The organism is Fredinandcohnia quinoae (assembly GCF_022427965.1).
In the GTDB taxonomy this organism is placed as follows: Bacteria; Bacillota; Bacilli; order Bacillales; family Bacillaceae_L; genus Ferdinandcohnia; species Ferdinandcohnia quinoae.
In genome coordinates this window covers 1-52,374 of record NZ_JAKTTI010000031.1, presented here as the reverse complement: position 1 = coordinate 52,374, position 52,374 = coordinate 1, and the positions used below count along the sequence as shown (strand labels likewise).

At 36.1% G+C, this 52,374-nt stretch carries 51 protein-coding genes, 1 pseudogene and 1 riboswitch; of the genes and pseudogenes, 16 read left to right on the top strand and 36 right to left on the bottom strand.

Annotation, left to right across the window (positions count from 1 at the left end; all coding sequences use genetic code 11):
- Positions 1 to 47: helix-turn-helix domain-containing protein (locus MJG50_RS22400; protein WP_431307300.1), on the bottom strand; the 47-nt coding region annotated here is incomplete at its 3' end.
- A 382-nt stretch (positions 48 to 429) separates the two neighbouring features.
- Between MJG50_RS22400 and MJG50_RS16890 the strand changes: the two genes are divergently transcribed.
- From MJG50_RS16890 to trhO, 4 genes are all read left to right on the top strand, one after another.
- Positions 430 to 1,437 carry a 2-oxoacid:acceptor oxidoreductase family protein gene (locus tag MJG50_RS16890; protein ID WP_240256930.1) on the top strand — a complete coding sequence of 336 codons (1,008 nt, stop codon included), beginning with the start codon at positions 430 to 432 and terminating at the stop codon, positions 1,435 to 1,437.
- A gap of 17 nt (positions 1,438 to 1,454) precedes the next feature.
- Positions 1,455 to 3,767 (top strand): thiamine pyrophosphate-dependent enzyme, encoded by a 2,313-nt coding sequence (locus MJG50_RS16885; protein WP_240256929.1) that lies wholly within the window; start codon positions 1,455 to 1,457, stop codon positions 3,765 to 3,767.
- Between the two features lie 64 nt (positions 3,768 to 3,831).
- On the top strand, positions 3,832 to 4,782 hold the full coding sequence (locus tag MJG50_RS16880) for an MBL fold metallo-hydrolase (RefSeq protein ID WP_240256928.1): 951 nt from the start codon (positions 3,832 to 3,834) through the stop codon (positions 4,780 to 4,782).
- A 117-nt stretch (positions 4,783 to 4,899) separates the two neighbouring features.
- The gene (trhO, locus tag MJG50_RS16875; protein WP_240256927.1) at positions 4,900 to 5,808 is read left to right on the top strand and encodes an oxygen-dependent tRNA uridine(34) hydroxylase TrhO; all 909 of its coding nucleotides are present in this window, start codon (positions 4,900 to 4,902) and stop codon (positions 5,806 to 5,808) included.
- Positions 5,809 to 5,832: 24 nt separating this feature from the next.
- On the opposite strand, the gene thiD is transcribed toward trhO, so the two are convergent.
- The 3 genes from thiD to thiM are packed head-to-tail and all read right to left on the bottom strand — an operon-like array spanning position 5,833 to position 8,067.
- Positions 5,833 to 6,609, bottom strand: coding sequence for a bifunctional hydroxymethylpyrimidine kinase/phosphomethylpyrimidine kinase (thiD, locus tag MJG50_RS16870; RefSeq protein ID WP_240256926.1), 777 nt, complete (start codon positions 6,607 to 6,609; stop codon positions 5,833 to 5,835).
- On the bottom strand, positions 6,606 to 7,256 hold the full coding sequence (gene thiE, locus MJG50_RS16865) for a thiamine phosphate synthase (protein WP_240256925.1): 651 nt from the start codon (positions 7,254 to 7,256) through the stop codon (positions 6,606 to 6,608). The genes thiD and thiE overlap by 4 nt, the downstream gene beginning before the upstream one ends.
- On the bottom strand, positions 7,243 to 8,067 hold the full coding sequence (gene thiM, locus MJG50_RS16860) for a hydroxyethylthiazole kinase (RefSeq protein WP_240256924.1): 825 nt from the start codon (positions 8,065 to 8,067) through the stop codon (positions 7,243 to 7,245). Before thiM ends, thiE begins: the two co-directional genes overlap by 14 nt.
- A 58-nt stretch (positions 8,068 to 8,125) precedes the next feature.
- Positions 8,126 to 8,237: riboswitch (TPP riboswitch) on the bottom strand.
- Positions 8,238 to 8,361: 124 nt separating this feature from the next.
- Between thiM and MJG50_RS16855 the strand changes: the two genes are divergently transcribed.
- Complete coding sequence (locus tag MJG50_RS16855) at positions 8,362 to 9,621, top strand: sensor histidine kinase (protein ID WP_240256923.1); 1,260 nt, start codon at positions 8,362 to 8,364, stop codon at positions 9,619 to 9,621.
- A 94-nt stretch (positions 9,622 to 9,715) separates the two neighbouring features.
- Positions 9,716 to 10,033 (top strand): hypothetical protein, encoded by a 318-nt coding sequence (locus tag MJG50_RS16850; RefSeq protein WP_240256922.1) that lies wholly within the window; start codon positions 9,716 to 9,718, stop codon positions 10,031 to 10,033.
- Positions 10,034 to 10,042: 9 nt separating this feature from the next.
- Here MJG50_RS16850 and MJG50_RS16845 read toward each other — a convergent pair whose 3' ends face one another.
- The 11 genes from MJG50_RS16845 to MJG50_RS16795 all read right to left on the bottom strand — a co-directional run bounded on the left by MJG50_RS16845 (position 10,043) and on the right by MJG50_RS16795 (position 23,926).
- Complete coding sequence (locus MJG50_RS16845; RefSeq protein WP_240256921.1) at positions 10,043 to 10,744, bottom strand: gamma-glutamyl-gamma-aminobutyrate hydrolase family protein; 702 nt, start codon at positions 10,742 to 10,744, stop codon at positions 10,043 to 10,045.
- A 4-nt stretch (positions 10,745 to 10,748) separates the two neighbouring features.
- Entirely contained in the window at positions 10,749 to 11,807 is a 1,059-nt protein-coding gene (locus tag MJG50_RS16840; protein ID WP_240256920.1) for a DmpA family aminopeptidase, read from the bottom strand.
- Positions 11,808 to 11,833: 26 nt separating this feature from the next.
- Positions 11,834 to 12,976 carry a GNAT family N-acetyltransferase gene (locus tag MJG50_RS16835; RefSeq protein WP_240256919.1) on the bottom strand — a complete coding sequence of 381 codons (1,143 nt, stop codon included), beginning with the start codon at positions 12,974 to 12,976 and terminating at the stop codon, positions 11,834 to 11,836.
- A gap of 130 nt (positions 12,977 to 13,106) precedes the next feature.
- The gene (locus MJG50_RS16830) at positions 13,107 to 14,459 is read right to left on the bottom strand and encodes an aspartate aminotransferase family protein (protein ID WP_240256918.1); all 1,353 of its coding nucleotides are present in this window, start codon (positions 14,457 to 14,459) and stop codon (positions 13,107 to 13,109) included.
- A 30-nt stretch (positions 14,460 to 14,489) separates the two neighbouring features.
- A complete protein-coding gene (locus MJG50_RS16825) occupies positions 14,490 to 15,956 on the bottom strand; it encodes a CoA-acylating methylmalonate-semialdehyde dehydrogenase (RefSeq protein WP_240256917.1) in 1,467 nt (488 codons plus the stop codon).
- Positions 15,957 to 16,129: 173 nt separating this feature from the next.
- Positions 16,130 to 17,764, bottom strand: a complete 1,635-nt coding sequence (locus MJG50_RS16820) for a PucR family transcriptional regulator (RefSeq protein WP_240256916.1) — start codon at positions 17,762 to 17,764, stop codon at positions 16,130 to 16,132.
- A gap of 169 nt (positions 17,765 to 17,933) precedes the next feature.
- Positions 17,934 to 18,149, bottom strand: coding sequence for a hypothetical protein (locus tag MJG50_RS16815; RefSeq protein ID WP_240256915.1), 216 nt, complete (start codon positions 18,147 to 18,149; stop codon positions 17,934 to 17,936).
- A gap of 28 nt (positions 18,150 to 18,177) precedes the next feature.
- On the bottom strand, positions 18,178 to 19,653 hold the full coding sequence (locus MJG50_RS16810) for an NCS1 family transporter (protein WP_240256914.1): 1,476 nt from the start codon (positions 19,651 to 19,653) through the stop codon (positions 18,178 to 18,180).
- A 139-nt stretch (positions 19,654 to 19,792) separates the two neighbouring features.
- The gene (gene hydA, locus MJG50_RS16805) at positions 19,793 to 21,211 is read right to left on the bottom strand and encodes a dihydropyrimidinase (protein ID WP_240256913.1); all 1,419 of its coding nucleotides are present in this window, start codon (positions 21,209 to 21,211) and stop codon (positions 19,793 to 19,795) included.
- 21 nt (positions 21,212 to 21,232) lie between these two features.
- Complete coding sequence (gene preA / locus MJG50_RS16800; RefSeq protein ID WP_240256912.1) at positions 21,233 to 22,519, bottom strand: NAD-dependent dihydropyrimidine dehydrogenase subunit PreA; 1,287 nt, start codon at positions 22,517 to 22,519, stop codon at positions 21,233 to 21,235.
- Positions 22,520 to 22,555: 36 nt separating this feature from the next.
- Positions 22,556 to 23,926, bottom strand: a complete 1,371-nt coding sequence (locus MJG50_RS16795; RefSeq protein ID WP_240256911.1) for an NAD(P)-dependent oxidoreductase — start codon at positions 23,924 to 23,926, stop codon at positions 22,556 to 22,558.
- Between the two features lie 448 nt (positions 23,927 to 24,374).
- Here MJG50_RS16795 and MJG50_RS16790 point away from each other — a divergent pair, with 448 nt between their 5' ends.
- Together MJG50_RS16790 and MJG50_RS16785 are read left to right on the top strand one after the other, a co-directional pair.
- Positions 24,375 to 25,157, top strand: coding sequence for an ABC transporter ATP-binding protein (locus MJG50_RS16790; protein ID WP_240256910.1), 783 nt, complete (start codon positions 24,375 to 24,377; stop codon positions 25,155 to 25,157).
- A 2-nt stretch (positions 25,158 to 25,159) separates the two neighbouring features.
- Entirely contained in the window at positions 25,160 to 26,806 is a 1,647-nt protein-coding gene (locus tag MJG50_RS16785; RefSeq protein ID WP_240256909.1) for a hypothetical protein, read from the top strand.
- Between the two features lie 42 nt (positions 26,807 to 26,848).
- Here MJG50_RS16785 and MJG50_RS16780 read toward each other — a convergent pair whose 3' ends face one another.
- Positions 26,849 to 28,057 carry a DUF5667 domain-containing protein gene (locus tag MJG50_RS16780; RefSeq protein ID WP_240256908.1) on the bottom strand — a complete coding sequence of 403 codons (1,209 nt, stop codon included), beginning with the start codon at positions 28,055 to 28,057 and terminating at the stop codon, positions 26,849 to 26,851.
- Positions 28,058 to 28,162: 105 nt separating this feature from the next.
- Entirely contained in the window at positions 28,163 to 29,215 is a 1,053-nt protein-coding gene (gene mnmH, locus MJG50_RS16775; RefSeq protein WP_240256907.1) for a tRNA 2-selenouridine(34) synthase MnmH, read from the bottom strand.
- A gap of 176 nt (positions 29,216 to 29,391) precedes the next feature.
- Between mnmH and MJG50_RS16770 the strand changes: the two genes are divergently transcribed.
- The 3 genes from MJG50_RS16770 (at position 29,392) to MJG50_RS16760 (ending at position 33,326) form a co-directional block, all read left to right on the top strand.
- On the top strand, positions 29,392 to 30,501 hold the full coding sequence (locus tag MJG50_RS16770) for a CdaR family transcriptional regulator (protein ID WP_240256906.1): 1,110 nt from the start codon (positions 29,392 to 29,394) through the stop codon (positions 30,499 to 30,501).
- 93 nt (positions 30,502 to 30,594) lie between these two features.
- Complete coding sequence (glcD, locus tag MJG50_RS16765; RefSeq protein WP_240256905.1) at positions 30,595 to 32,007, top strand: glycolate oxidase subunit GlcD; 1,413 nt, start codon at positions 30,595 to 30,597, stop codon at positions 32,005 to 32,007.
- Positions 32,004 to 33,326, top strand: coding sequence for a (Fe-S)-binding protein (locus tag MJG50_RS16760; protein WP_240256904.1), 1,323 nt, complete (start codon positions 32,004 to 32,006; stop codon positions 33,324 to 33,326). The genes glcD and MJG50_RS16760 overlap by 4 nt, the downstream gene beginning before the upstream one ends.
- Before the next feature lie 45 nt (positions 33,327 to 33,371).
- On the opposite strand, the gene MJG50_RS16755 is transcribed toward MJG50_RS16760, so the two are convergent.
- From MJG50_RS16755 to MJG50_RS16720, 8 genes and pseudogenes are all read right to left on the bottom strand, one after another.
- Positions 33,372 to 33,953, bottom strand: a complete 582-nt coding sequence (locus MJG50_RS16755; RefSeq protein ID WP_240256903.1) for a YdcF family protein — start codon at positions 33,951 to 33,953, stop codon at positions 33,372 to 33,374.
- A gap of 112 nt (positions 33,954 to 34,065) precedes the next feature.
- Positions 34,066 to 34,755, bottom strand: coding sequence for a copper homeostasis protein CutC (locus MJG50_RS16750; protein ID WP_240256902.1), 690 nt, complete (start codon positions 34,753 to 34,755; stop codon positions 34,066 to 34,068).
- Between the two features lie 26 nt (positions 34,756 to 34,781).
- On the bottom strand, positions 34,782 to 35,282 hold the full coding sequence (locus MJG50_RS16745; RefSeq protein WP_240256901.1) for a DUF1648 domain-containing protein: 501 nt from the start codon (positions 35,280 to 35,282) through the stop codon (positions 34,782 to 34,784).
- A gap of 77 nt (positions 35,283 to 35,359) precedes the next feature.
- Positions 35,360 to 36,685, bottom strand: a complete 1,326-nt coding sequence (locus MJG50_RS16740; RefSeq protein WP_240256900.1) for an ABC transporter permease — start codon at positions 36,683 to 36,685, stop codon at positions 35,360 to 35,362.
- Entirely contained in the window at positions 36,682 to 37,374 is a 693-nt protein-coding gene (locus MJG50_RS16735) for an ABC transporter ATP-binding protein (RefSeq protein WP_240256899.1), read from the bottom strand. Before MJG50_RS16735 ends, MJG50_RS16740 begins: the two co-directional genes overlap by 4 nt.
- Before the next feature lie 17 nt (positions 37,375 to 37,391).
- Entirely contained in the window at positions 37,392 to 38,456 is a 1,065-nt protein-coding gene (locus MJG50_RS16730) for an ABC-2 transporter permease (RefSeq protein WP_240256898.1), read from the bottom strand.
- Positions 38,449 to 39,246 (bottom strand): annotated as a pseudogene (locus tag MJG50_RS16725) (ATP-binding cassette domain-containing protein); the annotation flags it as partial. The pseudogene MJG50_RS16725 and the gene MJG50_RS16730, both read right to left, overlap by 8 nt.
- A 79-nt stretch (positions 39,247 to 39,325) precedes the next feature.
- Complete coding sequence (locus MJG50_RS16720) at positions 39,326 to 39,721, bottom strand: GntR family transcriptional regulator (RefSeq protein ID WP_240256896.1); 396 nt, start codon at positions 39,719 to 39,721, stop codon at positions 39,326 to 39,328.
- A gap of 230 nt (positions 39,722 to 39,951) precedes the next feature.
- Between MJG50_RS16720 and MJG50_RS16715 the strand changes: the two genes are divergently transcribed.
- The 3 genes from MJG50_RS16715 to MJG50_RS16705 all read left to right on the top strand — a co-directional run bounded on the left by MJG50_RS16715 (position 39,952) and on the right by MJG50_RS16705 (position 42,538).
- Complete coding sequence (locus MJG50_RS16715) at positions 39,952 to 41,184, top strand: aminopeptidase (protein WP_240256895.1); 1,233 nt, start codon at positions 39,952 to 39,954, stop codon at positions 41,182 to 41,184.
- Between the two features lie 117 nt (positions 41,185 to 41,301).
- Positions 41,302 to 42,231: a CobW family GTP-binding protein gene (locus tag MJG50_RS16710; protein ID WP_240256894.1), complete on the top strand. Its 930-nt coding sequence runs from the start codon at positions 41,302 to 41,304 to the stop codon at positions 42,229 to 42,231.
- A gap of 106 nt (positions 42,232 to 42,337) precedes the next feature.
- Positions 42,338 to 42,538: an alpha/beta-type small acid-soluble spore protein gene (locus MJG50_RS16705; RefSeq protein WP_240256893.1), complete on the top strand. Its 201-nt coding sequence runs from the start codon at positions 42,338 to 42,340 to the stop codon at positions 42,536 to 42,538.
- Positions 42,539 to 42,600: 62 nt separating this feature from the next.
- Here the strand turns inward: MJG50_RS16705 and MJG50_RS16700 are convergent, their stop codons facing one another.
- The gene (locus MJG50_RS16700) at positions 42,601 to 42,744 is read right to left on the bottom strand and encodes a hypothetical protein (RefSeq protein ID WP_240256892.1); all 144 of its coding nucleotides are present in this window, start codon (positions 42,742 to 42,744) and stop codon (positions 42,601 to 42,603) included.
- A 199-nt stretch (positions 42,745 to 42,943) separates the two neighbouring features.
- On the opposite strand from MJG50_RS16700, the gene MJG50_RS16695 reads away from it, so the two are divergent.
- The gene (locus MJG50_RS16695) at positions 42,944 to 43,162 is read left to right on the top strand and encodes a spore germination protein (protein ID WP_240256891.1); all 219 of its coding nucleotides are present in this window, start codon (positions 42,944 to 42,946) and stop codon (positions 43,160 to 43,162) included.
- Positions 43,163 to 43,219: 57 nt separating this feature from the next.
- Here MJG50_RS16695 and MJG50_RS16690 read toward each other — a convergent pair whose 3' ends face one another.
- The 8 genes from MJG50_RS16690 to ykzS all read right to left on the bottom strand — a co-directional run bounded on the left by MJG50_RS16690 (position 43,220) and on the right by ykzS (position 50,524).
- A complete protein-coding gene (locus MJG50_RS16690) occupies positions 43,220 to 44,839 on the bottom strand; it encodes an ABC-F family ATP-binding cassette domain-containing protein (protein WP_240256890.1) in 1,620 nt (539 codons plus the stop codon).
- A gap of 176 nt (positions 44,840 to 45,015) precedes the next feature.
- Positions 45,016 to 45,369 (bottom strand): DUF4257 domain-containing protein, encoded by a 354-nt coding sequence (locus MJG50_RS16685; RefSeq protein ID WP_240256889.1) that lies wholly within the window; start codon positions 45,367 to 45,369, stop codon positions 45,016 to 45,018.
- Positions 45,370 to 45,598: 229 nt separating this feature from the next.
- Positions 45,599 to 46,546 (bottom strand): nucleoside hydrolase, encoded by a 948-nt coding sequence (locus tag MJG50_RS16680; RefSeq protein ID WP_240256888.1) that lies wholly within the window; start codon positions 46,544 to 46,546, stop codon positions 45,599 to 45,601.
- Positions 46,547 to 46,651: 105 nt separating this feature from the next.
- Entirely contained in the window at positions 46,652 to 47,248 is a 597-nt protein-coding gene (locus tag MJG50_RS16675; RefSeq protein WP_240256887.1) for a cell wall hydrolase, read from the bottom strand.
- Between the two features lie 224 nt (positions 47,249 to 47,472).
- Positions 47,473 to 48,843 (bottom strand): aldehyde dehydrogenase, encoded by a 1,371-nt coding sequence (locus tag MJG50_RS16670; RefSeq protein WP_240256886.1) that lies wholly within the window; start codon positions 48,841 to 48,843, stop codon positions 47,473 to 47,475.
- Between the two features lie 105 nt (positions 48,844 to 48,948).
- Entirely contained in the window at positions 48,949 to 49,680 is a 732-nt protein-coding gene (locus MJG50_RS16665; RefSeq protein ID WP_240256885.1) for a GTP cyclohydrolase II, read from the bottom strand.
- A 108-nt stretch (positions 49,681 to 49,788) separates the two neighbouring features.
- Complete coding sequence (locus tag MJG50_RS16660) at positions 49,789 to 50,241, bottom strand: MarR family winged helix-turn-helix transcriptional regulator (protein ID WP_240256884.1); 453 nt, start codon at positions 50,239 to 50,241, stop codon at positions 49,789 to 49,791.
- A gap of 88 nt (positions 50,242 to 50,329) precedes the next feature.
- Positions 50,330 to 50,524: a protein YkzS gene (gene ykzS, locus MJG50_RS16655; RefSeq protein WP_240256883.1), complete on the bottom strand. Its 195-nt coding sequence runs from the start codon at positions 50,522 to 50,524 to the stop codon at positions 50,330 to 50,332.
- A 176-nt stretch (positions 50,525 to 50,700) separates the two neighbouring features.
- Here ykzS and MJG50_RS16650 point away from each other — a divergent pair, with 176 nt between their 5' ends.
- Positions 50,701 to 51,126 carry a hypothetical protein gene (locus MJG50_RS16650; protein WP_240256882.1) on the top strand — a complete coding sequence of 142 codons (426 nt, stop codon included), beginning with the start codon at positions 50,701 to 50,703 and terminating at the stop codon, positions 51,124 to 51,126.
- 57 nt (positions 51,127 to 51,183) lie between these two features.
- Here MJG50_RS16650 and MJG50_RS16645 read toward each other — a convergent pair whose 3' ends face one another.
- Both MJG50_RS16645 and MJG50_RS16640 read right to left on the bottom strand, forming a co-directional pair.
- Positions 51,184 to 52,044: a patatin-like phospholipase family protein gene (locus MJG50_RS16645; RefSeq protein WP_240256881.1), complete on the bottom strand. Its 861-nt coding sequence runs from the start codon at positions 52,042 to 52,044 to the stop codon at positions 51,184 to 51,186.
- Between the two features lie 104 nt (positions 52,045 to 52,148).
- Positions 52,149 to 52,374: hypothetical protein (locus tag MJG50_RS16640; protein WP_240256880.1), on the bottom strand; the 226-nt coding region annotated here is incomplete at its 5' end.

Here is a 52,374-nt window from a genome sequence, read left to right as displayed (position 1 = left end):
TCTATAGTTGGATAGATACGGAATTTGTATGCCTTGTTGATTAGCATTGTTTTCACTTCACCTCAAAGAGAACATTTGTTCTTATTTTACCATACGGAAACCACTTTGGCTACTGCCAACCGACATTCATCTCCCCCCTTATCGTTTGGCTGCGCCCATCACATGAATGAATAGAGAGTCTTCTGTCGGAAATTGATAAAATACTGACAGATCTCACATCTGTTATATTACAATGTTAAATATGTATTATAACAGATTAAAAGTCATTCTTGAAATTTCCATATAACTTAGATTTTCTCATATCAAATCCCATTTTATTAAAACTCTGTTGTATTTCATTTTGTATCCTGTTACAATCAAAATATATTTATTAGAAAATTTATAATTTTCTAATCGTTAAGTTATTTTTCTATGATAGGAGGAATCTTTTTGGCAAAACTACCTAGAGTAAATGAATTAGGTTTTTTTGAAATTCGTCTTGAATCCATCGGGGGCTTAGGGGCAAATTTAGCAGGTAAAATGCTTTCGGAAGATGGTGTCGTTGGAAATGGATTCAACGGAGTTGGATTTTCATCATATGGCTCAGAGAAAAAAGGCTCACCTGTAAAAGCACATATTCGCTTTTGTGACCCTGACACTACTATTCGAGATACCACACCTATTGAACGTCCTCACGTAGTTGGAATATTCCATGATGCTCTTTTTAAAACTATTAATTGTACAAGCGGAATTTATAATGATAGTACTGTGTTAGTTAATTCAAAGAAATCTCCAGAAAAGCTGAAAGACTTAATGAAGATTGAAGGTGGAATTGTAGCAGTAATTGATGCAACAGAAATCGCCTTGCAGGAACAAACAAAGGTTAACACTGCCATGCTTGGAGCGCTTTATCGAATACTCGATTTCTTAGATCCTGAATCAATGAAAAATACGATTAGGAGAACTTTTGAAAATAAGTATCCTCATTTGGTTGAACCAAATATTCGTACATTTGACCGAGGCTTTCACGAAGTTAGATTTGAAGTTTTTGAACCTGATCAAAATATAGAGCCTAAGCCTTTTACACGGCCTGTGTCTGCCCTAGGCTATGCAAATCAACCAATTGGAGGGACTGTAACAAATCCCGGAAACAGTATTTTGAAAGATTTAAGTATATCACGAGCAGGAATGCTTCCTCACTTTCATGAAGAAAAATGTATTAATTGCGCCGCATGCGATACCGTTTGTCCTGATTTTTGCTTTGTTTGGGAGGAGAAGGCTGACAAAAGAGGTCGACCGCAAATGTTCCTGAAAGGAATTGATTATCAATATTGCAAGGGCTGTTTGAAATGTGTCCACGCCTGCCCTGTGGAAGCGCTATCAGACGAAAGAGAGCTTGATGATGGCTTTGCTAATGCTAATCGTGTCCCCCACATATTTGATTTAGTAAAAAATTAGGAAAGGTGGTAACTATATTGTCCATAGATGTAACTAGTGAAAAGCTGAACGTCCAAAAAGGCACCCTTGAACAAAGTATAGTCTTCGAATCAGGTAATGAAATGGCTGCATATGCAGCACACCAAATTAACTATCACGTGATGGGATATTATCCGATTTCTCCCTCCACTGAAGTTGCACAATTTTTGGATGGGATGAAGGCAAAGGGAGAGCATGATATTGTACTAATACCAGCTGATGGTGAACACGGTTCTGCCGGTATATGCTATGGTGCGTCAACTGGTGGGGGTCGTGTATTCAATGCAACCAGTGCGAATGGGTTCTTGTACATGCTTGAACAATTGCCTGTTCAATCTGGAACCCGTTTTCCAATGGTTTTGAATTTAGTCAATCGATCGGTGTCTGGCCCATTAAATATTCATGGTGATCACTCTGATTTATATTTTGCTCTCAATACCGGCTGGCCGATTTTGATGGCACGTGACCCGCAAATAGTCTATGATATGAATATTTTAGCTATTAAACTTGCAGAAGATCCTGAGGTTCGGTTACCTGTTATCGTCTCCTTTGATGGTTATTTTACATCCCATCAAAAAAGACGTGTACAAGTAATTAAGAATAAAAAAGATGTACACGACTTTATTGGTGATCCACCAAGGAACTTTCCACATGCACTTGATCGTGAAAACCCAGTAACAATCGGTCCGTATATGAATGAACCGGATTATATCAATAATTGCTACCAGCAATCAGAAGCGATGTATAATGCTGAAAAGGTTTTTGATAGAATTTCTAAAGAATATGCTGAACTTACAGGCCGTGAGTATCCGGTTCTAGATTTATATCGAATGGAAGATGCAGAAATTGCAGTATTTATGCTTAATTCAGCTGCTGAGGTTTGTAAGGACGTAGTGGATCGTCTTCGTGAACAGGGTGTCAAAGCAGGAGTTATCTCACCGAATATGATTCGTCCATTCCCGCAAAGGCAGCTTGCAGAAGTATTGAAGAATGTCAAAGCGATAACAGTAGGCGATCGTGCCGATTCCTATGGGGCGCATGGGGGCAATATGGCTCTTGAAATTAGAGCCACCTTGCAAACATATGGTAATGCTAGTACAAAGGTTATCAACCGTGTATATGGACTTGGTGGAAAGGACTTTTATGCAGATGATGCTGAACACTTTTTCCGTTTGGCACAGGATGCCGTCGAAACAGATTTTGTGGAAAAGCCATTTGATTATTTTGGACATACACCTGGAGACCCTGACAAAGCTCCACAAAGAATCGTTAATCCGTTGAAAAAAGAGGATTTAGTAACTGGATTGATCACTGTAACACCTGATGATGAAACTGGTGAATTAAAAGTAAAAATTCCACCTTTACGTTCACTTACTAAAAAGCCAAAACGAATTGCTTCCGGTCATGGGGCATGCCCTGGTTGTGGAATTTTCTCTGGATTAGAATTATTTTTCAAAGGAATTGAAGGGGATATTGTTGCTTTATTCCATACAGGATGTGCAATGGTTGTGACAACCGGTTATCCATATAGTGCCCATAAAGCGACCTATATCCATAATCTTTTCCAAAATGGTTCTGCTACATTATCAGGACTAGTCGAAATGTTCCATGAGCGCAAAAGGCGTGGGGAATTCGAGGAACTAGGATTGAGTGATAATTTCACATTTGTGATGGTTACTGGTGATGGTGGAATGGATATTGGAATGGGTCCTGCAATTGGTACTGCATTAAGAAACCATAAAATGATCATTCTTGAGTATGATAATGAAGGTTATATGAATACAGGAAGTCAGCTTTCCTATTCAACTCCAATGGGTCATATGACAAGTACTTCAAATGTCGGGAGTTTTCAAAATGGAAAGCCGTTCCATCATAAGGATACAGCACAAATAATGGCTGCAACGCATATTCCTTACGTATTTACCGGTACGGAGGCATTAGATCGGGATCTCTTGAAGAAAGCCGCCAAGGCACAATGGTATGCTCAAAATGAAGGATTAGTATACGGAAAAATTTTAATCACATGTCCATTAAACTGGAAATCAAAGGACGAACTCGGGCAGGAAATCGTAGGAGCAGCTGTTAACTCCTGTTTCTTCCCTCTCTATGAAGTAGAACACGGAATCACAACTATTACTTATAATCCCGAGGAAAAGAATAAGCGTATTGATGTAACAAGATGGCTTGAATTAATGGGAAAAACAAAGCATTTACTAAAGGAAGAAAGTAAAGATATGCTTCAGGAATTCCGTGATGAAGTTGAACGGCGATGGAATATGCTTAAAGCAAAGCATGAAAGTCCATATTTGTAAGAATACAGTTAAAACAAAGAACAGTGACACTGTTCTTTGTTTTATTTAATAATGATATGATATAATGAATGAATATTCACTCATTATACTCATTGAAGGACTCATTCTAAAAGAGGTGAGCAAGTTGAAAAGCATTGGTCCGCTTATTATTGTAGAGGGTCCAAATAATAGTAAGGTCCCTTTTTCAAGAAGTTTATATATTGATTGTTCTGACAAGGTATTAATTGATTCTGGAGCAGATCCGATGGCATTGACCTCAATCGATAAAGAATACGGAATTGAACTTATCATAAATACCCACTATCACCCCGATCACACCGGGCACAATTATTTATTTAAAAATGCAACGAAGTGGATTAATCCAATCGAATTTGAAACAACAAGAACAATTGATGGAGTTGCAAAAGCCAATGGAATCCATCAAGAATGGGGTTCTAAGGGTGTAGAAATGTGGCGTAAAACCCTACCACAGGAATGGATAACAAATCTTGAGGAAATTTCGGGAACTTATAACTATGAAATCGATTATACATTTGGTGATGTTAAGGTTGTTTTTCTTCATATTCCAGGACACACGGAAGGTCTTTCATGTCCCTACTTCCCTGATTTAGGTGTTGCCTTTGTTGGAGATTATGACATGACATCCTTCGGTCCATGGTATAACGGTAGCGACGGAGACATTGAAGACTTCATAAAATCCGGAGAACGCCTTCTCTCCTTAGATGTTCATACATATATTACTGGACATCAAAAAGGAATTTTCTCCAAACAAGATTTTAAACAAGCAATGGATAATTTCCTTGCGATTATCGAAAAACGTGATGAAGTGATTGAGCAATATGCACGACAAGGACTTTCATTTGAGGAACTATCAAATATTGGTATCTTTTACCCCAAAAATGCATTAAAAGAGCCTATTTTCAATACGTGGGAACGATGTGGTATTCGTAAACATCTCTATCGCCTTGGCTTGACTGTACATGAAACTAACAAAATGGCCACTTATCAAAGTTAAGATAAGTGGCCATTTTTTATTTAATGAGATTGCCTTCAAATTGAATCCATTGTTCACTTACATACGTTTTTTTGATATTATACTTTAGGTAAGAAAGAAATAGAATAGGTGAGTAAAATGAATTATCAAGTACTACTATATTATAAATACGTACAAATAAAGGACCCAGAGGCATTTAGAGATGCTCATTTGGAATTATGCAATGAAATTGGTCTTAAGGGTAGAATTTTAGTTGCCACAGAAGGTTTGAATGGTACGGTATCTGGTACTATTGAACAGACAGAGCGATACATGAATACTTTGCGTGAAGATGCTCGATTTACTGATATTATTTTCAAAGTCGAACCTAGCTCTGGACATGCTTTTAAAAAAATGAAGGTAAAGGTTAAACCAGAGATTGTTAATCTTCATTTGGCCAATGACTTGAATCCTAATGAAGTTACCGGAAAACATCTCACACCTAAAGAGTTTTTTGAAGCGATGCAGGATGATGATGTCATTATTCTTGATGCAAGAAATACGTATGAGTATGATTTGGGCCATTTTAAAAATGCTATTCGTCCTAATATCGAAACATTTCGTGAGCTTCCAGCCTGGGTCGAAGAAAATCTAAGCAAATACAAGGATAAAAAAGTACTAACCTACTGTACCGGTGGAATTCGCTGTGAAAAATTTTCTGGTTTCCTCGTTAATGAAGGTTTTCAGAATGTGAATCAATTACATGGTGGAATTATCACGTACGGATATGACCCTGAAGTTAAAGGAGCATTATGGGATGGGAAATGCTATGTATTTGATGAGCGTATTTCTGTATCTGTAAACAGAACTGGTGAAGAAGTGATTGTAGGCAATTGTTATCACTGTGGAAATCCTGAGGAACGGTATGTCAAATGCGGAAATCCCGACTGTAATAAACACTTACTCTTATGTGAAGAATGTGAACACAAACATTTACGCTCATGTAGCGAAGAATGTAAGGAACACCCAAGTAATCGTTATGTAAAAGAACATCAATTAAATGCGTAACCCCCTATATGAGGGGGTTATTTCTTACCTGTAATGATGATTCAATGGTCCGCTTCCCTTTCCAAGATCAAGGCCTGCTTTCAATGCACCCGTAATATAATTTTTCGCTTGCTGAATGCTTGTCTTAATATCTAATCCATTCGCCAAATTACATGCTATGGCAGAAGATAGCGTACAGCCTGTACCATGAGCATTAGGATTATCAATTTTAATACCCGTAAACCAGATAAATTCTCCATTGCTGTATAATAGATCATCTGCAGTAGATTTAAGATGCCCCCCCTTAATTAAAATATTCCCGTCGTAAAATCCTGATAATTTCAAAGCTGCCTTTTGCATGTCTTCCTTCGTATGGATTTCCATTTCACTAAGGCATTCTGCTTCAGCAAGATTAGGGGTAATAACCGTTGCAAGTGGAATCAGTTTATTAATTAATGCATCCATCGCATCCTCACTTAAGAGTCTATTACCACTTGTTGAGATCATGACAGGATCAACAACAATATTACGAGGTTTGTATTCAATCAGTTTTCCTACAATTTTTTCTATGATTAATGGTGAAGAAACCATTCCTATTTTCACACTATCTGGAAAAATATCATTCATAATGCAATCAAGCTGCTGACCGACAAACTCCGGTGGGGTATCGATTACTCCATACACACCAGTTGTGTTTTGCGCCGTAAGAGCGGTAATTGCACTCATTGCATACATTTTATGTGCTGTAATTGTTTTAATATCAGCTTGAATTCCTGCACCACCACTACAATCAGATCCAGCAATACTTAGTACCTTTTTCATACTGATCCCTCATTTACCATTTTCTTAGAAAGTTCAAGTAGTTTTTGACATGCTTCCACAATATCAGAATTTGCAAATATAGCTGATATTACAGCAACTCCATCCACTCCACTACCAGAGAGCTCTAATAGATTTGTTTCATTAATTCCTCCAATTGCAACAACTGGAATTGAAACGTTTGTACAGATTTCTTTCACTGTTTCAAAGTTCATTGGAGTAGCGTCATGTTTTGTTTTTGTACCAAAAACATCACCGATACCAAGATAATTTGCACCTTCCTGCTCTGCTTTCAGTGCTTGTTCTACTGTTTGTACGGATACTCCCAGGATTTTGTCGGAACCAATCATACTTCTTACCTTTTTAACTGATAGATCTTCCTGCCCAACATGAACACCATCAGCATCACTAGCAATCGCAACTTCAACATTATCATTAATTACAAATGGTACTTTAAATGTATCTGTAATTTTTTTAATATGGATTGCTTGTTTTAAAAATTCATCATATGGTAGGCTTTTTTCTCGCAATTGAACGAAGGTTACTCCACCTATTATCGCATCTTCTACTTGCTCAGCAAGTGTGCGGTCACCTAACCAAGCACGATCAGTGACTGCATATAAAAGCATTGAGTCATTATCTAGTTTCAATTTTACTCCCCTTTTCTAAAAGTGAATGGTTCATTACACTCATATAATCAATAAGAAATGTTCTAAAGCTAGATGTTCCCCCGTTTGTTTTCAATAATTTCTCATAGGCAAGTTCGCCACAGAGTCCCATTGCACTTACTGCAGCAGCTGTACTATCAAGAGTATCGCCTTTATTTGCACCACAATAAGCACCAATAACAGCAGTAAGCATACAACCTGTACCAGTAATTTTTGACATTATTTCATGACCATTACGGATCATATACACTTTCTTTTCATCTGCTACAATATCAATCTCACCTGTAATCGCAATAACTGCCCCCGTCCTTCTACTTAATCTCTGAGCAAGTTCAATCATTTCATCAAGATTATGATTTGTAACTAAGTCCTCTATTGATGCATCTACACCCTGCGTTGAACCACTTCCCGCATAAACAGTCTTGATTTCAGAAATATTTCCTCTAATTACCGTAAATTTAACTTCATTTAATAGTTCATAAACTGTATTTGTACGAAGCTTGGAAGCACCTGCTCCAACAGGGTCAAGGATGACTGGGTTACCGAGCTCATTAGCTTTTTTTCCAGCTAGAATCATTGAGTGAATTGTTCTATCATTTAGTGTACCGATATTAATAACAAGTGAATTACATATACTTGTTATTTCCTCTACCTCCGCCATATCATCTGCCATAATTGGTGACCCACCACATGCTAGAATCATGTTTGCAACATCATTGACTGTCACATAATTCGTTATATTATGTACAAGTGGTATAGTTCTATCAATATTTTCAAAGACTTTTTCAAACATCTTTCTTCCCCCCTAATAAAATTAAAAATGCGATATACCCAATAAGGATATACCGCATGAAAAAGCAAGCATTATTTCCCTACGTTGGCATTATCCAAATCAGGTTCATGGGTCAAAGCTACATTTCGCTTACTCTCAGCCCACATGTGTGAGCCCCCCTATAAATCTATTATAACTTACCTCTATACTACCATAGCTCATTCTATATGTAACCATATTAGTTTTAGTTCTATTGTCGAATTATTATAAATATTGTATAATTTATTTAAGACTTTAAAGTAAAAAGGTGACCCAATGGAAATCACAAAACATTTTTTCTTCAATCTTTCATTAATAATTATTGTTTTATTTATTGGCTTAATTTGGTCAGAAAGAAAAAGAAATTTAACTATTTCCAAATGGGAGGCATATATTTGGTGCGTTGCTCTTTTATGGACATGTTTTCAGTTTTCATACCAACCTACACCGAATTTTCACTTTGACCTTCGATTAATCCCAGTATTGATAGGTGGGCTCTATTTAGGAATCGGTCCTATCTTATCACTTACAGTTATTGTAATTCGGGCTTTCTACGGTATAGATTCTGGTTTCTACGCTACAATATTACTCTACCTACCTCTCGCCTTTATCTTATGGCGAAGTTATCCGCGGTTTTGGAGAAAAAGTCCAAGCAAACGAATTTGCTTATCTATCATTATTGCAATCTTCCTTAGCATATTGAATGCCTTAGGGATGGAGTTCTTTACCCCCCCTGCTAATCGATTCGATGCTTGGTTTGCTTATGTTGGGATATTGCCAATTGGAATCGGAATAATCTCTTATATTATTGAATTTGTTAGTAATAATCTCTATTTGCGCCAAACATTAATAAAATCTGAGAAGCTACAAGCTGTTGAACAAATGGGTGCTGCAATTTCTCATGAAATACGAAATCCACTAACAGCAGCAATGGGTTTTGTACAATTACTAAAAGAAAATAATCTTCCAAGACTAAAACAAAAAGAATATCTATCGATTATAAAGGAAGAGCTTGCATCTGCGGAGCAAGTAATCCAAGATTACCTTACCTTTTCAAAACCGTCATTAGAAACAATTGAAAGGCTTAACGTTAAACAAGAGCTAAATCAGGTTATCAATATATTAAAACCCACGGCTAATCAAAACTCTGTAGAAATCATAACTAATTTTGAGATGGTTGGATCGATAGAAGGAGATCGGCAGAAATTTCACCAATGCTTTTTAAATGTATTAAAGAATGCGATAGAATCGATGCCTCGTGGAGGTCAATTATTTGTTGAAACACAATATCATAAATCCCAATTGACTATCCTAGTAAGGGATACTGGAGTTGGGATGACAATAGATCAGTTAGAAAGATTAGGTGAACCATATTATTCAACAAAAGGATCTAAAGGAACTGGTCTTGGAATGATGGTTGTATATAGTATCGTAAAAGCAATGAATGGAGCGATTCTTTGTGAGAGTGAAATCGGAGTTGGTACAGTTTTTAAATTTACATTCCCTACAGTTCCCTTAAGCAATAATATCGTATAATAATCCAGCTCAATAGAGTTCGGCTTTTATTTTGTCCTAAGATTATGAGACATGCATATATTTTTAATAAGATGATTAAAAGGAGTAGGTTTCATTGAAAAAAATTGCTGCTTGTTTAGGATTAATAATAATTTTAGGTATAATTAGTTTTATCGAATCTGAGGTTGTAAAAAATAAAGAAACAATTGTTTTTTCAGGGTTGTCGCCTGATGAACAGGTGGATGCCAAAGTTGAAAATGAAAATCTAGAAAATCTGATACCATCGTTAGAAATGGTTTTAGTAGATACACAGGTTGTCAATGGAAATACCGTTGAAACATATCAAGAGTATGAGGTTTATAAAGATAAACATGGAGAAATCATTCAAAAGGTTCCAACTGAATACTATGAGTTTCTTGAGTTTTGGCGCTAAAGATAGTGCTTAACAGCTTTTTATAAATCTATTAAAAATACGTTGTGCAAATTCATCACCTTTCACTGCCAATGCTTCAGGGTGCCATTGAACTCCTAACACAAATTGATGCCTTATACTCTCAATCGCTTCTATAATGCCGTCTGATGCAACTCCTGATATGATGAATGGTTTTGGTACATTTCGGACAGCTTGATGATGGTACGTATTTACTCTAAATTTCTTAATACCTATAATATCTTTCAAAAGAGTAGATTCCTCCGCTACCACATAATGTGCGAGATGAGAACGTGTTGCTTTTTGTGTATGCTGTAATAAATTTTGATTAATTTGACTGTATATATCCTGGTACATGTCGCCCCCTATCGAAATGTTAAGAATTTGTATCCCCCGACAAATTGCAAGAATTGGTTTATCAACATTTAGCATATGTTGAATGATTGCGATTTCAAAAAGATCCCGGCCAGGAGAAATCATTCCTAAATTTGGATGTGGCTCCTCGTCAAATAAGGTCGGGTCGATATCCCCACCTCCTGTCACAACAAGGCCATCAATCATTTCTGTAAGCTGATCAATATCTGTATCAATTCCAATCGGTAAGATGACAGGTAAGCCACCTGCTTGTATTACGGATTGGATATAATCATTTGAAAGACTATGTTTATAATCTAACTCTACATGTGAAGTGATTCCAATGATTGGCTTTTTCATGTGTTCACTTCCCTTCTAGTAATAAATCATGGATATATTCATTTAAGGAAAACACTATATTTCCCATTCTCCCTACCGTCGTAGTAGCAGTAATCAAAGAATTTAAAATAGCTTCTTCTGTAGCATCTGCTACTACTTTAAATGTCTCATCTATATCATCCTCATGAATGCATCTTAATGATAAAATTGTGTCAGTAGGGACATGATTAATGCGATTAGCAGTTGAAAAACCAATAAAAATATCTCCACTACCATTTCCGATATAGGATCCAGTCCGACTGAGTCCAACACTTGCTCTTTTAATTATCCGCTTAAGCTGTCGTGATGTAATTGGCAAATCAGTTGCAATGACAATCATAATGGAACCTTTATCAGCCCCTGATGGCTGACTAGGAACTTTCTCTTTTAGGACCTCACCAACATGTAGTCCATTCATTCTAAATTGATCAAGCTCCCCGAAATTTGACAATACAAGAACTCCAATCGTATAGGTACCATGGGGATAAGAGATCACCCTTGAGGATGAACCGATACCTCCTTTCAATCCAAAGCAGCGCATACCGGTTCCAGCACCAACACTTCCTTCTTCAAACTCAGCTGAAGCTGTATGTAACGCTTCATATACATGCTCCTTACGAATCGCTTGACTACGAATATCATTTAAAAACATATCATTACATTCCCCAACAAGTGGATTAACAGTTCCAGTAGTAATACCAATTCCTCTATTTTGTTCAAGCATATAAGAAATAAGACTGTTTGCACATTCTCCAATACTTAATGTGTTAGTTAATAATATTGGTGTTTCAATGGTCCCCAATTCCTCAACCTGAAGTGTTCCTACTGTCTTACCAAACCCATTCATAGCATATGTAGCACCAATGACTTTATTGATAAATATATTTTCACCATGTGGAAAGATTGCTGTTACTCCTGTTTGAATTCCCGCTTTTTTAATGGTTGAATGACCAACAGTTACTCCAGCAACATCAGAGATTTTATTTAGTTTACCTGTTGGATGTTTACCTATTTTAATACCATAATCTCTAATTCTTTTTTGCATGTGGCAATCTCCTTCGAAAATTGCAATTAGAAGAAATCATAGAAATATGCATTATGCTGTGGAATAAAGTTTTCTAATTTCCGAATTTCCTCTTCATCACCAGTTATCATTCCTATTTGAAAAAGTTCTAGTGGACGTTTATAGCCAAAAAGGATTGTTGACAATGCATTAATCGACAGTTTGACTTTTGGATAATCTCCACTATCTACGATTGTTACTTCGTTATCGTTGATCGAAAAAGACTTCTCATTCCACGGAGCATGAGGATCTGTGACCTCAAGTACAATCCTTGCTTGGTTATAAAATTGATATTGCTTTAAAAATTCTTCCACATCAACAATTCGAACCATAAAATACGGGGTCAGCTCCCTTTTAATTTTTTGATTCTCCAATGAGAACAATAATGGTTCTTTTTCATAAGTAATGATCTCAAGATCATCAATCATTGAATCATGCTGACAGATAAAATTCCATAGTCCACTCCTCGCTTCACTCGAAACGGCAATGAATTCCTCAACCTCCATCTTCGAATCCTTGATAGAATAGAGCATATAGCCCTTAAGGCTGTTATCACAGTCAAAATAAATGGCACAATTTAGATCATCAATAACATTTTCCCACCAATCCTCTGTACGGACCAACATTCCAGAAAAACCTCTGACATACTGCTCATATACCCTTGCTACTTCTTGGACTGGAGTATTTTCTGTATACCTCTTAATTGTCCCTGGGGCAGCAGCATGCATAACTAAATCTGCCTTTTTCATTGATGTTTTAAGACGATTACTAAAAAGCTCCCATCCATATTTTCGATAAAAGGAAACTGAAAAAGGGTGGAGCATAGAAACAGTTTGACCATTTGCTCTCATTTTCATCAGAACATCTGTGAGCATTTCTTTTACATAACCTCTTCTTCTAAACTCTGGATATGTTGCAACACCTGCAATTCCACCCATTTTTAGAATGCGCTCACCAATATTTATATGAAGTGAAAGAAGGTTAAGCTTTGCAACCAGTTGGTCTTCCTCATATACACCAAATATTTGATGGTTTTTCATATTCTCAAGACGCTTTTCAATATCTTCCTTTAGAATTTTATACTGAAATGCATATTCTGATAATCTCATTGATTCCCTATAACGATCTTCGGTAATTTTAACAACAGACATTATTATTTCCTCCCAATCATTCATATGGTATTTATTTTAAATGACTATGTTGAGATGTTCTAGTTTAAATTTGCACAAAATTAAGAAAGCGACCGAAACTATAGGTCGCTATTGTTTATATAAAAATTTTTTAAATTGTTTTTATTTGCTCTGTTACTGTCTCAATAATAAAATCAAGGTCTTTATTAGTAATATTTAATGGAGGTGCTAAAGTTAACACATTGTTATATCCAGCAACTGTCGCTCCATTTTTTCCAATGATAAGCCCCTTCTGTTTGCAGCCTCCGATTACTTTATTGACCAATGCTGTTTCAAGGGGTTCTTTTGTCGCCTTATCTGTAACAAGCTCTATTCCGACTAACAAGCCTTTTCCCCTTATATCCCCAACGTATGGATGCTCCGCCAACGCATCTAATAAGCTTTGTTTCAAATACTCGCCCATTTCCCTTGAACGGTCAAATAATTTTTCACTTTCCATAATCTCTAGATTCTTTAGAGCAAGTGCACATGCAGCAGGGTTTCCTCCAAATGTATTCACGTGCCTGAAGTAATCGTACTCCTCAGAACCCTTAAAGGATTCGTAAATTTCTTTTTTAACAGCAGTTGCTGATAAAGGAAGGTATGCACTAGTGATTCCTTTGGCCATTGTGATAATATCCGGCCTCACTCCGTAGTTCATAAAGCCAAATGGTTTCCCTGTTCGGCCAAATCCACAAATGACCTCATCCACTATTAGTAGTGCACCATGTTTTTCACAAACCTCTTTTACACCTGACATATATCCATCCGGGGGAACGATGACTCCACCACCAGTAATAATCGGTTCCATTATGACACCAGCGATTGTTTCACTTAATTCCCAAGTCATCACTCGATCGATATCTTTAACAGATTCCAAATTCATTGGCTTACTATCAACCTTATCAGAGGAACGATAAAGGTCAGGTGGAGCAACATGAATAAATCCCGGTGCTAATGGCTCGTATTTATATTTACGTTGTGCTTGACCGGTTGCAGCAAGAGCACCCATGGAATTGCCATGATAAGCGCGATACCTGGATATGAACTTGTACCTACCATACTCTCCTTTCTGTTGATGATATTGTCTAGCAATCTTAAATGCTGTTTCATTTGCCTCTGACCCACTATTTGAAAAGAAGATGACATATTCTTCTCCTAGCATTTCATTTAATTTTTCCGCTAGTCTTATAGCTGGTGCATGACTATGGGTAAGTGGAAAATAGGCCATTTCTTTTAATTGCTCATATGCAGCCTCGGCAAGTTCCGTTCTGCCATAACCAACATTTACACACCATAATCCTGACATTGCATCTAAAAATCGCTGACCATTTTGATCGGTAACCCAAGACCCTTCCGCTTTTTCCACAATTAATGTTGCACCAGGGCTATACGGTCTCATTGCATGCCATACAAATTCTGCATCCTTGGTTAACAAGTTTTCACTTTGTGAGGTGCTAGCCATGCCCTTTTATCCTCCTTTTTGCACTCTATTTTAATAATCAAATCTAGAAGTAATCATCTTTTTTCGCGTGAAGAAGTTTACTCCGTCTTTTCCGTTTACATGGAGGTCACCATAAAACGAATCCTTCCAGCCAGAGAACGGGAAGAATGCCATAGTCGCAGGTACCCCGACATTTATTCCAAGCATTCCAGCATCCGCTTCTTCTCTAAATTGGCGTACAGCCTTTGCATCCTTTGTATAAATTGTTGCTCCATTGCCAAAGCGAGATTTACGAATAAATTCAAGTCCATCATCTAAATCTTTTGCACGTAAAAGACTCAGAACTGGAGCAAAAATTTCTTCCTTTGCAATCGTCATCTCAGGTGTCACATAGTCAAAAATAGTAGCTCCAAAGAATGTTCCATCTTGCATTTCATCCATTTCTTTCCTACCATCTCTAATTAAAGAAGCTCCCTCTTCTAAGCCTTTCTTAATATAATCTAGTACTTTCATTCGGTGTGAATCCCTAATAACAGGTGTGAGCAACACTTCATCATCTATACCGTTCCCGATAATTAGATCATCCGCCTTCTGTTTAAGTGCTGTCACAAACTCATCACCATCACCAACAATTACGACTGCACTACATGCCATACAGCGTTGACCTGCACTTCCATAAGCAGAACTAATAACGTTTGCGACAGCCTTATTCATATCGGCATCAGGCATAACGATGTGGTGATTTTTGGCACCAGACAATGCTTGAACTCGTTTCCCTTGAGCAGCAGCTCGCTCATATACATATTTTGCAACCGGTTGAGATCCTACGAAGGAAATCGCCTTCACATCCTCATGATCGAGTAACCCATTAACAACATCATGTGCACCATGCACTATATTTAATACTCCTTTTGGTGCTCCTGCTTCAGCGAACAATTCAACTAATTTATTTGCTAAAATAGGGGTCCGTTCAGAAGGCTTTAAAACGAATGTATTTCCACATGCGATTGCCAATGGAAACATCCAAGTCGGAACCATCATTGGAAAGTTAAATGGTGTAATCCCCCCCACAACTCCTAGTGGATAGCGAAACATCTCTGAATCAATATCTTCAGCTATATTTGAAAGCGTCTCACCCATCATTAATGTTGGTGCTCCTGCAGCAAATTCAACACATTCAATCCCTCTCTGAACCTCGCCATATGCTTCTTTATATGCTTTCCCATTTTCCTCAACAACAAGACGCGCTAATTCTTCATGGTTTTCAGTTAAGAGATAATGGTACTTATATAGTATTCTCGCTCGCTTAGGTACGGGAGTATTTTTCCATGTTTGAAATGCCTCATGTGCAGCATGAACAGCTAGATCCACATCCTTTTTTGAGGAAATCGGGACTTTTACTAATATTTCGCCAGTTGCAGGGTTTGGTACATCAAGCGTTTCCGAACTAATAGCATCAACCCATTCACCATTAATAAAATTTTTTAACACAGCCAGATTTTTATTTATCACAGTCATTAAAATATAGCCTCCTTAAATCTTATTAAAATCTTTGGAAAATACTTATATAAAATTATCCTCCATTTTGGAAATGCTTTCATTAGACAATTTGTAATATAACTGCTTGTAATTTTTACACATTGTGAATAGTAAGAATAAGACGTAAAAAAACCCACTAATTAATTAGTAGGTTACAATACATCACTTTCTATTTTTTTCATCTGTTGAGAAGAAAGTAAAAATTCATTTGATAAAATCATAAATTCGATTGCTAACCTCTTCTCGTGATTCATAAAGTCCTTCCCTAATAATTTTTCTAACTTATGTATACGATGATATAATGTTTGTCTAACAATGAATAATCTTTTCGCTGTTTCTTGCTTAGAGCCATTACAGGCTAAATATGTTTTCAATGTTTCCATCAGCTTACCATTATATCTTTTATCATAGGTGATCACCGGCTCTAAATATTCTAGGACGATTTCATTTAAATCCAAATGGCGATTTAATAGCGAGATAAGTCTAAAAATATGTAAGTCATCATAAAAATGGCTATCGGCTTGTGTTGATAATCGATCTTGAATACGTATTGTTTCAATTGCGGCTTGATAGCTTTTATCTATACTTGTGAGTCTTTCCACAAACTTTCCGACTCCTATTTTTGGCTTTGCCTTCACATTTCTGATTTGCAAGTCAGATTCAAGCAGTCTATGAATCCCTTCCTGCATTCGATTTTTCCATGTAGAGGGACTTCTTTCATTTATAAAGATAAAAACAATGGTATTTCTTTTTTCAATTGCCAAAAGGGAAAAACCTTGTTGTTCAAAAATTGCGCGAAAAAACAACTTAAAATAAGTTAAATCTGTATTCGAATAAAGGTCAAATGAATCAAGCTTACAAATGGAGACGACTGCTCCTTTTGGCTTAGTTGAAGGGGTATTAAAAGCCAAATACTCTTTAATTGATTCTTCACTCTGCTCTCCTTCTAACCATCCATTCAACCACTCCGTTTTTTCAACCCGTCGTTTTTCCTCAACATAGAGATCTCTTAATAATAGCTGTGCAAGTGCTGTTGCAGTCCTATCCAAAATAAGTTGATCATACTCAGACAACTCTCTAGTTTCAGAAGTAATGATTAACTCTGCATACTTATCGCCTAATAAATTTATTGGTAATCTAGCAATAGAGATCATCACATCTGAGTTAGGTACAGGGTAGGTATCCTTTTTTCCAATTAACTCTACTAGTCTTCTACGAACCGGATCAGCTACTTCAGGAATAAATTGTATTTCTTTATTACCAAATTCAATTATGACTTGAACACGCAAATATTGATGAATAAACTTAAGAATTTCAATGTAATGCTCAATTGTTAATAGTTTTTTATTTAAGGCCTGGGAATAGTTCTCTAAGTCTGAGATCATTTGATATTGACGATTGATTAGGAGTCCATGAATATCTTGGGTGATCTCAACAAAAGGGACTTCCTGATGAAATAGTATAATTGGAAACTGGGATTGATTAGCAATATTGATAATTTCTTGTGGAATCAAAGAGGTATACGTACCGATTTCGATACAAAGACCAGAAGCCTCTGAATCAATTAATTGTTCAACTAGAGAGATAAAATTCTCCTTCTTATCTTTCCACGCCACACCAGTTGATAATATTAATTCATTACCATTTAGGAGATTGCGTATGTTTGTCACTTCCACAACGTGCACCCATTTAACTAAGCGGAAGAGCCCTTCTTTTCCAGCAATTACTTCAATATTTTCAAAATGTTTTCTTTGTAAAATATCATTAATTGTGATGTAAGAGTTCAATTTTTTGCCCCCTTCATACCAAATTTCACAACTTTATCTCTATTATAAAGGAAGATGGCGAGTAGTTGATGATATTTTAAATTATTTCGAATATTTAAAAACAAAAAGCCGGTATCCATTTAAGTGGACTACCGGTATCAATCTTGTATGTTTTAATTTGTTACCTTCTTTATGCCCCTTCTTTTTGTTGCTTGATTAACAGTACAGCAAAATATTTTCGTGCCTCAGGATTTACAATTTGCAAAGTTTCCTTTTCAGATGCACTATTTTCAAACTCGACAAATGCACCGCTCAAATTTTCTGTTATATTTGTGATTCTAAATCCCTTTTGAATTAAATAATCAAGTCGGTCTCTTTCCTGCAAAAACATTTGATAATCTGACATATATCTATTTCTCTCCTTCCAGTTATTCTTATATCTGCGAATCTACAGTCGTATCAGGCACAACTACAGGTTCATGCCCAGCATCAATCTGCCAATCACGCCCTACTGTTATGCCTAAATATTTTTCATCACTTGGATCTTCAATTTCAGCTTGTTTATATTTATTAAAATACCAATATTTGGCGAGTATATAATAAACAATTGCACCCACTCCAAAGCCAACAAAGAATGAATATGCCGATAACCAGTATGCTGCCAGTCCCCCAATAACCCAGGCAATCATCCCAGCCATATTAACTCCATTCATATATTTAAATTGACCATGATCCTCATAAAGCTCGTGAACATTTACACGTCTCTTACGTAGGAGATAGTAATCAGTGAATAAAATACCAACAATCGCAGACAGGATACCACCAATGATTAATAGCGCAGGAATAATAACATCAAATAAATTCCACGGTTGAACTACGATCCCAACAATACCAGCGATGATAACACCTGCCCAAAAAGGAACCTTTGGACCACCAACGTTGGAGAATATAGTTGCAGCAGGAATCACATTCGCAGAAGTATTTGTTGACCATTGTGCAAACACAATCATTAATAATAAAATCCCTAAAACAAAGCCACTCGCTGCCTCCTGAAGACCAACTACAGGATCATAATTCATAACAGCAACATAAGATACAGCACCTATTATGACCATGAATGTATTTACTATCGGCATAGCGATCACGCTACCAACTATTTGTGCCTTATTGCGTTTAAACCAATTTCTTTCATTCTTGGGGGCTTTGAAAAATCTTGAAAGTGAAGGCATATCAGCTGCAAGTGTAGCCCAAAAGCCCATATTACTCATAACTACAACCATGAATGCTGTGAATGCAGCTCCGCCTGTCACTGGACTTTCTACCCATGCCCATACATCTCTTCCTTGTTCCAATGCTTTATCTGAAAGAGACACATACATCCAAGCAGAAATGAGAATAATCGTTGGTGCAGCCAAATCTGCAAACCTCTCAATTGCTTTAATACCCAGTGCAGTATTAATGAGTTGGGCTGCAGCAAAAATAATGAAGCAAATAAACCAATTGTCAAATCCAAATAATGCATGTAAGATTCCATTCATTGCAGTCGAACCAAAATACGTATTAATACCGAACCAACAAGATGCAGTTACACCACGGACAAGAGAAGGAATATGAGTACCAATCGTTCCAAATGGTGCTCGCATATAGACAGGGAAGGATAATCCGTGTTCAACACCAATATCACCAATAATTGTCATGAAAATTCCAATTAGAATCGATCCTAAAATCGTAGCAATAATAACCCATCCTAGTGGTAGATGACGGATTCCATCTCCACCAATTGCAAATGCAGCTAAAACAACAGCCATTCCAACCCAAATTACTACAAATCCAAACGTACTAACCTTCCTATCACCGTGCCCAATTGGAAGCAAATCTGGTGACTTTAAATAATTACTGCCTTTCTCCATCTTAACACCCCTTTTTTAATATTATTTTAAATATTCTGAATAATATATGCACAACTATCCTTATTCAGTCATTTTTTAAGATGAGTGTAGCTATGTGAAACCACAGCTACACTCCACCTCTATCAAAGGGTAACAGAATTTACATTGATAATGTTTTGTCTTCTACTGTTTCATAGTTCTTTCCATACTTGGCTCGCTTCAAGTATTGGCCAGCCCCAACTGTACCAACAAACTTTTTATCTTGAACCACAAATTCACCACGAGATAAAACTGAAATGGGTTCTCCAGTTACCTTCATTCCCTCAAACGCATTATAATCTACCGCCATATGATGGGTTTCCGCAGATATTGTACGCTCCACTGTTGGATCAAAAATAACAATATCGGCATCTACTCCCACAGTGATTGTCCCCTTTTTGGGATATAAACCAAATAATTTCGCTGCCCTAGTTGAAGTAATATCAACAAACTGATTTAATGATATTCTTCCTTTTTTGACACCTTCTGAGAAAAGTATTGAGAGGCGGTCCTCAATCATAGGTCCGCCATTCGGAATTTTTGAAAAGTCGCCTTTCCCAAGGTCCTTCTGTCCGTTAAAATCAAATGAACATTGATCTGAACCAATCGTTTGTAATGTTCCCGTCTTTAAAGCACTCCATAAAGCATCTTGATTCCATTTCTCACGTAATGGTGGTGACCATACGTATTTAGCACCTTCAAAATTAGGTCTCTCTAGATAGGTTTGGTCAAGTACCAAATATTGTGGACATGTTTCTCCCCAAACCTCAATTCCTCTATTTCTAGCATCTGCAATTGCCTTTGCAGCATCAGCACAAGTAACATGGACAACATAGAGTTGGGAATTAGCAAGTCCGGTAAATGTTGCTGCCCTTGCAGTTGCTTCTCCCTCAATCACCTGTGGTCGTGTTAAAGCATGATAGATCGGTTCTGTTTTCCCTCCCTCCAATGCCTTTTTAACCAAATAATCGATAACATCACCGTTTTCAGCATGGACCATGACAAGAGCACCTAGATCTTTTGCTGCAATAAGAGTTTTAAATAGGGTTTCATCATCAGCTTGTAGTACATTTTTATAAGCCATAAACACCTTAAAGGATGTTATTCCTTCTTTTTCAATGACAGATGGAAGTTCATTGAGTACAGCCTCATTAACTTCTCCAATCATCAAATGGAAGCCATAATCGACAACTGCTCTTCCATTTGATTTCGCGTGCCATGTTTTAATTGCATCTTTTAAAGGTTCACCTTTATTTGTTAAGCAGAAATCAATAATTGTTGTTGTACCACCAAAAGCAGCAGCTATTGTTCCAGTTTCAAAGTCATCTTTTGTAACAGTTCCACCAAATGGCATTTCTAGATGAGTGTGTGGGTCAACGCCCCCCGGAAACAAATAGCAGCCTTTTGCATCAATAACGTCCGCCCCTTGTTCAGACAAATTCGTTCCAATCTGACAAATGATGCCATTATCAATTAATAGATCCGCATTGAATGTATCCGTTGCAGTAACAATTATGCCGTTTTTAATGATTTTTTTCATACTTTTCCTCCTCAAAAAGGTCTATTTATTTACTGTATCAATACTACAAGAAATAGCACCGAGAGCAGCCTGACGTTCATTCCAAGTCATTGGTGGGAGTTCACTTGGGATTTCAATCATGTCAATTGCACCATCCACTGGGCAAACAATCGAACATAGATTACAACCAACACAATCCTCTTCCCTAACTTTCAAAATGCTATACCCATTTCCATCCTTCAACATATCGATACATTGGTGTGACGTGTCTTCACATGCGATATGACATTTATTACAGTTAATACATACATCATTATTAATTCTTGCGACAATCTTATAATTTAAATCGAGGTCGCCCCAATCCGAATATTTCTGAACAGACTTCCCGACAATATCCATTACAGAAGCTATACCTTTTTCATCTAAGTAATTATTCAGCCCTTCGATCATATCCTCCACAATTCTAAAACCATGATGCATGGCTGCTGTACAAACCTGTACACCAGTTGCCCCCATTAACATAAATTCAACAGCATTTTGCCAATTTGATATGCCACCGATTCCTGAGATTGGAATATTAATTCTTGGATTTCTTGCACACTCACCAACCATATGAAGGGCGATTGGTTTAACTGCAGGACCACAATATCCACCATGTGCCCCTTTTCCACCTACATGTGGAATCGTATTCCATGTATCTATATCTACCCCTGCTAAACTATTAATTGTATTAATCATGCTAATAGCGTCAGCACCGCCATTAACGGCAGCTTCTGCAGTTGCTGTAATATCTGTAATATTTGGAGTAAGCTTTACAATTACTGGTGTTTTTGCGGCTTCTTTTACCCAATATGTTTGCTTTTCAACTAATTCCGGAACCTGCCCAGAAGCTGATCCCATTCCCCTTTCAGCCATCCCATGTGGACAGCCAAAGTTCAACTCAAGACCGTCCACACCCACAGCTTCAACCTTTTTCACAATTTCATGCCATTTTTCCTGCTTTGGCTCTACCATGAGCGAAGCAATGATTGCATGATTCGGAAAACGCTTTTTAGTTTCATAGATTTCCTTAAGATTAACCTCCAAAGGTCGGTCAGTAATCAACTCAATATTGTTAAATCCGGCAACCCTTTGACCATTGAAGCTAACTGCTGCAAAGCGTGAAGTAACATTTAATATTGGGTCTCCTAAGGTCTTCCATACAGCTCCACCCCATCCAGCTTCAAATGCACGCTGTACTTGATAACCGGAATTTGTTGGAGGAGCAGAAGCTAACCAAAATGGATTGGGAGATTTTATTCCTGCTAAATTTATTCGTAAATCTGCCATAACATGACCTCCTAGTTTTTATTAGCAAAATATTATTTAAGCTATTTCTGACACAGCACCAAATAATAATTGATGAATCGCATATGCTGTTTCTTTCCCTTGCTGAGCAGCTGAAACAACCATTGCTTCACCCTGTCCTTTTCCAAAAATAACATCCCCACATGCAAATACTTTTTCATTTGATGTTTGGAAGCTATGTTCATCTATTTTTACTACGCCACCATTATGTTCTAATTCAAATTGTTCAATCAGTTCAATATACCTTGATTGACCGATTGCCTTAATGACAGCATCTACTTTTAATGTAAATTCTGAACCTTCGACTGGAATTGGTCGACGTCGTCCATCCTCACCTTGATCACCCAATTCCATTTTGATGCATTCAATTGCTTTTACCTGGCCATTCTCGTCACCAATAATACGTTTAGGTGCTGTTAACCACCTAAATTCTACTCCATCCTGTTTTGCAAATTCATATTCAAAGTCATATGCAGTCATTTCCTCGAGTGTACGTCGATAAAGAATTTTTACATTTTCAGCTCCAAGTCGTACTGAACAGGTTGCACCATCAATTGCTGTATTTCCGGCACCGATAACAACTACGTTTTTACCGACAAATTCATTTGTAATCTCCTCTGTTTTTGTGTCCTTTACAAATTCAATCGCATCATATACACCGTCTAAATCTTCACCATCTATTCCTAAATTTGGGACCGCTGACATTCCAACTGCTAGAATGACAAAGTCATAGTCCTCAAGAATTTGATTAACTGATATGTCCTTACCGACTCTCGTATTTGTACGAATTTCCACATCTAAGCTTTTTACTTGATTAACCTCCCAGAAGGATATTTCTTGTGGAAGTCTAAAGGAAACGATGCCATATGCGTTCAAACCGCCAGCATTTTCTTCTGCTTCAAATATTGTTACGGAATATCCTAATAACCCCAGTTCTCGGGCTGCAGATAACCCTGCTGGTCCTCCACCAATAATCGCAACAGACTTCCCATTCTTTTTACCCGATTTAAATAATACTTGCTCATTTTTAATGGCCCAATCTGTGGCAAATCGTTGTAAATTCCCAATCATGATTGGTTTAGTTGAATGATTAAGTACACAAGCTCCTTCACATAATTCCTCTGTTGGACATACCCTGGCACAGCTTGCTCCTACAGGATTTGCTTTCATGATCGTTGTTGCCGACCCTTTCAAATTACCTGAGGCAATCTTCTTAATAAAGGTCGGAATATCAATTCCTGTTGGACATGCCGTTATACATGGAGCATCATAGCAATAAAGACAACGGTTTGATTCTTCGATTGCCTCCTGATTCGTCAAACCTGGATGTACTTCTTGAAAGTTTTTACGTAGGTCATCATACGAAATTCTTGCATTTACATTACTCAAAATAAACAACCTCCTTTTGTATTCAAGACCAACTTATTTATATGGAAAGGACTTATCTATCATTTTAAATAGTCCTCGTTGGAATATTGACTTTGGAATTGTAGGTAATTAACTAGTTGGAAAGCGTTTACAATTTAGTAGAATATTTCAGATGGTAGAAAGATCGGTATAATTGACTGAAAAATTTGAAGTTTGTATCTATTTTACTTATTAATGGGGTCATTTGCATTATACATATTGTTAAATGATGTACATTCCATGTTATTCATTATGTAACATATAAGACTGGCTATAATTTTAAAAACAAGAATATCATATTTATCTTAAGAAAAATGTCTAAATTTCTGAAAGATGGTTATTCACGTAGGTCATTTATTTCATCCTTTTTATTAAATATTGGAAATGGTAAACTAAGAGAATACTAGAAATATTTGGAGTGGTCTATTCTATGTTAAATGAGGAGATTTTAACTATTACTAATTTGAAAAAAAACTATGGTACCCAAGAAGTGCTAAAAGGGGTTACCTTTCATGTTAATCGTGGACAAATTATTGGCTATATCGGTCCAAACGGTGCTGGTAAAAGTACAACAGTTAAAATAATGCTGGGGATTGAAGATGATTATGATGGTGAAGTAAAGATCTTTGGTATGGATATCTCAAATGGTGAAGTTGATTATAAAAAAAGGATTGGTTATGTACCCGAAATTGCAGAGATTTATGATAATTTAACTGCTCAAGAATACTTAACCTTTATCGGTGAAATATACGGTATCGAACATGAATTGGTTGATTATAAAGCAAATCAGTTAATGCAGTTATTTGGAATCGGTGAAGTACTTCATTCTAGAATTGTTTCATTTTCAAAAGGAATGCGCCAAAAACTACTGATTATTTCAAGTCTACTCCATAACCCAGATTTATTATTTTTTGATGAACCTATTAATGGCTTAGATGCTAATAGTGTAATGATTTTTAAAGAAATTATGGCACAATTAGCTGCTCAAGGAAAGACTATTTTTTATTCATCACACATAATGGATGTTGTTGAAAAAATCAGTAGCCGAATTATCTTATTACATGATGGTAGAATAGCTGCAGACGGTACTTTCGAAGATTTAAAACAACAAAATCAAGAAGGTTCATTAGAAGAGATTTTCAATCAAATAACAGGATTTAGTGAACATAAGGAAATTGCTGAAAAATTTGTAGCAGTCGTAGAAGAGGTGTAGAGATGAAGGATTTTCTTACTCTACGTATTCTAGATCGATTTAAATTTATCTTTACTCGTTTCGGAATTGAATATCCAAGGATGAGGAGTATTCTACAGGTTAAGCTTATTATGGATCAGAGACGTGTACCAACCATCTTTAATCAGCAAGCAAAGAAAAAAGGAACTGAGCATAAAGAAAGCAATGGTTACTTAAAATCATTGTGGTTGTATGTCATCTTTGGTCTTTTTACGATTCCATTTATGTTAATGGGGGATAATTATATCTTTCAAATGAGTCTAGTATTTGGGATATTAATGTTTCTGGTGATGACTTCAATGATTTCGGATTTTTCATCTGTATTACTTGATATCCGCGATCGAAATATCTTGTATCCGAAGCCTGTTAATAAGCGTACAATCAGTGCTGCAAAAATGATTCATGTTTCTATTTATCTATGGTTGCTCACAATTTCAATTATTGGGATACCGTTAATTGTTGGCCTCTTTATTAATGGATTTTTGTTTTTTCTTGTTTCGATTTTTATCACAGTTCTTCTTGATCTTTTTATTGTCGTTTTAACAGCTTTACTTTATCTACTTATATTACGATACTTTGATGGTGAAAAACTGAAAGACCTAATCAACTATGTACAAATTGGATTATCAATTGCTATTATGATCGGATATCAGCTGCTTGCAAGATCATTTGAATTAATCGATTTAAATATTGCTCTACAGCCTGAATGGTGGCAAATATTTATTATTCCAATGTGGTATGGTGCAATTTTTGAGCTTGTCATGAATAATCAATTTAGCTCCTTTTATCTGATATTAGCCATATGTGGAATAGTGATTCCGATCATTTCATTCTTTATCTATTTAAAGCTTGTACCAACATTTGAAAAAAGTCTACAAAAGCTCTCATTTCATGGAAAAGGTAAGATAAAAAAACATAGTCAAATTAGAGATAAGCTTTTAAAACTGATTTGTTATTCGAAGGAGGAACGAGCATTTTTCACTTTCGCCGGTCTAATGATGAAAAATGAGCGTGATTTTAAACTAAAGGTGTATCCCTCTTTAGGATTTTCATTAGTTTTACCGTTTATTTTATTAATAAATAGTTATACAACTAGTTCATTTGCAGAAGTATCCCAAAGTAAATCCTATTTTTCAATTTATTTTAGTTTAATTATTATTCCGACTGTAATCATGATGCTTAAGTTTTCTGGAAAATATAAAGGTGCGTGGATATATAGAGTAGCGCCATTGAACAACTTGGCTCCGGTTTTTAGTGGAACAATGAAAGCATTTATTGTGAAACTGTATTTACCACTGTATCTATTGCTATGTGTTATATTCATCGTCATTTTCGGAGTACGCATTATGCCTGACCTATTAATCATCTTTATGAATTCGATAATCTATGCGATTATTTGCTTTATGATTTTTAAAAAATCATTACCCTTCTCTGAGTCATTTGAAGCATTTCAACAAAGCAGTGGGTGGATAGTATTCGGGCTCATGCTGATTGTACCAGTTCTTGGAGGAATTCACTTCATTTCAACTTTGATTAATTTTGGTATCTTTATCTATTTTCTATTATTAATAGTTACCCTCATTATTTTATGGAAGGTTGCATTTCGGATATCATGGGGTAAGATTTCATAAGCATAGAATAAAACCAATCCAAAATCGGATTGGTTTTTCTTTTTACTCTTTATCTTTTGCTTTATGATTCTCGTTCTTTTTTTCCTGACCGTTATTAGATTGCTGCTTCTTTTCTTTATCCTTTTTTACTTCCTTTAGTTGCGAATGTTCATTTTTTTGTACGTCAGGACGCTTCTTTTCAATCTTTTCTACTTGAACTACTTTCTTCTCTTCTGCTTTAGCTTTCTTTGTTTTGATTTGTGGAGCCAACTCTGTTTTCTCTTCAGTTATATTAATGTCATCTTCTTCAACAACTGCTCCATTATCTGTTTGGACAACTTCTACATTGTCTTCAGCATCAGTGTCTGTAATCGTTTCTTCAGTTCCTTCTGCACTATCTAGTTTGTCGTCTTCCTTTGCTACAAATTTTGTTGATTTTCTTTCAAGTTTCTCAAGCTTTTTATCTAATTTTGCAAATGACTTTTGGATATTTTTCATTAAAGCCTGTTGAGCCTTCGGATTTTCTATTTTTGTTAAAGCTGCTGCCAATGCATCAATATTATGCGCGAGCTTACTCTGTACTTCATCTTCAATTTCTGGTGCTACATCCTCTACAACCTTCTCTTCAGAAGTACTTTCATCGTTTGTTTCTTCTACTGATTCTACCTCTTCCCCATTCATTTCATCAGAATCAGCAAGAGTTTCAGCTGCCTGCTCCTGTGTGGCAATTGCCTCTTTCAGAAGTTTTTCTGCTTCTTCTGTCTTCCCGTCGGCAAATAGAACATTTGCCTCAGCAATTCGTTCAGCAGTAAAATTTGCTAGAAGACGAGCTTCCTTATAATCATCAATGGTTACAGCAAGACGAATTTTCTCTGCCATAATTTTCACGAAGTAGAAGAAATCCCCAGGTACTAATGATGGCTCATTAGTTTCTTCCCCTTGATCCACTACTACGTCTGCTTCTTCTGATTGTTCTTCGTCAACTATAGTATCTTCAGTTTGTTCTTCATCAACTATAGTATCTTCAGTTTGTTCTTCATCAACTATAGTATCTTCAGGTAATGTTTCTTCTTTAACGACTGTTTCTTCATTTGAAATTACCTCATCAGATACATTGGTCACATCCGTAGTACCATTTTCCTGTGAAACTGTAGTATCAGCTTGATCAGTAACTTCCCCATCTGCAAAAGCTGCACTTGTACCTAATGAAAAAATAAGTGCAGATGCCATAACACCTCTTGTGACAGATTTTGTGAATTTTACTTTTTTCATAAACTTCTTCCCCCTTATTTTTCGTTTCGATAAATATTTCGTCGAATATTGACTTTTATGTCCGTATATACGAAAAAATTTGAGAGACTATCAAAAATCGTACATCTATTTTAAAGAAGGCAGTTTCTCTTTAATAATTCCCTTAATTACTTGTACAGCATCATCAACATTTTTTGCCTCAATTATAATATTACGATCCTCAGGATGTTGAACCGCCGTATATTTATAGCGTGGGTCATAGTAAAACTCCAAAAGTAACCTTACAGCAGTTTGGAAATCCTCATTCTCTAAAGAAGCCTCAATTGCCGCTGCAATTGGGGTATGGATTCGTTTTTTGATTCGATCAAAGGCCTCCATGCATTCCTTATGATGTTCCCATGGGCGATAATCTTCGATGATGTGGTTTACTCTTTCCTCGATAGGCATCTTAATAAAAATTTGAATACCTTCATCTTTCTTTTTTAATAGGAAGTCAGGGAGTACTGTCCTACCAATTCGCTTGCTCTCTGCCTCAAATAATACTAAAGGAGATTGTTTGTACTTAAGTGCGTCCTGTACAAACATAATATCGAACATTTTTTGATTATGGGGTTTTAACCCAATTTGTCCGAATACCGATCCGCGGTGATTCGCCATTTTCTCTAAATCCAAAACAGGATAGCCCTCATTTGCAAGATGATTCAAAATCATAGTCTTTCCTGTTCCTGTATAACCATTAAGAACATAAGCCTCTGGCAAAAATTCCTGCCCTAGATCATCTAAAGTTTCCACGATCCACTTTCGATAGGCGTGAATTCCTCCTACTAAGCGGTATGAGTGTATTCCCATTAATGCAAGGAGGGTAGCTGAAGTTTTACTTCTCATTCCTCCCCTCCAACAAAAGATTCCTTTTTCTCCATCAATTTGTTGGAAAGACCTAATAAAATCGGGAAGCTTAACTGAGATAATTTCAAGCCCCCGCTCCTTTGCAGCATCTATGCTCACTTGCTTATATATGGTACCGATTTCAGCGCGTTCCTCATCAGTAAAGAATGGAATATTCACACTACCAGGGATTGTAGCCTCTTTAAATTCTGAGGGAGATCTAACATCAACTAGCACTAATTCATCATTTTTCTGTTTTTGTAAGAATTGTTCTACTGATATGTCTTGAAACATCATTTTCTCCGCCTTTTCAAATATTGCCTTCTACCTACATACAATTCATACTAAAGATATATCACTATTATAAATCACAAATTTGAAAGAACAACCTGAACATTATAACATGAATCTACTCTCTTATTTTTAAAAATGCTAGAATGAATATTATCCAAATATCGGAGGTCTTCTTAATGTTATTACCTTCACTTGCAAAAAAAATTATTCAAGAGGTCCGTAAATTAATTGATGAGGATATAATTATCGTTGATACTTCAGGGACGATTATTGCAAGTACAAATGCTGATAGACTTGGAGCATTTCATGAGGGTGCCCTATTAGCTAGTCGACGACAAAGCGGAAATCTGATTATTACGACAGAGATGGAAAAATCATTGCGTGGTGTTAAGTCTGGGATTAATCTTCCTGTCCAATTCCAAAATAAAGTTGTGGGTGTAATCGGGATTACTGGTGAGCCCGAGAACGTTTCGCATTATGGTGAGTTATTAAAAAAAATGACTGAACTCCTTATACAGGAAAGCTATTATGCTGAACAGATAGAATGGGGTTCTCGTGTACTTGAAGCATTTGTATTTGATTGGCTACATTCAAAAGAATTCACATCTGAATTTAGAAATCGTGCTGATGTACTAGGCATTGATCTTTCTATTGGTCGCCAAGTGATACTCGTCCAGATCGACACATCAACAAATAGTAATGAAAGAAGTATTTGGAATCAATTTCAGCAAAGAAATCATTCAGAGGATATAAATATTTATGTGCGTTGGGGGAATAACCGTCTTTTACTAATTTTTCCCGAACAACCTAAAAAGAAGCTTGAAAACATTCTTCAACAATTGAAATCGCAAATGGAAATAGAATATGATGTATTGCTTTCTTTTGGAGTTGGTAAAGTGGTATTTGCGCATCATATTCTACAATCATTTAATCAAGCTGAACGTGCATTAATCGTTGCAAAACGTAACAACACAATTACCTTTGATGATGAACTAAAATTAGAAATGCTCCTACAAGAAATCAGTCAGGAAAATAGACAAGAATTTATTAATAGGACAATAGGTACTCTTTTATCTGAAAAAGTATTAATTGAAACACTTCAAACTTTTATCAATGAAAACCAATCAATCAAAAATACCGCCGATTTTCTTCATATTCATGTAAATACGTTACATTATCGATTGAAAAAGGTTGAGGAAATGACCGGTCTTGACCCACGTAGCTTCGTTGATTTATCGACATTACATATTTCACTACTCTTTTTAGAGCAACATCCAAAAATTTAAACTTTTATCACTATATTTTTGTAGCTTTATCTATAGCGGATTTTTCCGCTTTTTTTTATGCTATATATAAGTACTTATACTGGAGGCGGGAAAATGATAACAAATGAGGCTAGACAAATTTTTATAAATATCGTGGGTTCGGATAACTATGATGATTCCAAGACTGGAAGACTTGTATATTCATATGATGCAACTCCTCAATTTCAAGCAATGCCTGATGCAGTCATTTCTCCACGCAATAAAGAGGAGATATCAAAGATTGTACAGGTATGTAATGAATACAATATTCCAATCGTACCTCGTGGCTCTGGGACTAATCTTTGCGCAGGAACATGTCCAACAGAAGGAGGTATCGTTCTTTTATTCAAACTTCTCAATAAAATTGTTGAAATTGATGAGGAAAATTTAACCGTAACAGTTCAACCAGGTGTTATTACACTTGATTTAACAAAGGCAGTTGAAGCAAAAGGTTTATTTTATCCACCAGACCCTAGCTCAATGAAGATCTCCACAATTGGTGGAAATATTAATGAAAACTCGGGAGGGCTGCGTGGCTTAAAGTATGGTGTAACAAGGGATTATGTAATAGCTCTTGAAATTGTCCTAGCAAATGGTGAGATTATCCGTACCGGCGGAAAGCTTGCGAAAGATGTTGCTGGCTATGATTTGACTCGTCTATTCGTTGGCTCTGAAGGAACGCTTGGAATTATAACAGAAGCAACACTCAAGCTCATTCCGCTGCCTGAAACTAAGAAAACGATTCTTGCACAATATCAAGATCTTGAAGCTGCTGCAAAAACAGTTTCAAAAATTATTGCGAATAAAATCATCCCGACTACTCTCGAGTTTCTCGACCAGCCAACAATTGAAGCAGTTGAGGCATTTGCTCAAATTGGGCTACCAACCGATGTAAAAGCAATCCTCCTCATTGAACAAGATGGTCCAGAAGAGGTTGTAACAAGGGATATTGATAGAATTGTAGAAATATGTAAGTCAGAGGATGCAGTATCCGTGAAAGCGGCTGAATCCGAAGAAGAAGCTGAGGCTCTTCGCACAGCCCGTCGTTCTGCATTATCCGCACTTGCTAGACTTAAGCCAACAACAATCTTAGAGGATGCTACAGTTCCACGTTCTGAAATTGCAAAAATGGTGAAAGCGATTGAAGAAATTGCCCAAAAATATGATCTTCGTATTTGTACATTTGGCCATGCAGGTGATGGGAACTTACACCCCACTTGTTTAACCGATGTTCGAAATCTTGATGAAATCGAACGGGTTGAAAAAGCATTTGAGGAGATTTTTGCTAAGGCAATTGATCTAGGGGGCACAATAACTGGTGAGCATGGTGTTGGTGTCATGAAAGCACCATATCTAGAAATGAAGCTAGGTGCTGCGGGAATCGATGCAATGAAAGCGATCAAAATAGGGCTTGATCCGAATAACATCATGAATCCTGGGAAAGTATTTGCAAAGGATTCTCGAAAACGTGTGGTGGTATCAAAATGACAACTATAAAAGAGCAAGAGCAGATACAAAAAGAATTTAAATCTCGAATGAATGAAGATGAGTTATTAAATTGTATGCGTTGTGGCTTCTGTCTTCCAACATGCCCAACCTATATTGAATCAGGATTCCAAGAGTCACATTCTCCTCGTGGTCGGATCGCACTAATGAAGGCAGTTGTTGATGGGTTAATTGAGCCTGATGAGGATTTTGAGAAGTCTCTAAATATGTGTTTAGGCTGTCGTGCCTGTGAACCGGTTTGCCCTTCTGGGGTCAATTATGGCCAGCTCCTAGAAGAAGCAAGAGATATCGTTAATCAAAATAAAAAACATTCTCTACCTGTTCGTGTGATCCGGAAAACAGTATTTGAAGGTCTTTTTCCTCATCAAAATCGAATGAGAACTCTTACCGGGCTTCTCAGTGTGTACCAGCGGTCAGGAATGCAAAAGGTAGCTCGTAAATCGGGAATAATGAAACTTTTTCCAGAAAGCTTAGCATCAATGGAAAAAGTACTTCCTCGGGTGCCGACAGGAAAAGAAATGAAAAATCGCCCTGAACATTTAGAACCAATCGGAGCCAAAAAGAAAAAGGTAGCCTTTTTCTCAGGTTGTCTTATGGACACAATGTTTATGAAAACAAATGATGCAACGATGAAACTTCTTCAAATTGCAGGCTGTGAAATCGTTATTCCAAAATCTCAAGCATGTTGTGGTGCCTTACATGCCCATAGTGGTGAAAAAGATGGTGCGAAGGAATTAGCCAAACGGAATATTGCAGCATTTGAAGAAATAGGAGCAGATTACATTATAACGAATGCTGGTGGATGTGGTGCATTTCTTGTAGATTATGACCATTTACTTAAGGATGATCCTGTATGGGCTGAACGCGCAATTTCCTTTAAAAATAAAACAAAAGATATTTCGGCTATTTTAGTAGAGTTAGAGTTTCATAAAAGAGAACTCAAACTACCTATCCAAATCATCACCTATCAGGATTCCTGCCACTTACGTAATGTGATGAAGACAGCAGCTGAACCAAGAAAATTACTAGAAGCTATTCAAAATACAACGTTCTGTGAAATGAAAAATGCAGACAGCTGTTGTGGTTCTGCGGGTATTTATAACATTGTAGAATCTGAAATGTCGATGCAAATTCTTGATTCGAAAATGGAGAATGTTAAGGCAACAGATGCCAAAACAATTGTCACCGCAAACCCTGGTTGCCTTTTACAAATGAAGTTAGGAATTGAACGTGAAGGCTTATCTGAAAAAATGCGGGCTGTTCATATCGTTGATTTGTTGTTGGAAGCAGTCGGTGAATAATTCTAAGGAAGAACCTTCTTTTTGAAGGTTCTTCTCTTTATCAATTTAAAATATGTATTTTTGTAAATAGTATTTCGTTACTGCCAAGTACTCTCTTATATACGCTTTAACGATTGTCACCTTTGGAGTATCCGCAGCTAGACCAGCAACATGTAAATCTGCATCTCCTGCAATTTGAACAGCTCTATACACGTGATAATCATTTGTTACAATTATCCCTTGTTGTGCATCATTAGGAATGAATGATTTTGAAAATGAAACATTCTCATATGTACTTGTAGATCTGTCCTCTAAAAATATTCTAGATTCATCTATCCCTTTAGCAATAAGCCCATTTTGAATAGCTTCAGCTTCTGTAATTGTTTCACCTGGCCCCATTCCACCAGAAGCAATTGCAATCGTATTCGGGTTATTAAGTAAATATTCTGCCGCTGTATTAATTCGATATGAAAGGGATAATGAAGGAATGTTCCCATTTACCTTAGCACCAAGGATAATGAGATAGTCTGCATTGTTTGGTACTTCCACTTTGATTGATCGACTAATTTTATTATGAATGGAACCTACATAAATTAGACCAAAAATAATGAGAAACCCAAACACAAATAACAACCTCTTCTTTTTCATATATTTTCCACATCCTCTTCCCTGATATTTTAGCATTTTTCATATCAGAGAGCATACAAAAATATAACCCTCATGTTAAAATGAGGGTTTGAAAAACAAGATCAAATGACACTTAACCAACTATCTCTCTAATTTGTTTAATAATAATCCCATCAATTGGTTCGCTAAATTTTCCATTCACTCTTACAGCTGAACCAAAATGATATTCTTTCGCATGTAATTTGCTATGTATCTCTGCAATATTTTGAAGAGACAATCCTGAACCAGGCAAAATTGTTGGAGAAGGCTTCTCATTGGATCGTGTGATCATTTCTTCAAGATTCTCCATACCAGCAAGAGCTGTTGGCTTACCTCCTGAAGTCAAGATTGAATGAATGGAATCAGAGTATTTCTGAAGCAATTCAAACGCTGCCAATTGGTCTTTGGTATCATCTATCGCCCGATGGAATGCAATCTCCATTCCATCCGCTGCATCAATCACTTTTTGTAGAAATTCTTCATCGATATTTCCATCTTCAGTTAAAGATCCAAACACAATACCTGCAGCACCTATTTCCTTAATTTCCCTTATATCCTCGATTATTACCTGTTTATCCTCATCAGAATATACAAAAGAGTAGCCATGTGGACGAACCATTACCCGAACAGGAATCTTAACACTATTCACAACCTGTTTAACCGTTCCAAATGAAGGTGTTAAGCCCCCTTCAGTCATAGCTGTAACAAGCTCAAGTCTATCGGCACCATTTTTTTCGGCACTCACAGCATCCTCAACATTTTGCGCGATTATCTCTATAATCATTTCATATCCCTCTTTCATATACGAGTTTAGCGTAACTTAAAAGTACGGTACATATAATAGCCGATTGTTCCAAAAATAACAACTAAAAATACTGGTAAATACCAAATACCGAGCCCTTTTCCACCATGTGCCACTTCTACTATTTCCCAAGTACCTATCGCGAAAAAGATAACCAATTCAAAATTTATAATTGTAAGCATTTTACGAGATATAACATAAAGTCTTTCTGCATTTTCCTTAGTTACCTTTACCGGATAATTGAATAATTGTGGGAATCTACTTACCACAAATGTAGAGAAAAAAATGACCGTTCCAATCACAGGTAATAAGAATATCATACCTTTACCACTCCAGTCATCTGGTTCACCCATTGCATTAAAATGAGACGGCACTTGGTCGGGTAGATTTCTCCAAATGGAAGCAATATACGCAAAAGCCCCAATAATTATTAAAATAGAAAGAGTATCCATTACCTTTTCAGAGGTTGTCTTAGGAACAAATATCTTTGGTTGCTTTTCATTAAACATTAAAAATATCACCCCTTTTTCATTATATATACGAAAAAGAAGTGATACTGGTTTCATATTTAAACTTAAAAATCCACTTAGACTTCTCTTCTCATTGCTTTTAAAACATCTATCCTCGTCGCACGTTGGGCCGGTCTCATTCCTGAAATGATGGTTACTAGTAGACAAATAGATACACAGATTGCCGGTAGTGTCCACGGAATGTATGAGAACATTAGTCCTTCAGGCATTTCCTCTCCAAATGCCGATTGAATGATGAATGGTATCGCAAAGTTAACCGCAACGCTAATTCCGTACGCAACAATTGTTCCAAAAAATGCACCCAACAAACCAATATAACTACTCTCGATTAAAAAGATTCTTTTAATAACGCCTGGGTTAGCGCCTATCGCTTTCATAATCCCAATGTCTGGAGCACGTTCGGTAACTGCCATTGTCATTGTATTATAAATTCCGATTGATGCGATAAGAATGGCAATTGTACCGATAAAAATTAATCCCGCTTTCGCAATTGTAAACATCATATTGACTTCCTTCAATTCATTGAGTACTGAGTATGTTAAGTAATTCTTATCTTCTAACACACTCGTAATATCCTCAACATTTGCCATGTTATTTGCATAGATTTTTACTTGATCATACTTTGGGATTCCGGAATTTTCATTCTCATCCATCCCCTTCGATGTGCCCATAAACTCTTCAATTTCATTTAGCTTTTCCTCTGAGATAAATACATTCTGATCAAATATCCATTCCTTTGTTGGTTTTTTACTTATTCCAACAACCGTAAGTGGGATTGTCTTTTCTTTCTCTTCACCTTCGACTTGATTTACAACAGAAAGATTCAAAGTTTTACCTAACAGTTCTTCCTTATAACGAAATTCTTCCTTAACTTCACCATTCTCGTTATAGAGCTCTTCACCTTCTATTCCTTCTTTTGCTAGATTTGTAAGGAAATCATATCCGACAACAATTTCATTTGAATTTTCCGGAAGATGTCCTTCAGATAGTTCAAACCCCGCTTTGACCTCTGATGGAAAATGAGTAACAACTGTCTCAGCCCATGATGTATATCCGTCAATTTTATAAATAGCAGCATGATTAAGCATTTGTCTACGAGTAACAGCCTTAACATTGTCAAGCCCTTCGAAGTACGCAATATCCACATCGGTGACATTCTGAAATTTCTCTTCGCTATCCTCTTTCCCATGGACATCAATTTGGGTAACAATTTGACGTTCGGTAATATCTTTTACTACTGATTTTTGAAGACCAAATCCAACGGATGCTAATACAATTAAAAACGTACACCCCATTGCGGTTGCTAAGACGGTCATAAAAATTCTAGTTTTATTTTTCTTCATATTTTGTCTTACAAATCGAAACTGATCTGCGAATTTCATACTGACACAGCCTCCTCTAGTACACGTCCATCCGCAATTTCGATTGTCCGATGCCCAATCCTTGCTACCCTTTCATCATGGGTAATAATTAGAAACGTGATCCCTAATTCTTTGTTTAGTTTAATAATGAAATTTAGTAAATCTTCTTCTGTTTCACTATCCAGACTTCCTGTTGGTTCATCAGCTAGAATAATTGGCGGATTAACAATTAATGCTCTTGCGATACTTACCCTTTGCTGTTGCCCACCTGAAAGCTCGCTCGGATAATGATCCTTAAATTCTAGCAATCCTACTTTTTCTAATATTTCCTTTGTCTTTTGCTTTCTCTCTGTATCACTTACACCTTTTAAAATGAGAGGCAGTTCCACATTTTGGAATGCTGTCATACTTGGTATTAACTGAAAGCTTTGAAAAATAAAACCAAGATGCTTCAGCCTAAAGTCTGCAAACTTCGCTTCATTTAGATCTGAAACCTTTGTTCCATCAATAAAAATCCCACCTTCTTTTGGATGAATAAAACCACTTATCACATTTAATAATGTTGATTTTCCTGAACCACTTCGTCCAACAACCGTAACAATTTCACCTTGTCCAACTGTAAATGAGATATTTCTAAGAACAGGGATGATAGATTTATGCTCTTTTTTTCCGATTTCAAAATCATGACTTACATTTTTTAATTCAATCATTGCGACAACTCCTTCTCTTATTTCTTACCGAATTGTAATCTTAATCCTGATAATTTTGATACAATAAAATATGCTAAAATGCTAAATCCAAGGCCGCCAAGATGATATGGAAGTAAACTTGGGACTTCATCATATCGGTGGCTTGAGCCCCCTACAAGCATTCCTCCAAATAGATAGAAGCAAATAAAAACTCCTGCTTTCAAATAAGGTTGCAACTTTTCATAAGCAAGGACTTTCCCATTATTTTCACTCTGCATTTTCTTTGACAAAATACTTGTGAATAAAAGCGAGAGTACTGTTACTGCAATTGGGACAATTAACAAGTATAAATTAGAGTAATCAGACCATTTCCACACAAAGATATTTTGAATATCATTATCTAATTCAAAAAGATGGGTCGGAAATGATAAATTTTCAAATAGATGATCGATTTCTTGTAACTTGCCAGGATAACTAAAATAATTCCCTGTAAATGCCTGGTAATGATATTTAAATCCTTGATAAATAAGATTGTATAGTCCATATGGCAATGCCAAAAAAATAATACTAAAAGCAAATTGTGAGACAATACTTGCACCAATAAAACCGATAAGTAAACTAAAGGAATACGCACCTATTAGTGTTATCAGTGAAACAATATAATAATATCCGAATGCTGTTACTGGTAAGTAATCGTGTACAACTGAAGTAATTAGTATAATGATTGAAATAATTATACTCACCGTAACTGCTGCAAAGATATGAACCACACCGAATACCCATTTTGCAAAAAAAATATCTTTCCGCTTAAATGGTAATGACAAAGTAAAATCCATGCTTTGGTTAGAACGTTCTAGCCCAACCAATACTGTTGCCAATGTAACGATTAGGAGCATCTGAAATACTGGGATTTCAAAATAATTACCAAAGTTGAATTGATATGGATCACTATTTCCCCATTTCGCCCAATTTGCTAGCGAATACTCGGTTTCTTCAGTTATATTGTAAAACTTATACGCGAAATACAAACTGACAAGCCAAAAACCCCATATCACAAACTTCGATTGCTTATAGTTCCTCATCCATAATGCCTTATTAAACAATGCCATCCCCTCCTAATGCAGACACAAACATATCCTCAAGTGACATTGGTAATTGTTCTAGTAGTAGTGGCTGATATTCATGCAATATTTGCACAGTCTCATTAACATTTCCTTTTATTAATAGGGTATGAACTCTTCCAATTCGACTAATTTCCTCAACGTGGGACAGTTGTAGAATTTCTTCTGGCATAATGCCATCCTTAAAGACGACCTGTAATTTCTTATAATGAAGCTTAGCATCCTCCATTGAAATAACAGACTCAATTTTCCCAGCCCTCATCATAATAATAGTATCTGATATTTTTTCAAGCTCATCTAAATGATGACTTGATATTAGAAGTGAAAGCTGAGATTCTGATACTTCCTCAAGCAAAAACTGAAGGATTTGTCTTTTGGCAATTGCGTCTAACCCATTCGTTGGCTCATCTAAAATAATCAATTTTGCCTTTGTAGAGATAGATAAAATAATGAATAACAATGCTTTCATTCCTCTTGAAAAACTTCTTACTTTTCGGTTATTTGGAAGATTAAATCGTTGCAATAACTCGTAAAAATAACTAACATCAAAATCCTCATAAATAGCATCATACAACTGAATGAGCTCTTTTACATGATAGTTGTTAAATGTCGTAAATGAATCTGGAACGAATACAATTGACTGTTTTACTTCTGGATTAATCGCAATATTCTTTCCTTCAAATAGCACTTCTCCTTGATCTGGATCAAGAATGCCTACGAGACTTCGTAGTAAAGTTGTTTTTCCAACTCCATTTCTGCCAATAAGTCCAGTTATCGTTCCTTGTTCAATTGAGAATGAAATATCCTCCAAAACTGCTTGACCTTCAATCCACTTAACCAAATTTTTAACACTAAGCATCTTCTTCTCCCCCTCCTAACTCATCAAAGTAGATTTCTATCCAGTTCATGAATGTCTCTTTTTCAATACCGAGATAAGCTGCCTTTACAATTAACAGCTTTAAAGATTGTTTAATCACATCCACCTTTTCATCATCTATCTTTGTCGGAATTTGTTCTGATACAAAAGTTCCCTTTCCTCGTCTCGATTCAATAACTCCTTGTCTTTCTAGTTCCTGATAAGCTTTACTAACTGTATTTGGGTTTACAAGCAATGTTGAAGATAGCTCACGAACACTTAACAACTTGTCATTCGGCTGTAAGACTCCTTTTAAAATTAATTCCTTGATTTGGTTAACAATTTGCTCCCAGATTGGAGTATTACTTCGCTCATCCAATTGAAAATACAAGTAAAATCCCCCTTTCGTAAGGATTAAGTTATGTGTGTTATGTGTATTACATCATATAGTACACTTAGTACAATAAAGGATATGCTAATTCTTGTCAATAAGTACTATCATAATTTTTCATTTGTAATTAATTCGTGAAAATTCCTTCAATTTTCATTTCGTGATAAAATGAGGAAGAATAGATTACATATACTACGTTCAATTATTTTGAACAAAAAAGGAGCATACATATGACTAATTTCGATCAAATGCTTGAGAAATATGCTGACCTCGCTGTACGCGTCGGTGTTAACATCCAAAAAGGACAAAATCTAAATATTAATGCACCTATTTCAACTGTGGACTATGTACGTAAAGTTGTTAAAAAGGCATACGAGGCTGGTGCAAGAAATGTTTATGTAGAGTGGAATGATGATGAGGTAACTCGTACTCGATATGATTTAGCACCTGATGAAGCATTCACTGATTACCCAATGTGGAAAGCAAAAGGAATGGAAGAACTCGCAGAAGGTGGAGCAGCATTCTTATCCATTGTTTCCTCTAATCCGGATTTGTTAAAAGGGGTTGACCCCGAACGAATTGCAAAAGCTAATAAATCAGCAGGAATGGCAATGGATAAATTCCGTAGCTATTCAATGTCAGATAAAGTTAGCTGGTCTGTTATCGCGGTACCATCAATAAGCTGGGCAGAAAAAGTATTCCCGAATCTCTCATCTGAGGAACAAGTTGACAAACTTTGGGAAGCTATTTTCCAGGCAACACGCGTGAATACCGACGATCCTGTATTGGCTTGGAAGGAACATAATGCAACACTTCATACTAAAGTAGATTATTTGAATGGTAAGAAATATAAGAAATTGCACTATAAAGCACCCGGAACTGACTTAGTTGTTGAACTACCTGAAGGACATATGTGGATTGGTGGGGGAAGCGTAAACGAGCAGAATAATCCATTTGTCGCGAACATGCCAACCGAGGAAGTATTCACCCTTCCTTTGAAAGAAGGCGTCAACGGATATGTTTCAAGCACGAAACCACTTAACTATGGCGGCAGCTTAATCGAAAACTTTACACTTACTTTTGAAAAAGGGCGCATTGTTCGTGTAAAAGCCGAAAGTGGAGAAGAAACACTAAAACGCCTTGTTGATACAGATGAGGGTAGTCATTATTTAGGTGAAGTTGCACTTGTCCCACATAACTCACCTATTTCTCAGTCAAATATCATTTTTTATAATACATTATTTGATGAAAATGCATCAAACCACTTTGCTCTAGGTAATGCATATGCCTTCTGTATTGAAGGTGGTAAAACAATGTCAAAAGAAGAACTAGCTGAAAAAGGCGCGAACTCAAGTATTACCCATGTTGATTTCATGGTTGGTTCTGCTGAAATGGATATTGACGGAATCACTACTGACGGCAAAGTTGAACCCGTATTTCGCAACGGAAACTGGGCATTTTAATTAGGATAGTGCAAGTTACCTGGAGCTAGACATTGAACATTGAAGACAAGTCCCTAGACAAACAAGTCTAGGGACATTATCATTTTACTTAAAAATAATCAAGTATAGGAGTTCTACATGAAAAAAGTTGAAGTATTTATTTTATCTGGTTTTTTAGGTAGCGGCAAAACAACATTATTAAAAAACATTCTTACACAGGAAAAAGAAAATAAACGAAAAGTGGCTGTTGTTATGAATGAGCTTGGCCAAGTTTCGATTGATTCAAATGCAGTTTCTGAGGATACTCCTCTAAAAGAGTTATTGAATGGCTGTGTTTGCTGCACGATACAAGGTCAGTTTGAGGTTCAATTGCAAGAACTATTACAGGATTATGAGCTAGATTCCATCTACATCGAAACTACGGGAGTGGCACATCCAATTGAGGTTTTGGACGCATGCATGTCCCCGTTGTTTGCAAGCAAACTCACTGTTCAAGGAATTGTGACAATCATTGATGCCAATCGTTGGAAAGACCGTCATACGCTAACCCCACAATTCAAAATCCTATTGCAAGAACAAATCAAGCATGCAGATGTTCTTATATTAAATAAAGTTGAGCAATTAACAGAAAAAGAACAGGCGCAAAATGTCTTTGAAATTCAATCGCTAAATAATCAAGCAAAATGCTTATTAACAAGTTTTGCATCTGTTCAACTTGATGACATTAGAACCTATCAGACATTGGAACGTAAGCCACATGAAAAGACTAGTGTTGCTCATTTACATGTAAAAACATATGTACACACTTTTTCTGGACCAATAGATATAGATATTTTCGAGGAATGGCTAAGGTCAATGCCTGAATCAATTTATCGGATAAAGGGATATTTAAAGTTTTTACACTCTAAACACAATTATTCTTTCCAGTATTCATATGGTACACCGATCTACATGAAGGAATTAATGAACTATCCACTTACATTAGTATTTATTGGAGAAGAACTTGACCCAGTTTGGATGAAGGCCGAAATGAATGGGATTGAAACAAAATCAATTAGGGAGATGTGAACTGGTGTAGATTTCCATCATTCTTTTAGTATGCAAATTTAATCCATGTGGCATTTTAAAGATGAGTAATCATTATTACTCAAATATACGTCGGGAGTGATGTATCATGGCTAGAAACAAACTATTGGTTCCAGGTGCTGAAAATGCTCTAGATCAAATGAAAGAAGAGATCGCCAATGAGTTTAATGTTGAGCTTGGTGCAGATACGACCGCACGCGCAAATGGTTCCGTAGGAGGAGAGATGACTAAGCGCCTAATTCGAATGGCACAACAGCATCTTGAAAGCGGAAATGGAACACAACAATAGCCACTTCCATTGGGAGACACTCGATACGAGTGTCTCCCTTATATTGGTATACCTATTTTACGCTAACTAGCAATATTTCCGATGATTTGTATCTCGTTAGATGCTACTTTTTCTTTTGCGTCAATTTGCTTTACTCCATAGAAAATCATTCCTACAACTAATAATCCGAACAATAGTACGATGACACAATTTTTAATTAACGTCATAATTTATCTCCCTATCAATGAAAAGCCTATATTGGATTTTCACTTTTTTTCAACCAAAACATTATATTCAATCATAATGAAAGTTATTCATTATTTTATAATTAATGTCGGAAATTAAGAACTTTAGGAGTTTGTACCTTTCAATATTAACTTGTATACATAGTTTAATACTATATATGCAGGAAGTAGGTGCAAATCATTGCCTTCTATCATCATAGGTCCGATTGAAATTAATAGTAATGAAGGTATTATCATAACTGGGAATACGATGAACGCTTCTCCAGTATCTACAAGTAAGGTATTTTCAGGGTCTGGATCGTTTAACACGGGTATTTACATTACAAATAATAACGGGGTGAGTACGTCAAATACGCTTGATCCAGATCTCCTCGATTCCAATGTAGGTGAGGCATTGTGATTATAATCGTAAAAAGGCCACTTCACAACTATATGTGACGTGGCCTTTCTTAATTAATTATGCGTACATATTTTCAACTTGTTTTTGAACTTCTTCATTTTCAAGGTATTCGTCATATGTCATTTGTTTATCCACGAGACCATTAGGTGTGATTTCGATAATACGATTTGCAATCGTTTGGATAAATTGATGGTCATGGGATGTAAATAACATTGAACCTTTAAATGCAATTAATCCATTATTCAAAGCTGTAATAGACTCAAGATCTAAGTGGTTTGTCGGATCATCTAATAATAAAACATTTGACCCACTTAACATCATTTTAGATAACATGCAACGTACTTTTTCTCCACCTGATAAGACACTTGCTTTCTTAAGAACGTCTTCTCCAGAGAAAAGCATTCTACCTAAGAAGCCACGTAGGAAGCTCTCACTTTGATCATTAGGTGAAAATTGTCGGAGCCAGTCCACTAATGATAAATCTACACCTTCGAAAAATTTCGAGTTATCCTTTGGAAAATAAGCTTGCGATGTTGTTATTCCCCATTTAAATGAACCACTATCTGCCTCAAGCTCACCCATTAAAATTTTGAAAAGGGTCGTAATCGCTATTTCACTTTTTCCTACTAAAGCAATTTTATCACCTTTGTTCATGATAAAATTCACGTTATCAAGTACCTTTACGCCATCAATCGTTTTAGTTAAACCTTCGATCCGTAAAAGATCGTTACCAATTTCGCGTTCTGGAGTAAAGCCCACAAAAGGATAACGTCTTGAAGATGGTCTGATATCATCAAGTGAAATCTTATCTAAAAGCTTTTTACGAGAAGTAGCTTGCTTCGATTTTGAAGCATTCGCACTAAATCGCGCAATAAAGTTTTGGAGCTCTTTAATTTTCTCTTCTTTTTTCTTGTTGGCATCTTGAGCCATTTTTGATGCAAGCTGACTGGATTCATACCAGAAATCATAGTTTCCAACATAAATCTGGATTTTTCCATAGTCTAAATCAGCCATATGTGTACAAACTTTATTTAAGAAATGACGGTCATGTGATACAACAATTACTGTATTTTCAAAGTTAATTAAAAACTCTTCTAACCATTGAATCGCTTTTAAGTCTAAATGGTTAGTAGGCTCATCCAATAAAAGAATATCCGGTTTTCCAAATAGTGCTTGAGCCAATAGTACTTTTACCTTTTCAGCACCTGTCAATTCTGCCATTTTCTTTGTATGAAGGTCTTCTGATATTCCCAAACCTTTTAAAAGAATTGCTGCTTCTGATTCGGCTTCCCAACCATTTAGTTCTGCAAATTCACCTTCAAGTTCGGCAGCCCTCATTCCATCCTCATCCGTAAAATCAGCCTTCATATAGATAGCATCCTTCTCCTGCTTCACTTCATAAAGACGGGCATGCCCCATAATTACGACATTAATTACTTCATGTTCTTCATATTCAAAATGATTTTGCTTCAAAACAGTTAATCGTTCCCCAGGTGTCATATGCACATCACCTGTTTGAGGTTCAATTTCACCTGATAATATTTTTAAAAACGTAGATTTACCAGCACCATTTGCTCCAATTAAGCCATAGCAATTGCCTGGTGTAAATTTTATATTAACATCTTCAAACAGTTTACGATCTCCATATCGCAAACCTACATTTGTAACAGTAATCATCTATTCAAAATCCTCCATTTCATTTCATTGCTACTGATTATACCATTTTCATAGACAGTTCTCTAGTATATTAAAGCTTCAAATAAAATAAGCCCTTACCAGTATGCCTGAATAAGAGCTTTTAATATACAGAAATATTCATAATTAATATCGGTTCTCTCTTTATTTGCTTAAAACTACATCCCTGTTTCATCATTCTTCTCAATCGTCTCCTGTTCGTTAGTAGGTTTTTGCTGTAAAGAATTCTTTGAAACTTGCACGCGTCTTACGAGATCTAAGCTTTGGATAATTGTATCTCCTCCATAACCCGCTAATATGGATAGAAATACAACCCGAAAGAGTGATTCTGTTTCAGATGTAACGACGATTAGTACAGCTGCAATTGTTCCAATTAAAACTTCCTCAAGAAAACCTAGATAAATAAATCGCTTTGTGATTCTTGGCTTTTCAATTTTTCCTTGTCTTTTAGCATGTCCTAGCAACCCCATGCATCCGCCAATACAAACTGCGATAATAAGATTTAGCAACATGTTTTCACACCCCCTAAAGTCTTACTTTTTGACTTTTTGACCTTAGGCAACAAACAGAAGCTTCCTTACTCACATTATATGCGAAATGTGCCTAAGAAAGCTTGGGTATTTTTTCCGAAAATTCTAAAATTATAATCTATATCATTTACACTATTTTTTTCTAGAATAATGCTTTGATTTTATTTCGAATATCGAATGAACTACGTAATCTTACCTATACACTCTGATTTTAGCTTGTAGTACCCTGCGTCATAACCTTCATAAAGTCTTCCATAAATATCTTATAATTTAAGCTTATTGCAATTCGATCTAATGTATCAGGTTGTTGCTTTTCTGGCTTAGGGCGAAAATCAGCTACACTTCGCCCTCTCGATTTTCCGAAGAGATCAACTGTAACTCTTCTCCTAATATAATGCACAACTGATGGATTGACAATTGCACTTAAAGCAATTACGTCATGTAAAGGTGTACCCTGTATGCCAGGAACATTTTTCTTGTATGAATTAAAATAATAATTAAAAATAGGTTTTATTAAATCATGATACGGATTATTTGGAAATTGGATAATATAATCAACAATTTGTGGAGTCAAAATAGCATGATTTGTTACGTTTAGAGGAAAAATTGATAGATTATGTGCTTTCTCTACAACAAGGTTTGAAGCAATCGGATCTCCATGAAAATTTGCCTCAGCCTCTGAAGTTACATTTCCCGGTACTAAAAAAGCCCCTCCCATTATGTAAAATGCCTTCACCTTTCTCATTATATTTCCACCTAGAATAAAGGCAATTGCTAAAGAGGTTGATCTACCTACATCCACAATATATAGATCATTTTCATAACGCTCGATTAATTTAAAAATTTCATCAAAGTTCAGTAGTTCTCCCTTGATTGTATCAGGAGGTTGGATTGGACCGAGACCGTTTTGACCATGTATTTCCGGATAATATGGTGTAAACTCCCCGGTTAATGGCCCCTTTGCCCCGGCGATAATTGGAATATCTTTCTTTCCAGCCAATTGTAATAGAAATGCAACATTATCGGTAGCTTGTTCTTGTGTTACATTTCCATAACCAGGGACAATCCCAACGATTTCAATAGTAGGATTAAGTAGTCCATACATTATAGCTAATGAATCATCAATACCAGGATCACAAAATAAAAGTACCTTCGCCATTGATTTCACTCCTTGTAAATAAATGTTATTACCTACTATATGAAGGGGAAGCATAAAAAAACACCCAGTTCAATTTTCATTGAACTGGGTGGTACTTATACGAACTTATTTAGCAAAACGGTGGTTACCGATTGTAGTAGTTACCTCTCTTGATAAAATCCATTTACTTTTGCTTGTTTCGGGATTATAGAAATAAAGTGAGCCTTTTCCTTGTCCACGAAATGTTAGAGCTTCTTCAACGGCTTTTTTAGCACTTGAATCCGCAGCTTGATTAATCTGCCCATTTTGTACAGGTGTGAACGCATAGCTTCCATTCTCAGAACGTTCATATATAACTTTCTTAACTGTATTAGGGAATAAAGGTGAATCAACTCGATTTAATACAACCGTAGCAACTGCAACTTTACCTGCATATGGTTCACCCTTTGCTTCGGCCTGGACTAATCTTGCTAGTAATTCTTTATCTGAAGCAGAAATAGTTTGTGGGATTACTAGTCTTTGTCCAGGATAAATCATATTACTTATTTTATTATTCATATCTCTCAACTCAAGAACGGATACACCATATTTCATTCCAATCTTCCATAGTGTGTCTCCGCTTTTAACCGTATGAGTCGATGATGCAGCATCTACATTTGTATGAAATGCAAATAATGATACCGTTAAAGTTGATGCTAATAATAAACCTTTAAGTTTTTTCATTTTCATTCCTCCTAGTAGTTGTGCTCTTGGCTCTACTAAAAGGTTATCAGCTGTAATATGTTCATTCATTACCCAAAAGATGGTAAACACTTGTAGTTGTTGGGATACATAGTTTAAGCAAAGGAATGGAAAAAAAATCCTCTAGCATAAATCCACCTAATATTTCCTTGTTATCAAACATATGGAGGATATATTACAAAGTTTTCGTGAATAATACACCATCCTTATTTAATAAACATTTTAATTTTCTTCAATGCGTTTTTTGTATTCGGGTATCGAAATGGGAGATCGAACTTCGTTGTTTGCTTCAAAATTCCTTTTTCATGAGAAAATACATCAAAACTGCCTTTTCCGTGATATGCACCAATTCCACTATCACCCACGCCACCAAATGGTAAATACGGAGAACTAAAGTGGTACACCGTATCATTAATACATCCCCCACCAAATGAAATACGATCTAAAATTTCCTTTTGCACCTCCACACTTTCGGAAAAGATATATAAGGACAGTGGTTTAGGACGATGATTCACTTGGTTAATCAAACTAGATAACTCCTCATACTCCAATACCGGCAGGATAGGCCCGAAGATTTCATCCTGCATGACCGAATCGTCCCAAGAAATATCATCAAGGATCGTAGGTTCGATTACAAGTGTATCTGGATTAAATTTTCCTCCAGAATAGTTTTTCCCATTTTCTAAAAATGATGTCAAACGATTGAAATGGCGTTCACTAATGATTTTAGTGAATTCCTTATTTGCAAGTGGATTAGAACCGTATAGTTCCGTGATTGCGTCTTTTAATAGTGGTAAAAATTCATCCTTTATTTCACTATGAACCATCAGATAATCAGGTGCAATACACGTTTGCCCTGCATTCGTAAACTTTCCCCAGGCAACTCGCTTTGCAGCAAGTTTTAAATTTGCATCTTTATGGATGATACATGGACTTTTTCCGCCAAGCTCTAATGTTACGGGGGTCAAATGCTTTGCAGCGGCTTCCATAACAATCTTGCCGACTGGAACACTTCCTGTGAAAAATATATAATCTGTTTTTTCATTTAAGAGCGCATTACTAGTTTCAATACCGCCTTCAATAACAGTAATAAATTCCTCTTGGAAATGATCAGTAATAAGCTTTGATAATAACTTTGATGTATGTGGTGTTAATTCTGAAGGTTTTAAGATTACACAATTACCAGCAGCAATTGCTCCAATTAATGGGGCGATAGCTAATTGAAACGGATAGTTCCATGGTGAGATGATTAATGTGACACCATAAGGCTCTGAATAAATATAGCTTTTTGATCCAATACCGGTTAGTGTCGTTTTCACCCGTCTTGGTCGCGACCATTTATGTAAGTTCTTTAATGTAAATCGAATTTCTTCTAAAATAATTCCGATTTCCGTTAAATATGAATCAAATTCACTTTTATTTAAATCCTTTTTTAGTGAATCCATTATATCCTGTTCATGATTCTTAATTAAGCTAAGTAATTTGTTAAGAGCAGCCTGTCTAAAGGACAAATCCTTTGTCTTTCCTTGTAAAAAAAACTCTCTTTGTCTCTGCACCAATTCACTGTAATTTACCATTATCTTTCCCCCTTAAATCAATTCTATATTATATAGTAAAAGGTAAGCCAAAATGAGCTTACCTTACATTTTACATTATTAATTGAAGATTCTAGGAGTCGCTTGCTAATTCTGATCTACAGGAATATGTCCAGATTTTTCAACCTTTGTTTGAAGGTAATGCTTATTATATTCAGATACATCCCCCCATAGTGAAATGTGGCGATCAGCCATTAAACCACTTTCTCTTAATGCAGCAAGTTTTTTCGGATTATTGGTGATTAGAATTACAGGTTGTGAACGTAATTCTTGCAACACACGTATTGCATCACTATACGAACGCACATCATCTTCCAGTCCAAGTGCATGATTGGCTTCTACTGTGTCAAAACCCTCTTGCTGAAGAAGGTAAGCTAATGATTTAGTAAATAGACCAATTCCCCTGCCTTCATGGTTAGCAAGGTAAAAAAGTGCACCACTACCATTTTTAACAATCATTCTCATTGATTCATGTAGTTGAAATCCACAATCACAGCGCTTACTTCCAAATATATCACCTGAATGACAAATACTATGCATCCTAACTGGAGCTTCTTCTGCATGTTGAAAATCTCCATATACAAGCACAGAAGATTGCTGCATAGATGCTAGATTAGTATGTGCCAGTGAATTTAATATTTCTGCTTTTGTCAGTTCTTCATCCAATCTTAACCATGTATACCATTGAAAATTAACCACTTTATCATCTAATTGAACAGGTAATTTCACTGGACCAACAAGACATATATCATGTTTATTGCTTTCATGTATAATTGTCATTTTATCTGAAAGAAGGTTTTGAATCTCTTCTGTAATCATTTTGTATCTCCCTTTCTACTATCCATATAGGAGTTTCCCCTATTTATGAGAGCAAGTATAGTATGTTTTACAAAGGGCAGTCAAGACATATAGCCTGATTTGATATTTTTAGTGCTTTTCGGCAAAATACCCTAATTTTTTTAAAAGCTCAATCATCACTTCTTTTTCGCTCGTATCCAATCCACCAAGTATATTTTCGATTGCATTTTGATGTTTTGGAAAAATCTCATCCATAAAAGCTTTACCGTCTTCAGTAATTGAAGCCCATGTCACTCGACGATCCTTTGGACAAGGTTTTCTAACAATCAACTTCTTTTTCTCTAATTTATCAACAACATATGTGATGCTTCCGCTTGATAACAATACCTTTTTTCCAATATGTTGAATAGGCTGATCACCTTTGTGATATAAAAGCTCTAAAACTGCAAATTCTGTTAAATTGAGTCCATATCCTTTAACATCTTCTTCGACTCGCTCGTTAACCGAACGATATGCCCTAGAAAGTATTATAAATAATTTTAAGGAGATGTTCGTATCGTTAACTGTTTCTTTAGTCTCCATATTATCAACACCTTAATCGTTTTTATTATCTCGACTTCAAGATAATTTTACTTGATATATAGCTTTCTTGTCAATCTTACTTTGTATTTTAGCTCCTTGCTTCCTTCATATATCGATAAATAACATCTCCACCATGTTGAGCAATTCCTTGAAAATGTTTGAAGTCTGGTCTTATTACTAAAATATTTCTGAATGTAAGAAAATGTTCATTTGTCACTCTAAATTCATTCAATTGTCCATCAGCTAGTTTATTTAAAATATCATTAACAAACTCATTATCCATTTCAAGCACCTCATTATTTGTTACGTTAAATTATAGTTGTTTTTTATACTAGAAACAAGGCTAATACCCATTTCTAATAGGTATTCACACGAAATCTATAACCTTACATATTATATCCTGGATATGTCTGATAGGCATATTACATTATATAGAGCAGATAAAGAAAGGACGATATTATGAATAACTTTCATCAACAAATGCATGTGAATCCATATTTTCAAAATACAAATCCGGGAATGGATGATAGTAGACCGTGTTGTGGACAGCAATGGGGAAATCCACAAATCCCTTTCCAAGGACCAGTACAACAACCTAATTTTGGTTCATTTGAAATGAGTCCAAATGCAATGGACCCAAGTGGATCAAATATGCCACAAATGGGGTTTCCAATGATGGGGAATATGAATAATAATCCTCATGCAGATTGGCAATTTCCAAATAATCAAGTTCAACCAAATATGATCATGGGCTGTGGTTGTGGACACGGACATCATATACCACATGGACCTGGCTGCGGATGTGGACATCATATGCCACACGGTCACGGAGCACACCATCACCATATGCATATGGGGCAAGGTCCTAATTGGATGGGTAGATAGGAAGGAATTATCCATATAAAAGGAAGGAATGGCATGTTAACCCTCCTTCCTCTCTTTTTATTTATATAACCATTCCTGAAAATCATTAAATAATCGGCTTGCATCTTGATAACCAAGTTCATATAAATTTGTTAATTTTACAGGGTTTCGTTCAATTCTACCTACTTCTAGTGGAGAAGTAGGACTAAGTATAAAAACACGGCCCTCTTTTTCTTCTTGCTCTAGGTATTTAATCGTTTCATTATAGCGAATATAACGCTCAGCCATTGCTTTTGCCAATTGGGGATATTGCTTGTACTTTCTTTTAACCATCCAAATCATATTCGATTTCTTTTTGAAATAGCCACGATTTCGTGTTAATACTACGATATTTTTCGTATTACCATCTTGCTGTGATTTCTTAAGGGGAATTGGATCTGAAATTCCTCCATCTAATAATTTTTTACCTTGATACTCAACGATAGGAGCAACAAATGGTAAAGAACTAGAAGCCCTTATTACTGTTAGCATGTCATTTTCATAATCCGCTTTTCTAAAATAATACGGTTCTCCTGTTTCACAGTCGGTTGTACCTATAACGAATTCTTCCTCTGATTCAAAAAATGTTTGATAATCATATGGTACATGCTTATTAGGAATTTCATCAAAAATATAATCCATTCCAAATAATTGTTTTTGTTTTATATAATTACGTACCGATAGATATTCGGGATTATTCACATAGTCAATATTTACTATTCTGTTACGACCTTTTTGTCGTGATAAGTAAGAGGCAGCCATGCAGGCACCAGCAGATACACCAATTACATATGGAATATATATCTTTTGTTCCATGAAAAATTCAAGAATTCCTGCTGTATATACTCCCCTCATGCCACCACCCTCTAAGACTAAACCTACATCCTTCACTGCTTGCATCTCCTTTTTAAAGCACTTATTTTATGAATATAATATTTTTCTTTGCCTTTGTCACTAAATTTACATAAAATTGTACAGACAATTCTACCAAAAATCCTTTACCTTCATGTAAAAGTAAGGCAAAATAAAATTAATGGTATTTTAACTTTATTCAGAAAGTCTTTAACTTTTAAAAGAGGCGAGATGAATCCAAATCCGTTTTTAATTTGCATGGTTGGCATATCCCTACTGAATAAAGTTAAAGCCTCCGGCGGATGCCTCAGATTTTTAAAGGGAGTTTTTCGAGCAAGCTCGAAAAAATCTGGGCGCAAATACGCCAAGGCGCATTTG

Bases quoted from the DNA above. Each gene is read 5' to 3' on its own strand.
- MJG50_RS16660 (WP_240256884.1), bottom strand. From the start codon at position 50,241: ATGGAGACTAAAGAAACAGTTAACGATACGAACATCTCCTTAAAATTA.
- thiM (WP_240256924.1), bottom strand. From the start codon at position 8,067: ATGTTTGAAAAAGTCTTTGAAAATATTGATAGAACTATACCACTTGTA.
- MJG50_RS16855 (WP_240256923.1), top strand. From the start codon at position 8,362: ATGGAAATCACAAAACATTTTTTCTTCAATCTTTCATTAATAATTATT.
- MJG50_RS16665 (WP_240256885.1), bottom strand. From the start codon at position 49,680: ATGATTACAGAAGAGATTCAAAACCTTCTTTCAGATAAAATGACAATT.
- MJG50_RS16710 (WP_240256894.1), top strand. From the start codon at position 41,302: ATGAAAAAAGTTGAAGTATTTATTTTATCTGGTTTTTTAGGTAGCGGC.
- MJG50_RS16650 (WP_240256882.1), top strand. From the start codon at position 50,701: ATGAATAACTTTCATCAACAAATGCATGTGAATCCATATTTTCAAAAT.
- MJG50_RS16680 (WP_240256888.1), bottom strand. From the start codon at position 46,546: ATGGCGAAGGTACTTTTATTTTGTGATCCTGGTATTGATGATTCATTA.
- MJG50_RS16715 (WP_240256895.1), top strand. From the start codon at position 39,952: ATGACTAATTTCGATCAAATGCTTGAGAAATATGCTGACCTCGCTGTA.
- MJG50_RS16750 (WP_240256902.1), bottom strand. From the start codon at position 34,755: ATGATTATAGAGATAATCGCGCAAAATGTTGAGGATGCTGTGAGTGCC.
- MJG50_RS16810 (WP_240256914.1), bottom strand. From the start codon at position 19,653: ATGGAGAAAGGCAGTAATTATTTAAAGTCACCAGATTTGCTTCCAATT.
- MJG50_RS16755 (WP_240256903.1), bottom strand. From the start codon at position 33,953: ATGAAAAAGAAGAGGTTGTTATTTGTGTTTGGGTTTCTCATTATTTTT.
- MJG50_RS16745 (WP_240256901.1), bottom strand. From the start codon at position 35,282: ATGTTTAATGAAAAGCAACCAAAGATATTTGTTCCTAAGACAACCTCT.
- MJG50_RS16700 (WP_240256892.1), bottom strand. From the start codon at position 42,744: ATGACGTTAATTAAAAATTGTGTCATCGTACTATTGTTCGGATTATTA.
- MJG50_RS16845 (WP_240256921.1), bottom strand. From the start codon at position 10,744: ATGAAAAAGCCAATCATTGGAATCACTTCACATGTAGAGTTAGATTAT.
- MJG50_RS16735 (WP_240256899.1), bottom strand. From the start codon at position 37,374: ATGATTGAATTAAAAAATGTAAGTCATGATTTTGAAATCGGAAAAAAA.
- MJG50_RS16785 (WP_240256909.1), top strand. From the start codon at position 25,160: ATGAAGGATTTTCTTACTCTACGTATTCTAGATCGATTTAAATTTATC.
- mnmH (WP_240256907.1), bottom strand. From the start codon at position 29,215: ATGTTTCAAGACATATCAGTAGAACAATTCTTACAAAAACAGAAAAAT.
- thiD (WP_240256926.1), bottom strand. From the start codon at position 6,609: ATGAAAAAGGTACTAAGTATTGCTGGATCTGATTGTAGTGGTGGTGCA.
- ykzS (WP_240256883.1), bottom strand. From the start codon at position 50,524: ATGGATAATGAGTTTGTTAATGATATTTTAAATAAACTAGCTGATGGA.
- MJG50_RS16740 (WP_240256900.1), bottom strand. From the start codon at position 36,685: ATGAAATTCGCAGATCAGTTTCGATTTGTAAGACAAAATATGAAGAAA.
- MJG50_RS16825 (WP_240256917.1), bottom strand. From the start codon at position 15,956: ATGACTGTGATAAATAAAAATCTGGCTGTGTTAAAAAATTTTATTAAT.
- MJG50_RS16760 (WP_240256904.1), top strand. From the start codon at position 32,004: ATGACAACTATAAAAGAGCAAGAGCAGATACAAAAAGAATTTAAATCT.
- MJG50_RS16645 (WP_240256881.1), bottom strand. From the start codon at position 52,044: ATGCAAGCAGTGAAGGATGTAGGTTTAGTCTTAGAGGGTGGTGGCATG.
- preA (WP_240256912.1), bottom strand. From the start codon at position 22,519: ATGGCAGATTTACGAATAAATTTAGCAGGAATAAAATCTCCCAATCCA.
- trhO (WP_240256927.1), top strand. From the start codon at position 4,900: ATGAATTATCAAGTACTACTATATTATAAATACGTACAAATAAAGGAC.
- MJG50_RS16815 (WP_240256915.1), bottom strand. From the start codon at position 18,149: ATGTCAGATTATCAAATGTTTTTGCAGGAAAGAGACCGACTTGATTAT.
- MJG50_RS16670 (WP_240256886.1), bottom strand. From the start codon at position 48,843: ATGGTAAATTACAGTGAATTGGTGCAGAGACAAAGAGAGTTTTTTTTA.
- MJG50_RS16770 (WP_240256906.1), top strand. From the start codon at position 29,392: ATGTTATTACCTTCACTTGCAAAAAAAATTATTCAAGAGGTCCGTAAA.
- MJG50_RS16690 (WP_240256890.1), bottom strand. From the start codon at position 44,839: ATGATTACTGTTACAAATGTAGGTTTGCGATATGGAGATCGTAAACTG.
- MJG50_RS16790 (WP_240256910.1), top strand. From the start codon at position 24,375: ATGTTAAATGAGGAGATTTTAACTATTACTAATTTGAAAAAAAACTAT.
- MJG50_RS16880 (WP_240256928.1), top strand. From the start codon at position 3,832: ATGAATGAATATTCACTCATTATACTCATTGAAGGACTCATTCTAAAA.
- hydA (WP_240256913.1), bottom strand. From the start codon at position 21,211: ATGAAAAAAATCATTAAAAACGGCATAATTGTTACTGCAACGGATACA.
- MJG50_RS16835 (WP_240256919.1), bottom strand. From the start codon at position 12,976: ATGTCTGTTGTTAAAATTACCGAAGATCGTTATAGGGAATCAATGAGA.
- MJG50_RS16780 (WP_240256908.1), bottom strand. From the start codon at position 28,057: ATGAAAAAAGTAAAATTCACAAAATCTGTCACAAGAGGTGTTATGGCA.
- MJG50_RS16830 (WP_240256918.1), bottom strand. From the start codon at position 14,459: ATGGCTAGCACCTCACAAAGTGAAAACTTGTTAACCAAGGATGCAGAA.
- glcD (WP_240256905.1), top strand. From the start codon at position 30,595: ATGATAACAAATGAGGCTAGACAAATTTTTATAAATATCGTGGGTTCG.
- MJG50_RS16840 (WP_240256920.1), bottom strand. From the start codon at position 11,807: ATGCAAAAAAGAATTAGAGATTATGGTATTAAAATAGGTAAACATCCA.
- MJG50_RS16675 (WP_240256887.1), bottom strand. From the start codon at position 47,248: ATGAAAAAACTTAAAGGTTTATTATTAGCATCAACTTTAACGGTATCA.
- MJG50_RS16705 (WP_240256893.1), top strand. From the start codon at position 42,338: ATGGCTAGAAACAAACTATTGGTTCCAGGTGCTGAAAATGCTCTAGAT.
- MJG50_RS16685 (WP_240256889.1), bottom strand. From the start codon at position 45,369: ATGTTGCTAAATCTTATTATCGCAGTTTGTATTGGCGGATGCATGGGG.